58 protein-coding genes and 1 pseudogene (1 of these 59 only partly in view) are annotated in these 57,671 nt (G+C 40.3%); 31 read left to right on the plus strand and 28 right to left on the minus strand.

All coding sequences use genetic code 11. The features are described 5' to 3' along the window. Positions 1–395, plus strand: the final stretch of a protein-coding gene (locus tag AC5EUN_RS07035; RefSeq protein WP_010326807.1) for an EamA family transporter. Its footprint begins 463 nt before the window's first position; 395 of the gene's 858 nt are visible here — the last part of the coding sequence; its start codon lies beyond the left edge, outside the window; its stop codon occupies positions 393–395. Between the two features lie 293 nt (positions 396–688). On the opposite strand, the gene nfsB is transcribed toward AC5EUN_RS07035, so the two are convergent. Further along, a complete protein-coding gene (gene nfsB / locus AC5EUN_RS07040) occupies positions 689–1,342 on the minus strand; it encodes an oxygen-insensitive NAD(P)H nitroreductase (RefSeq protein WP_063454281.1) in 654 nt (217 codons plus the stop codon). Between the two features lie 301 nt (positions 1,343–1,643). Between nfsB and AC5EUN_RS07045 the strand changes: the two genes are divergently transcribed. Together AC5EUN_RS07045 and AC5EUN_RS07050 are read left to right on the plus strand one after the other, a co-directional pair. Continuing rightward, entirely contained in the window at positions 1,644–1,877 is a 234-nt protein-coding gene (locus tag AC5EUN_RS07045) for a hypothetical protein (RefSeq protein ID WP_004696964.1), read from the plus strand. Between the two features lie 252 nt (positions 1,878–2,129). After that, complete coding sequence (locus AC5EUN_RS07050) at positions 2,130–2,357, plus strand: hypothetical protein (protein ID WP_010326805.1); 228 nt, start codon at positions 2,130–2,132, stop codon at positions 2,355–2,357. Between the two features lie 61 nt (positions 2,358–2,418). Here AC5EUN_RS07050 and AC5EUN_RS07055 read toward each other — a convergent pair whose 3' ends face one another. Both AC5EUN_RS07055 and AC5EUN_RS07060 read right to left on the minus strand, forming a co-directional pair. Next, positions 2,419–3,138, minus strand: coding sequence for a UDP-2,3-diacylglucosamine diphosphatase (locus tag AC5EUN_RS07055; protein ID WP_010326804.1), 720 nt, complete (start codon positions 3,136–3,138; stop codon positions 2,419–2,421). Positions 3,139–3,256: 118 nt separating this feature from the next. After that, positions 3,257–3,766: a peptidylprolyl isomerase gene (locus tag AC5EUN_RS07060; protein ID WP_004696971.1), complete on the minus strand. Its 510-nt coding sequence runs from the start codon at positions 3,764–3,766 to the stop codon at positions 3,257–3,259. 235 nt (positions 3,767–4,001) lie between these two features. Here AC5EUN_RS07060 and AC5EUN_RS07065 point away from each other — a divergent pair, with 235 nt between their 5' ends. The 3 genes from AC5EUN_RS07065 to AC5EUN_RS07075 all read left to right on the plus strand — a co-directional run bounded on the left by AC5EUN_RS07065 (position 4,002) and on the right by AC5EUN_RS07075 (position 7,295). After that, positions 4,002–5,720 carry a glutamine--tRNA ligase/YqeY domain fusion protein gene (locus AC5EUN_RS07065; protein ID WP_010326803.1) on the plus strand — a complete coding sequence of 573 codons (1,719 nt, stop codon included), beginning with the start codon at positions 4,002–4,004 and terminating at the stop codon, positions 5,718–5,720. Between the two features lie 82 nt (positions 5,721–5,802). Further along, entirely contained in the window at positions 5,803–6,714 is a 912-nt protein-coding gene (locus tag AC5EUN_RS07070; RefSeq protein ID WP_010326802.1) for a bestrophin family protein, read from the plus strand. Positions 6,715–6,833: 119 nt separating this feature from the next. Continuing rightward, complete coding sequence (locus AC5EUN_RS07075) at positions 6,834–7,295, plus strand: SRPBCC domain-containing protein (RefSeq protein WP_010326801.1); 462 nt, start codon at positions 6,834–6,836, stop codon at positions 7,293–7,295. On the opposite strand, the gene AC5EUN_RS07080 is transcribed toward AC5EUN_RS07075, so the two are convergent. The 5 genes from AC5EUN_RS07080 to putA form a co-directional block, all read right to left on the minus strand. Continuing rightward, on the minus strand, positions 7,289–7,828 hold the full coding sequence (locus AC5EUN_RS07080; RefSeq protein WP_010326800.1) for a lecithin retinol acyltransferase family protein: 540 nt from the start codon (positions 7,826–7,828) through the stop codon (positions 7,289–7,291). The genes AC5EUN_RS07075 and AC5EUN_RS07080 overlap by 7 nt on opposite strands. 202 nt (positions 7,829–8,030) lie before the next feature. Next, the gene (locus AC5EUN_RS07085) at positions 8,031–8,279 is read right to left on the minus strand and encodes a hypothetical protein (RefSeq protein WP_010326799.1); all 249 of its coding nucleotides are present in this window, start codon (positions 8,277–8,279) and stop codon (positions 8,031–8,033) included. A gap of 208 nt (positions 8,280–8,487) precedes the next feature. Continuing rightward, positions 8,488–8,712 carry a hypothetical protein gene (locus AC5EUN_RS07090; RefSeq protein ID WP_004984703.1) on the minus strand — a complete coding sequence of 75 codons (225 nt, stop codon included), beginning with the start codon at positions 8,710–8,712 and terminating at the stop codon, positions 8,488–8,490. A gap of 242 nt (positions 8,713–8,954) precedes the next feature. Beyond that, on the minus strand, positions 8,955–10,037 hold the full coding sequence (trmA, locus tag AC5EUN_RS07095; RefSeq protein ID WP_493352228.1) for a tRNA (uridine(54)-C5)-methyltransferase TrmA: 1,083 nt from the start codon (positions 10,035–10,037) through the stop codon (positions 8,955–8,957). 267 nt (positions 10,038–10,304) lie between these two features. Beyond that, positions 10,305–14,060, minus strand: coding sequence for a trifunctional transcriptional regulator/proline dehydrogenase/L-glutamate gamma-semialdehyde dehydrogenase (gene putA, locus AC5EUN_RS07100; RefSeq protein WP_493352229.1), 3,756 nt, complete (start codon positions 14,058–14,060; stop codon positions 10,305–10,307). Positions 14,061–14,177: 117 nt separating this feature from the next. On the opposite strand from putA, the gene AC5EUN_RS07105 reads away from it, so the two are divergent. Continuing rightward, a complete protein-coding gene (locus tag AC5EUN_RS07105; RefSeq protein WP_010326795.1) occupies positions 14,178–14,672 on the plus strand; it encodes an Lrp/AsnC ligand binding domain-containing protein in 495 nt (164 codons plus the stop codon). 69 nt (positions 14,673–14,741) lie between these two features. On the opposite strand, the gene putP is transcribed toward AC5EUN_RS07105, so the two are convergent. Then, the gene (gene putP / locus AC5EUN_RS07110) at positions 14,742–16,265 is read right to left on the minus strand and encodes a sodium/proline symporter PutP (protein WP_010326794.1); all 1,524 of its coding nucleotides are present in this window, start codon (positions 16,263–16,265) and stop codon (positions 14,742–14,744) included. 1,126 nt (positions 16,266–17,391) lie between these two features. Here putP and AC5EUN_RS07115 point away from each other — a divergent pair. The 4 genes from AC5EUN_RS07115 to AC5EUN_RS07130 all read left to right on the plus strand — a co-directional run bounded on the left by AC5EUN_RS07115 (position 17,392) and on the right by AC5EUN_RS07130 (position 23,544). Continuing rightward, the gene (locus AC5EUN_RS07115; RefSeq protein ID WP_010326793.1) at positions 17,392–17,757 is read left to right on the plus strand and encodes a hypothetical protein; all 366 of its coding nucleotides are present in this window, start codon (positions 17,392–17,394) and stop codon (positions 17,755–17,757) included. A 140-nt stretch (positions 17,758–17,897) separates the two neighbouring features. Then, positions 17,898–21,356, plus strand: coding sequence for a transcription-repair coupling factor (gene mfd / locus AC5EUN_RS07120; protein ID WP_010326792.1), 3,459 nt, complete (start codon positions 17,898–17,900; stop codon positions 21,354–21,356). 231 nt (positions 21,357–21,587) lie between these two features. After that, positions 21,588–22,022 carry an HIT domain-containing protein gene (locus AC5EUN_RS07125; RefSeq protein WP_004696995.1) on the plus strand — a complete coding sequence of 145 codons (435 nt, stop codon included), beginning with the start codon at positions 21,588–21,590 and terminating at the stop codon, positions 22,020–22,022. Between the two features lie 58 nt (positions 22,023–22,080). Then, entirely contained in the window at positions 22,081–23,544 is a 1,464-nt protein-coding gene (locus AC5EUN_RS07130; RefSeq protein WP_010326791.1) for an adenylate/guanylate cyclase domain-containing protein, read from the plus strand. A gap of 75 nt (positions 23,545–23,619) precedes the next feature. Here the strand turns inward: AC5EUN_RS07130 and fdx are convergent, their stop codons facing one another. From fdx to AC5EUN_RS07170, 8 genes are all read right to left on the minus strand, one after another. Further along, a complete protein-coding gene (gene fdx, locus AC5EUN_RS07135; protein WP_004697000.1) occupies positions 23,620–23,958 on the minus strand; it encodes an ISC system 2Fe-2S type ferredoxin in 339 nt (112 codons plus the stop codon). 16 nt (positions 23,959–23,974) lie between these two features. Continuing rightward, positions 23,975–25,834 (minus strand): Fe-S protein assembly chaperone HscA, encoded by a 1,860-nt coding sequence (gene hscA, locus AC5EUN_RS07140; protein ID WP_010326790.1) that lies wholly within the window; start codon positions 25,832–25,834, stop codon positions 23,975–23,977. Positions 25,835–25,871: 37 nt separating this feature from the next. Beyond that, a complete protein-coding gene (gene hscB / locus AC5EUN_RS07145; RefSeq protein WP_004697004.1) occupies positions 25,872–26,387 on the minus strand; it encodes a Fe-S protein assembly co-chaperone HscB in 516 nt (171 codons plus the stop codon). Between the two features lie 119 nt (positions 26,388–26,506). Further along, positions 26,507–26,827, minus strand: a complete 321-nt coding sequence (gene iscA, locus AC5EUN_RS07150) for an iron-sulfur cluster assembly protein IscA (RefSeq protein ID WP_010326789.1) — start codon at positions 26,825–26,827, stop codon at positions 26,507–26,509. A gap of 36 nt (positions 26,828–26,863) precedes the next feature. Continuing rightward, complete coding sequence (iscU, locus tag AC5EUN_RS07155; protein ID WP_004697007.1) at positions 26,864–27,250, minus strand: Fe-S cluster assembly scaffold IscU; 387 nt, start codon at positions 27,248–27,250, stop codon at positions 26,864–26,866. A gap of 104 nt (positions 27,251–27,354) precedes the next feature. After that, positions 27,355–28,572, minus strand: coding sequence for an IscS subfamily cysteine desulfurase (locus AC5EUN_RS07160; RefSeq protein ID WP_004697009.1), 1,218 nt, complete (start codon positions 28,570–28,572; stop codon positions 27,355–27,357). A gap of 1 nt (position 28,573) precedes the next feature. Continuing rightward, positions 28,574–29,047, minus strand: coding sequence for an Rrf2 family transcriptional regulator (locus AC5EUN_RS07165; protein ID WP_004697011.1), 474 nt, complete (start codon positions 29,045–29,047; stop codon positions 28,574–28,576). 113 nt (positions 29,048–29,160) lie between these two features. Then, positions 29,161–29,808, minus strand: a complete 648-nt coding sequence (locus AC5EUN_RS07170) for a hypothetical protein (protein ID WP_010326788.1) — start codon at positions 29,806–29,808, stop codon at positions 29,161–29,163. Between the two features lie 193 nt (positions 29,809–30,001). Between AC5EUN_RS07170 and AC5EUN_RS07175 the strand changes: the two genes are divergently transcribed. The 3 genes from AC5EUN_RS07175 to AC5EUN_RS07185 all read left to right on the plus strand — a co-directional run bounded on the left by AC5EUN_RS07175 (position 30,002) and on the right by AC5EUN_RS07185 (position 32,907). After that, positions 30,002–30,469, plus strand: coding sequence for a phasin family protein (locus tag AC5EUN_RS07175; RefSeq protein WP_010326787.1), 468 nt, complete (start codon positions 30,002–30,004; stop codon positions 30,467–30,469). Between the two features lie 168 nt (positions 30,470–30,637). Continuing rightward, positions 30,638–30,910: an HU family DNA-binding protein gene (locus AC5EUN_RS07180; RefSeq protein WP_004697018.1), complete on the plus strand. Its 273-nt coding sequence runs from the start codon at positions 30,638–30,640 to the stop codon at positions 30,908–30,910. Positions 30,911–31,041: 131 nt separating this feature from the next. Continuing rightward, positions 31,042–32,907, plus strand: a complete 1,866-nt coding sequence (locus AC5EUN_RS07185; RefSeq protein ID WP_010326786.1) for a SurA N-terminal domain-containing protein — start codon at positions 31,042–31,044, stop codon at positions 32,905–32,907. Positions 32,908–32,989: 82 nt separating this feature from the next. Here the strand turns inward: AC5EUN_RS07185 and AC5EUN_RS07190 are convergent, their stop codons facing one another. Next, positions 32,990–33,859 carry a DUF2797 domain-containing protein gene (locus tag AC5EUN_RS07190; protein WP_010326785.1) on the minus strand — a complete coding sequence of 290 codons (870 nt, stop codon included), beginning with the start codon at positions 33,857–33,859 and terminating at the stop codon, positions 32,990–32,992. 34 nt (positions 33,860–33,893) lie between these two features. Here AC5EUN_RS07190 and AC5EUN_RS07195 point away from each other — a divergent pair, with 34 nt between their 5' ends. Further along, positions 33,894–34,361, plus strand: a complete 468-nt coding sequence (locus AC5EUN_RS07195) for a DUF6231 family protein (protein WP_004697025.1) — start codon at positions 33,894–33,896, stop codon at positions 34,359–34,361. Between the two features lie 108 nt (positions 34,362–34,469). Further along, positions 34,470–35,090 carry a YidB family protein gene (locus AC5EUN_RS07200; protein WP_010326784.1) on the plus strand — a complete coding sequence of 207 codons (621 nt, stop codon included), beginning with the start codon at positions 34,470–34,472 and terminating at the stop codon, positions 35,088–35,090. Positions 35,091–35,194: 104 nt separating this feature from the next. Here the strand turns inward: AC5EUN_RS07200 and AC5EUN_RS07205 are convergent, their stop codons facing one another. The 3 genes from AC5EUN_RS07205 to AC5EUN_RS07215 form a co-directional block, all read right to left on the minus strand. Beyond that, complete coding sequence (locus tag AC5EUN_RS07205) at positions 35,195–36,247, minus strand: porin (protein ID WP_010326783.1); 1,053 nt, start codon at positions 36,245–36,247, stop codon at positions 35,195–35,197. Positions 36,248–36,518: 271 nt separating this feature from the next. Next, the gene (locus AC5EUN_RS07210) at positions 36,519–36,932 is read right to left on the minus strand and encodes an HIT family protein (RefSeq protein WP_004697031.1); all 414 of its coding nucleotides are present in this window, start codon (positions 36,930–36,932) and stop codon (positions 36,519–36,521) included. Between the two features lie 30 nt (positions 36,933–36,962). Beyond that, the gene (locus AC5EUN_RS07215) at positions 36,963–37,232 is read right to left on the minus strand and encodes a YARHG domain-containing protein (RefSeq protein ID WP_004697032.1); all 270 of its coding nucleotides are present in this window, start codon (positions 37,230–37,232) and stop codon (positions 36,963–36,965) included. Positions 37,233–37,612: 380 nt separating this feature from the next. Between AC5EUN_RS07215 and AC5EUN_RS07220 the strand changes: the two genes are divergently transcribed. After that, positions 37,613–38,326 (plus strand): transglutaminase-like domain-containing protein, encoded by a 714-nt coding sequence (locus tag AC5EUN_RS07220; protein ID WP_029575034.1) that lies wholly within the window; start codon positions 37,613–37,615, stop codon positions 38,324–38,326. A 71-nt stretch (positions 38,327–38,397) separates the two neighbouring features. On the opposite strand, the gene AC5EUN_RS07225 is transcribed toward AC5EUN_RS07220, so the two are convergent. Continuing rightward, positions 38,398–39,270 carry an NAD(P)-dependent oxidoreductase gene (locus tag AC5EUN_RS07225; protein ID WP_010326781.1) on the minus strand — a complete coding sequence of 291 codons (873 nt, stop codon included), beginning with the start codon at positions 39,268–39,270 and terminating at the stop codon, positions 38,398–38,400. A 15-nt stretch (positions 39,271–39,285) separates the two neighbouring features. Beyond that, positions 39,286–40,377: an alpha/beta fold hydrolase gene (locus AC5EUN_RS07230; RefSeq protein ID WP_010326780.1), complete on the minus strand. Its 1,092-nt coding sequence runs from the start codon at positions 40,375–40,377 to the stop codon at positions 39,286–39,288. 142 nt (positions 40,378–40,519) lie between these two features. On the opposite strand from AC5EUN_RS07230, the gene AC5EUN_RS07235 reads away from it, so the two are divergent. The 9 genes from AC5EUN_RS07235 to trpB all read left to right on the plus strand — a co-directional run bounded on the left by AC5EUN_RS07235 (position 40,520) and on the right by trpB (position 48,197). After that, positions 40,520–41,707 (plus strand): O-succinylhomoserine sulfhydrylase, encoded by a 1,188-nt coding sequence (locus AC5EUN_RS07235; protein WP_010326779.1) that lies wholly within the window; start codon positions 40,520–40,522, stop codon positions 41,705–41,707. Between the two features lie 28 nt (positions 41,708–41,735). Next, positions 41,736–42,065, plus strand: a complete 330-nt coding sequence (locus tag AC5EUN_RS07240) for a YbaB/EbfC family nucleoid-associated protein (protein WP_004697049.1) — start codon at positions 41,736–41,738, stop codon at positions 42,063–42,065. A 16-nt stretch (positions 42,066–42,081) separates the two neighbouring features. Beyond that, complete coding sequence (gene recR, locus AC5EUN_RS07245; RefSeq protein WP_010326778.1) at positions 42,082–42,678, plus strand: recombination mediator RecR; 597 nt, start codon at positions 42,082–42,084, stop codon at positions 42,676–42,678. Between the two features lie 206 nt (positions 42,679–42,884). Then, positions 42,885–44,027, plus strand: a complete 1,143-nt coding sequence (locus AC5EUN_RS07250) for a ribonuclease D (RefSeq protein ID WP_010326777.1) — start codon at positions 42,885–42,887, stop codon at positions 44,025–44,027. A gap of 129 nt (positions 44,028–44,156) precedes the next feature. Further along, on the plus strand, positions 44,157–44,465 hold the full coding sequence (locus AC5EUN_RS07255; protein ID WP_004984643.1) for a YcgL domain-containing protein: 309 nt from the start codon (positions 44,157–44,159) through the stop codon (positions 44,463–44,465). A 22-nt stretch (positions 44,466–44,487) separates the two neighbouring features. Then, positions 44,488–44,871, plus strand: a complete 384-nt coding sequence (locus AC5EUN_RS07260) for a hypothetical protein (RefSeq protein ID WP_004697064.1) — start codon at positions 44,488–44,490, stop codon at positions 44,869–44,871. A gap of 22 nt (positions 44,872–44,893) precedes the next feature. After that, on the plus strand, positions 44,894–45,745 hold the full coding sequence (locus AC5EUN_RS07265; RefSeq protein ID WP_004697065.1) for an AAA family ATPase: 852 nt from the start codon (positions 44,894–44,896) through the stop codon (positions 45,743–45,745). Between the two features lie 13 nt (positions 45,746–45,758). Further along, positions 45,759–46,946, plus strand: a complete 1,188-nt coding sequence (locus AC5EUN_RS07270; RefSeq protein WP_063454280.1) for a vWA domain-containing protein — start codon at positions 45,759–45,761, stop codon at positions 46,944–46,946. Between the two features lie 42 nt (positions 46,947–46,988). Beyond that, complete coding sequence (gene trpB / locus AC5EUN_RS07275) at positions 46,989–48,197, plus strand: tryptophan synthase subunit beta (RefSeq protein WP_010326775.1); 1,209 nt, start codon at positions 46,989–46,991, stop codon at positions 48,195–48,197. A gap of 135 nt (positions 48,198–48,332) precedes the next feature. Here the strand turns inward: trpB and AC5EUN_RS07280 are convergent, their stop codons facing one another. The 3 genes from AC5EUN_RS07280 to AC5EUN_RS07290 all read right to left on the minus strand — a co-directional run bounded on the left by AC5EUN_RS07280 (position 48,333) and on the right by AC5EUN_RS07290 (position 49,650). After that, a complete protein-coding gene (locus AC5EUN_RS07280; protein WP_010326774.1) occupies positions 48,333–48,764 on the minus strand; it encodes a CBS domain-containing protein in 432 nt (143 codons plus the stop codon). Between the two features lie 131 nt (positions 48,765–48,895). Beyond that, a complete protein-coding gene (locus AC5EUN_RS07285) occupies positions 48,896–49,276 on the minus strand; it encodes a DUF2750 domain-containing protein (protein ID WP_004984635.1) in 381 nt (126 codons plus the stop codon). A gap of 140 nt (positions 49,277–49,416) precedes the next feature. Then, the gene (locus AC5EUN_RS07290) at positions 49,417–49,650 is read right to left on the minus strand and encodes an SEL1-like repeat protein (RefSeq protein ID WP_004697075.1); all 234 of its coding nucleotides are present in this window, start codon (positions 49,648–49,650) and stop codon (positions 49,417–49,419) included. Positions 49,651–49,867: 217 nt separating this feature from the next. On the opposite strand from AC5EUN_RS07290, the gene AC5EUN_RS07295 reads away from it, so the two are divergent. Beyond that, positions 49,868–50,227 carry a hypothetical protein gene (locus tag AC5EUN_RS07295; RefSeq protein WP_004697078.1) on the plus strand — a complete coding sequence of 120 codons (360 nt, stop codon included), beginning with the start codon at positions 49,868–49,870 and terminating at the stop codon, positions 50,225–50,227. Between the two features lie 376 nt (positions 50,228–50,603). Here the strand turns inward: AC5EUN_RS07295 and AC5EUN_RS07300 are convergent, their stop codons facing one another. Both AC5EUN_RS07300 and AC5EUN_RS07305 read right to left on the minus strand, forming a co-directional pair. Then, positions 50,604–52,196, minus strand: coding sequence for a M16 family metallopeptidase (locus AC5EUN_RS07300; protein WP_010326773.1), 1,593 nt, complete (start codon positions 52,194–52,196; stop codon positions 50,604–50,606). Beyond that, on the minus strand, positions 52,196–53,575 hold the full coding sequence (locus AC5EUN_RS07305) for a M16 family metallopeptidase (RefSeq protein WP_010326772.1): 1,380 nt from the start codon (positions 53,573–53,575) through the stop codon (positions 52,196–52,198). Before AC5EUN_RS07305 ends, AC5EUN_RS07300 begins: the two co-directional genes overlap by 1 nt. A 195-nt stretch (positions 53,576–53,770) precedes the next feature. Between AC5EUN_RS07305 and ftsY the strand changes: the two genes are divergently transcribed. The 4 genes and pseudogenes from ftsY to AC5EUN_RS07325 all read left to right on the plus strand — a co-directional run bounded on the left by ftsY (position 53,771) and on the right by AC5EUN_RS07325 (position 57,385). After that, a complete protein-coding gene (ftsY, locus tag AC5EUN_RS07310; RefSeq protein ID WP_010326771.1) occupies positions 53,771–54,877 on the plus strand; it encodes a signal recognition particle-docking protein FtsY in 1,107 nt (368 codons plus the stop codon). 193 nt (positions 54,878–55,070) lie between these two features. Continuing rightward, positions 55,071–55,756 (plus strand): annotated as a pseudogene (locus AC5EUN_RS07315) (nitroreductase family protein). Between the two features lie 173 nt (positions 55,757–55,929). Further along, positions 55,930–56,523 carry a nitroreductase family protein gene (locus tag AC5EUN_RS07320; protein WP_010326768.1) on the plus strand — a complete coding sequence of 198 codons (594 nt, stop codon included), beginning with the start codon at positions 55,930–55,932 and terminating at the stop codon, positions 56,521–56,523. Between the two features lie 199 nt (positions 56,524–56,722). Further along, positions 56,723–57,385 (plus strand): DUF2057 family protein, encoded by a 663-nt coding sequence (locus tag AC5EUN_RS07325; RefSeq protein ID WP_010326767.1) that lies wholly within the window; start codon positions 56,723–56,725, stop codon positions 57,383–57,385. Positions 57,386–57,671 lie beyond the last annotated feature (286 nt).

Below are 57,671 nucleotides of genomic sequence, written 5' to 3' on the forward strand. Positions count from 1 at the left end.
TTGGTTATGCGCTGATTGATGTCTTACTCAAATATACAACAGGGCTGGGTGTGCAGTTTTCCGTTGCGTTAAACCTGATGTTTATTTGCGCGTTTTTATTGTCAGTCGGTTATGTTGCTGTGACCACGAAAAATATCGGCTTAACCAAGAACGTCTTGGCAGGTTTATGTCTTGGCGTGTTGAACTTTGCCAATATCGCACTTTATGTCAAAGCTCATCTGTTACTCAAGGACAGCCCAGCGGTGGTCTTTGCAGGCATGAATATTATGGTGGTGCTGTTAGGCGTATTCAGCGGACTACTGTTCTTTAAAGAGAAGCTCAAACTCGCAACAGCAATCGGATTGGTGTTGGGTATCACAAGCGTGGCTTGTTTAGCTTATGCAATGTCTGTTTAAAATAGATCTGCACAAAGGAAAAAGGGTGTTTGAGTAGATCCTCAATCACTGCAATTCCCAATAACAGCCCTGGTTGCTCACAATTGGGGCAATCGGGATAGTGAGGGCGCATGATATGTTGATACTGACCTAAATAGATTTTATTGCAATGTGCACATTCAAATTTCATCGGTATATTGGGCTTAACAGACATCAGCAACCTCACTTTTTTTGTTTTGGCATTGAACATGATGAAGCAATTTTCAGGCCCAAAATATAAAAGGGACTGAAGTCCCTTTTATAAACAAATAGCATTACAGCTGCGTGAAAATATCTTCTTTGCTTAAGCGAGACTTTGGCAATTTTGCATTGAAGTCAGCATCACTACGATAGCCTAGTGTGAGCAATACAGAAGGGATTAGACCTTGTTCGGCTAAACCTAGCTCTTCACTAATAATGGATTCATTAAAACCACCAATTGGCGTCGCATCAATTTTTTCAATACCTGCAGCCAATAGAATTTGACCTAAAGCAATAAAGGTTTGGTTTTCGGCCCAACGCTGCACATCACCTTTTTCATTGCGGTAATAGTTGACATAACCTGAACGACTGTCTTTTTGGCCTTGCTTAGCGGCATCATCTTTAAAACGACCATGTAGGTCATCTTGATGCAATAAATTTTCCAAATGTTGCTCAGAAATATCGGCTTTGGTACAAAATAAAATTGTATGTGATGAATCTAGTACTTTGGGAGCATTGTATGCGTATTTACCCACCAGTGCTTTTGCAATTCGTTCTTTGGCGTTTGTGTTTTCTGCAATGAAAAAATGCCAAGGTTGGATGTTGATAGACGATGGCGTCAAGCGGAGAATTTCTAATAATCGAGCAAACTGTTCATGAGGGATCTTTCTATTTGGGTCATAAGCTTTGGTGGTATAACGACTTTTTGAAATATTTAGCAGATCCATAATCGCACTCGATTTATTGTTGATGTCTGATTCTAACCGATGAAAGGAGACTTGTGATCACGCTACAACTCGAACAGACTTAGATTTTAGTTGAAAAAGGCATACAGACTTAGTTCGTTATCATTATTGAATAACGAGTGTGTTACTCAATTTCTATGGGGGAGAGGCAGTTAGTATGTAATCAAAGCTGGGTGTAAGTTACTCGTTTTGTTTTTATGTGACATTGAGATAGTAATTGCGTTGCAATCAAATCTATAAAGTGGTTGAATTACTTCTTTAAAATAATGAACATACTGTATAAATGTTTGATCTAGAACCTAAAAATATCAAAGCTAAAATCCGACAACAGTCTTTAACGAAAGTTTTTACGGTGTTGATTTTTGGTTTGAGTATTTTAATTATTGTGTCAGAATATCAAAAATATAGTGAATGGAATTTTAAGTTTCTAGTGATTGCTGTGGCTGTCATGGTTTGGAATTATAAGTTGGCTCGTGAAATTAAAAATTTAAAAGATCAAAATACCGATGTGCCTTAAACAAATCATTTTCTGGTTTATGCTAGTATTTACCCAAAGTGAGCTACTTTTGCTTAAATCTTGACAACCTAGTATAATGAAGACTACGAGTAGGTATTGTTCCTACTTTTCTATGATATAGCTGATTGTGATCTATCTGAGTTCAGGCATTTGACTTGAATATCATCATTGTAACTACAGAATTATTATTCAAAACCCGTTTTATTAATCTCTTTGTTCCATCACAAAAAGCTCACTTAGTGAGTTAAAATTTTGACAACTTTAAATACATGGCGTGTTGCTACAGCCGTAAATGGTAGTGAAATCAATGTAAAATTGGTGCCACTTAAACGTCAACAGAATACAAATCAGGGTTTAATCTGGGTTGAAGTGGGGCATATGATTCAACTTGAATCTGGCGAAACTCTTCCAATGAACTTAGATGGTTTGAGCTTTTATACTGGTGTTAATCAATTGTATCGTCTAAATGAGTTGAACTAAGGCGATAAGTACTTGAGTTAGCATTATGTATAATATTGATTGGTATAGTAAAAAAATGGCATTAATACTGCCATTTTTTTAATGCCAAATTTTGTAGATGATTATTCGCATTAATTTCTAAAATCTGAGCGGAATCTTCTTTCCAGTCACCAAGTACAATTCTCTTTTTTCCATCGACATCATGAATATTGGCGCGGTGGGTGTGTCCGTGAATCAGTAAATCCACATTGCTTAATGCGACCTGAACTGCGCTTGGGTTAACATCCATAACTTCATAGCTTTTAAACTGTTGCGCTTGACGGCTTTTTTTACGGAATCCATTGGCCAGTTTTTGTCTAAAGCCAAGCGGTGTACTTTTTAAAAACTTCAACAGAAGTGGATTACGGATAATTTTACGAAAGCGCTGATAGGATACGTCATCCGTGCAGAGCAAATCACCATGTTCAATACGAATGGTGTAATCTGAAAGTTCGAGTGTGCATACTTCGGCTAACAGTTGACCATTAAATTGGTCGAGGAACTGTTGTCCTAGGGCAAAATCACGGTTACCTGTTAAGAAATAGATGTGATTGCCTGCATTTGAAAATTGTTTTAAGGCGCGAATGATTTCATCTAGCCAAGGGGCTGTGTAGTCGTCGCCAATCCATGCATTGAACCAGTCGCCTAAAATATACAGCTGAGTGTTCTTGTTTTTATAAGCCTCTAATAAATCTAAAAACCCCCGAACGAGTCGAGGGTGATCTGGTGACAAGTGTAAATCAGCGATAAACAAATAGGTCACGGAAGTTTCCTTTTAAAAACCCCTCCCGACCTCTCTTTAATAAGGGAGGATAATCTCATGTTCGAATGAGAGTCTAGCTCCCTCCTTTATCAAAGGAGGGCTGGGGAGGATTTAAAAATTACTCAGAAATGATCTTAGCAGATTCAATCACAACGTTCTCAAGCGGAACGTCAGCGTGGTAGCCACGGTTACCAGTACGAACACCTTTAATTTCGTTTACTACGTCTAGGCCTTCAGTTACTTTACCGAAAACTGCATAACCCCAACCTTGTGCATTTTTGCCAGAGTGGTTAAGGAAAGAGTTATTACCCACGTTAATAAAGAACTGAGCAGATGCAGAGTGAGGTGCTTGTGTACGCGCCATTGCAATTGTACCAAGGTCATTGGTTAAGCCGTTATCAGCTTCGTTTTCAATTGCATCACGTGTTGCTTTTTCTTTGAAGTTTTCATCCATACCACCACCTTGGATCATGAAACCATCGATCACGCGGTGGAAAATTACGCCGTCATAGAAACCGTCACGTACGTATTCTAAGAAGTTAGCAACAGTGATTGGTGCTTTTTCGTTGTTAAGTTCAAGAACAATACGACCTTTATTGGTGTTTAATTCGACTTGAGGAAAACTCATTGTGTAATCTCCTAATCATGGACATCAAAGCCATGGGTTTTTTGGTTGTGAGAAGCATAAGCAAACTGTAAACTACAAGGCAAGTAAAAACGTTATTTTCTTTGTAAAATAGATCAAATATCGTTTAAGGGGCTGTAAAATATTCATAAATCGACTGATAGATCAGTTAGAATTATGCTCGTATAGCAGGACCCTATTTTTCCTTAATTTTTTTCATCAAAGTGATTTTTAAACTATGAAGCCGAATGATGTTGTTTCAACACTGCCAAATAACCCGACACCAAGTAACAATGCCTCTGTCGCAGCGCAGCAAGAACAACAGCCAGGCTTAGATTTTGTTCGCCAAGTGATTACCGAAGATTTGGCTGAAGGTCGTACGCAAAAAGTAGTCACGCGTTTCCCGCCAGAGCCGAATGGTTATTTACACATTGGTCACGTGAAAGCAATTTGCTTGAACTTTGGTATTGCCAACGAGTTTGATGGTTTTTGCAACCTACGTTTTGATGACACTAACCCAGATGCAGAAGAACAAGAATATGTAGATGGGATCGTCAATGACGTTAAATGGTTAGGTTTTGAGTGGAATGGCGAACCACGCTATGCGTCAAGCTATTTCGATCAACTCCATGCATGGGCGGTTCAACTGATTAAACAGGGTGATGCTTATGTTGATTTGCAGTCACCTGAAGAAATTCGTTTGAACCGTGGTAACTTTATTGAGCCGGGTAAAAACTCGCCTTACCGTGATACTTCAGTTAAAGAAAACCTTGCGCGTTTTGAAAAAATGAACAATGGCGAGTTTGCAGAAGGCGAAGCTGTTCTGCGTGCCAAAATTGATATGGCATCTCCAAATGTGCATATGCGTGATCCTATTTTGTACCGTGTACTCCATTCAGAGCATCACCAAACAGGTGATAAATGGAAAATGTACCCAATGTACGACTATGCGCATCCATTATCCGATGCAATCGAAGGCATTACTCACTCATTATGTACTTTGGAATTCCAAGATCACCGTCCGTTTTATGACTGGGTGGTTGAGAAAGTACACTCGGAAGCAGTACCACGTCAGTATGAATCTAGCCGTTTAAATATCGACTACACCATTACCTCTAAGCGTAAATTGCGTAAATTGGTTGAAGGTGGTTATGTTAATGGGTGGGATGACCCGCGTATGCCAACTGTTGTAGGTATGCGCCGTCGTGGTTTTACCCCAGAAGGCCTACGCGACTTCTGTAAGCGTGTTGGTGTGTCGAAGTCAGACGGTATTGTTGATGTTGCAATGCTTGAATATTGCATCCGTCAGTCTCTAGAAAATGTTGCGGCGCGTGGTATGGCGGTGTTGAACCCACTTAAAGTTACGCTCACCAACTTGCCTAATGATATGGATTTAACCCATTCACGTCATCCAAATGTAGATATGGGTGAGCGTGTGATTCCGTTAACATCTGAAATTTACATTGACCGTAAAGACTTTGAAGAAGAGCCACCAAAAGGCTTCAAACGTTTAATTCCTGGTGGTGAAGTGCGTTTGCGTCATGCTTATGTCATTAAGTGTGATGAAGTAATTAAAGATGAAAACGGTGAAGTTGTTGAGTTGAAATGTTCAATCGACCCTGAAACTTTGGGCAAAAATCCAGAAGGTCGTAAAGTTAAAGGGGTGATTCACTGGGTATCTGCGACCAAAGGTATTCCTGCAGAAGTCCGTATTTATGATCGCCTGTTTACAGAGTCGGACCCTGAAGTGGGAGATGATTTCTTAGCGAACTTGAACCCTGATTCGTTGAAAATTGTACACGCGGTGATTGAGCCTGCATTGGCGCAAGCACAGCCTGAAGACCGTTTCCAATTTGAACGTGAAGGTTATTTTGTTGCAGATCAATACGACCATACAGCAGAGAAGCCTGTGTTTAACCGTATTTTAGACTTAAAAGACAGTTTTAAGCCTAAATAAGCGCTGTTTGCTTGATGTGGATATAGATATAAGGCTCAACCTCGGTTGAGCCTTTTCGTAGCGAAACCAATAGGAATACACTGTGATCGTTCGAGATAAAACCAATAGCTTTGCATTACTCTTTGCTTGGCGTGGCACCATTTTACCGAAAGTGTTTCCTGCGCTGATGGTTGGTGTTTTAATTTCAACTCTGTTGGTTTATCTAGCGACTCAACATTACGTGACAGCTCCTGCAGTGCCTGTCATTGGTTTTACTGTATTTGGCGTCATTCTTTCGATTTTCTTAAGCTTTCGAAATACAGCGTGTTATGACCGTTGGTGGGAAGGACGTAAGCTATGGGGCGCAATGATTGCCAACGCACGGCATATGATCCGTGATAGTTATGTCTTAAATGATGCAGAGCGTACAGTTTTGATGTATCGCGTGATGTTATTTAGCCATTTGCTTCGAGATCGTTTACGGCAGCAAAGTCATACCTATGACCACTATCAAGCCAAAGTTCAACTGACGGTAGAGCAGTGGAAAATATTGGATACGCATATTAATCCACCGCAATATCTATTAGAGCTTACGCAGAAAGATCTGGCGGCGTTGTATAAGCGTGGTGAGATTAGCGATATTATTTACAGTATGCTGACCAAGCATACGGTGGCAATGGGGGATATTCACGCTGGTTGTGACCGTATTTCATCTACACCTCTGCCATTTTCTTATTCGGTTTTGTTACACCGTGCCGTGTACTCTTTCTGTCTCATTTTACCTTTTAGTTTAAGTTCCAGTCTTGGTTTTTGGTCACCTGTGATCGTGGCCTTAATTGCCTATCTCTTATTGGGTTTAGATGCGCTAAGTGCAGAGTTAGAAGAACCTTTCGGGCTTCAGGAAAATGACTTGCCTTTAGATGCTATTGTGCGGGGCATAGAGCGTGAAATGCTCAGTTCTTTAAATGAATCCTTGCCAGAACCAGTAAGTGCGCATAGAGCCAATTTAAGTTAAAGCAGTAAACAAATCCATAACAGAAAATGAGTGGATTGCCTGAGCCATAACAAATTTTCGATATGATTGGTTTGTTGAGATGTGCTATCACTAAGTTTAAAAGTGATAGGGATATAACAATGACTACCGTGATCGAAACTCAGATGTTGATTCGGCGTTCTGTCAATATTGTGTTTAATGCTTTTATTGATCCACTCATAACCACCAAGTTTTGGTTTAGTCAGTCTTCGGGCTATTTAGAAAAAGGCGCAATGGTCGATTGGACATGGGATAAATACCAAATTACACACTCGACTCATGTCCTACAAGTCGTTGAAAATGAGCTGATCTGCATCGAATGGGGCACGCCTAAAACTAAAGTAGATTTTGTATTTGAAAAAATCGACAGCATGAATACCTATGTGATCATTCGAAACTATGATATTGAGTTACAGGGTAATGAGCTGATTCATTATGTGATGGATGCAACAGGTGGCTTTACTACAGTGCTAGATGGTGCCAAGGCATGGCTTGAATACGATATCCAGCTCAACTTGGTTGAAGATAAATTTCCACCTTTTGAACTGCGTTCACATCAGTGATCTTTTTTAGAGCGCTCTTCTTTAAACTCAAAATAGTTCCCAAGCTGCTGTTTGGCCTTATCACGTAATTTCTTTTTGATATACAGCACCAAGGCAAAACAGGTGGTGGTCAGCGTTAACATTAGGCTGTTCATGAAACTCATCATAGAGCTAACATAGCCAATAGTAGTAAGTCGGTGCATCATCTTGATGACTTGTGGGCTACTTTCAACGCCTGTAATGGCCCACGTGCACAAGTGTTCACAGTTATTGATAATAAGATGGTAGTTGTTTTCATGCATGCGTGAGCGCATACGGCGAACCACTTTACGGCCTTTATATTTGGGGTCTTGGTACTGATTGACTGTAATTTTACGTCCGTGGCTAAAGTTCTCGATGGAAGTGATTTCAATCGGATGCTTTTTAAAAAGATGTGCAAAACCTGAATAATGGATCACACGTCCACGCCCCGCATATATGCCGTGATGCGTATAGCCAAAATGTTTGACTATAAGATGAGCCCCCAAGGGGTAGTGGACTTTTTGTTGTTGCATGCCTAATACGTGCTAATTCATTACAGTTGTCTTTTATCTGTATTTTAAAGCTTCTGCTGGGAATTAGCGACTGTTTAGTGGGTTTTCAGTTATTTGAGTTTACGATGATAGAAATAAAAGAGACCGATTGGAAAGGAGCATCTAGCTTTTCTGATTACATTAAAAAAGGATGCAAGCATCCTCTTTTAAGATGAAGTAGTGTTTATTGATCCACTAGACCTAAAAGTGAGTTTTGGGTACTGCACATGCGTGTTGCTTCTTCAGTGTTCATCGCTTTCACGTCTTCTTCAAATTTCTTTTTTTGTTCTTTGAGTTGTTCTTCAGGTAAACCCATTTGCTCGGCAAGTTTTTCCATTTTTTCCCAAGACTCAACACAAGCTTTCGGCATCTTGCTACATGCTGTTAAAGATAAAAGGGTAATACATGTGCTGATTATGAGTGGTTTTTTCATTACTTAACCTTTTAATTTTCAAACATTATTGATTTTTATATTGAGCCTGTAAGGTAACAAAAATTTAAGACTTTGTATAATATTTAAACGTGCAAAGTGTGCTGTGCTTCATATACCGTGGTTTTTTATAAGGCGAATGATGTACAGACATTAAAAAAGGCACTTAGATCAATTTAAGTGCCTTTTTGATGAATATTCAGTGACTCTACTACTGTAGAGGTCGATGCTGAAGTTCATTTAACTCCTTACGGCCATAGCCACGAGAAGCTAATACTTTTTTAATCCCAACAATCACGTCTTCATCGGTCGCTGTTTTAAGCTTTTCGATGAGCTGTTCATTGGTTTTACAAGAGCAGTCATTTTCAACACAAGCAATTTGATTTTTATGCTCGTTTTGCTGTTCATTTGAAAACAGCTTTTGCCAAAAACTCATATAGACTTCATTTACAACCTAACATAGGGTGAAATATAACCAATCTGTAAAATAATGCAAGTCAGCGTGAGAGATAAAAGCAGCGATCGATGTCGAAAAATTCCGATTATAGCGCAAGGTATTAACGTTATTATGACAGTTGAAATACTTGCATTTTATATAAGCTTATCTTTTTTCATGAAAATTAAAAAAGAAGCTCATTTGAGCTTCTTTTTTATACGGTTTGAGTTGCAACAAATTGTTTAAATTTTTTCCAGCAAAACCCCAGACTCGACATGATGCGTATAGGGGAATTGGTCAAACAACGCAAACTGTGAAATTTTATGGGTTTGGCTGAGTGTTTGTAAGTTGTCATGCAAGGTGTCAGGATTACACGAAATATAGATGATTCGTTCTAAACGCTGAATCAATTTTAAGGTTTCATCATCAATACCCGCACGCGGTGGGTCAACAAACACCGTATCGAATTCATAGCTGCTCATATCGATATTTGCTTCTTGTAAGCGACGGAATTCGCGCTCGCCGTTATAGGCTTGTGTGAAGTCTTCTGCCGATAAACGCGCGACTTGAATATTATCGATGTGGTTTTGTTCGATGTTCCACTGTGCTGCATACACAGAGGACTTAGCTAGCTCAGTGGCTAAAACACGGTTGAAACGGGTTGAAAGCGGTAGGGTAAAGTTACCATTGCCGCAGTAAAGTTCTAACAAATCTTTGTTCGACTGCTGTGCAGCATTACAGGCCCATTCGAGCATTTTTTGGCAGACTTGCGCATTGGGCTGCGTAAAGCTGCTTTCAATTTGTTTGTACTGATATTTGCGCTCAAAAACTTGTAGTTCTTCCACCACAAATTCATCAGTGAGTACCACTTTTTGACCACGGCTACGGCCAATCAACTTAATATTTAATTTTTCTGAAAGTTGTTTGGCTAAAACCTGCCATTGTTCATCGAGTGGGCAGCGATAAATCAGTGAAACCAGCATTTCACCCTTTAAGGTTGCTAAGAAATGCACTTCAAATAGGCGTTTTGAGAGGAGATCATTGCTTTTCAATGCTGCCAATAAAACAGGCATGAGCTGATTAATACTGGCATCAGCGATTGGGAAGTCATCAATACGAATGACTTTTTTCTGATTGTCTTCATCGCGTTCAAACATGGCATAAAACATATCATCTTCGGTATGCCAAATACGGAATTCTGCACGCATGCGAAAGTGTTTTTCAGGAGATTGAAAAACTTCAAGCGAAGGTGGAGTGAGTTCAGCAAATTGAGCTGTAATTCGTTCAATTTTGGCGTCAAGTTGTTGTTGATAAGAAGAAGTCATATGCAGTAAAAATCGCAAACATATAGAAAAAAGAGATGGTAACAAAGTTTGCCGAATTAGCCTAAAGATATTCAGCAAAAGCGTGGGGTTTATTCATGTTAAAGATGGTTTGATACTTTGCTATATCGGAAATTATCGAGCAGATTAAGCCAAACCGAGTCGCATAAAAAATGCCAAGTAAACAGACCAGGAGATGTTGACTTGGCAATAGAGGAAACACAGTAATAAACCTGTAGTCCCGATAAGAGCTACAGGTTTAAATTCGGCTTAGTTCAAAGTCATGAGACTTGCATTACCACCAGCAGCTGCAGTGTTAACACTAATAGCGCGCTCAATCACAAAGCGTTCTAAAGGAATGGCAGTTTGTGATGGGCTAAGATGAGTAATGCCTACAATCGCACCTTGACGCTCAGCAATCTGCTGTTGCAGAGCTAAAAGCTGCGCCGTTGTACCATGATGTAATACTGCATCAAAAGCATCAGTTTTGATGTCTTTGATGACATGGAACGCTTGAGCCAATGCTTTAGGCATGCTTGGCATGTGTTTTAACACAAAGCTGTTATCTGAAAGCACTGCTGGACGGCTACCAACTGCAAAAATTGCATTCAACTGTTGTAGTTGATCCGCTTCTTGTTCAGCTAATGACAAGACTGCATGACGCGGAATCACCATGTATTGGTTGCTTTCACCAGTCGGACCTTGCAGCTCGTAATGATGACCTGAACAGAAGTTCTCAATTTTTGCCAATTTCACTGCTGGGAAGGCTTTAGCTGCCCACTCAAGGAACAATGCAGAGTTGCTGAACTCGACTTGAGGGTTCAAATCAGCACCTGTTGCAAATGGTTTATTCAACTTTTTCGCAGAACAGTTTTGCATTAGGCGATATAGATAAATTGGACCACCCGCTTTAGGGCCTGTACCTGATAAACCTTCGCCACCAAAAGGTTGTACACCGACAACTGCACCCACGATGTTACGGTTGATGTAGAGGTTACCTACTTCAGCATGGGTCATTACAGTTTGAATGGTCTCGTCAATACGGGTATGTAGACCCATCGTCAGGCCATAGCCTTTGCTGTTGATGTGCTCAAGTAGCTGTTTGAGTGAACCTTGGTTAAAGCGAATCACGTGCAGCACTGGACCAAACACTTCGCGCTCTAAATCATTGAGATTTGGTAACTCAATTAGTGTTGGTATAATGAACGTGCCTGCATCTAGTTCAGAGTCTTGAGTATCATTACGCATCAACTGGTGTACGCGATGACCTTTTTGGCGCATCTTGTCGATGTGCTTTTGAATGTTTTCTTGCGCTTCAGCATCAATCACAGGGCCAATATCAGTTTTAAGTAGATATGGGTTGCCCACTTGAAGTTGTTGCATTGCACCTTTAAGCATTTGAATCACAGCATCGGCATTGTCTTCTTGTACACACAGTACGCGAAGGGCAGAACAACGTTGACCTGCGCTGTCATAAGCTGAACTGACGACATCAAGTACAACTTGCTCAGTCAATGCTGATGAGTCAACGATCATGGCATTTTGACCGCCTGTTTCAGCAATCAGGGGAATGCTTTCACCAGTTTTGCTTAGACGCTTCGCCACAGTTTTTTGCAAAATCTTAGCAACTTCAGTAGAACCTGTGAACATGATGCCTTGAACTTGCTCGGCTGCACTGAGTTGTGCACCCACAGTTTCACCGCGACCCGGCATCAGCTGTACAGCAGCTTGAGGCACACCCGCTTGCCATAAGATTTGAATTGCTTGAGCTGCGATCAATGGTGTTTGTTCAGCTGGTTTAGCAATCACGGTATTACCCGCAACCAATGCAGCAGCAACCTGACCTGTGAAGATGGCCAATGGGAAGTTCCATGGGCTAATGCATAGCATAGTGCCTAAAGGCTCAACTTCTGCGTTTGCATCTAGATCAATCATTTGCGTTGCGTAGTAGCGTAAGAAATCTACAGCTTCACGAACTTCTGCAATAGCATTGGCATACGTTTTACCACTTTCACGGCAAAGTAAAACCATCAGTTCTTCTAAGCGAGCTTCCATTAGGTCAGCAGCGCGAAGTAGGTAACTTGCACGGGTGTCTTTAGCCGTACGTGCCCAAATGTCTTGAACAGCCTGCGCATTGTTTAATGCTTGCTCAACTTGTTCAGTTGTTGCTTCTTGTACATAACCCACAACATCTGAGTGACGTGCTGGGTTGATAATGCTTTGCGGAGCAACGGCGTCATTGGTCTGAAAGTGCTCACCCATTGGTGCAGCAGACCATTGGTGCTTAGCAAACTGTTGAGCTGTTTGGTTCAGATGAATTAATGCAGAGTCATTTGCAAGGTCTAAACCTTTGGAGTTTGCACGTAGCTGCCCATAAAGCTCAGCAGGAAGTGGAATCGAAAGGTGCTTTTGACCCACGATATTTTCACGTTTTGCACTGCTTAAAATGGTTTGAGTTGGGTTTTCAATCAAATCATCAATTGCGAGTGACTTGTCTGCAATACGGTTGACAAAAGAGGTGTTTGCACCATTTTCAAGTAAACGACGTACAAGATAAGCCAATAGTGTTTCATGGTTGCCCACTGGCGCATAAATACGGCACGGTACACCCAGTTTTTTATCTTGCTTTTCACCGACCACTTGTTCATACAGTGGCTCGCCCATGCCGTGTAAGCATTGGAACTCGTACTGACCCACGTAGTATTTCTCTGGGTTGGCCATTTCATAAATGGTCGCCAAGGTTTGCGCATTGTGCGTTGCAAACTGTGGGTAGATTTGTTCTGGTGCAGCCAATAATTTTTTCGCACACGCGATATACGACAAGTCTGTATGTACTTTACGGGTAAATACAGGGTAGTTGGTCATCCCTTCGATTTGTGCTTTCTTGATTTCGCTGTCCCAGTACGCGCCTTTCACCAAACGGATCATTAAGCGTTTTTCGCTACGTTTAGCCAAGTCTACGATGTAGTCAACCACGTAGAAACAACGTTTTTGATACGCTTGGATAACGAAACCAATGCCTTTCCAGTCTTTGAGTTCTGGTTCAAAGCATAGACGTTCAAGCATTTCTAAAGAAATTTCTAAACGCTCAGATTCTTCGGCATCGATATTTAAACCGATGTTATAGCCGCGTGCTAATTTAGCAAGGGTAAAGACTTTGCCGTACAACTCTTCATGCATACGTGCAACTTGTGCACGTTGGTAGCGAGGGTGTAGAGCAGATAATTTAATTGAAATACCCGGGCCGTCATAAACATCTTTGTCTTTTGATGCTTGACCAATGGCATGAATGGCATCGGTATAGTCTTTCATATAACGATTAGCATCATGATCGGTCAGTGCCGCTTCACCCAGCATGTCGTATGAATAGCGGAAGCCTTTTTCCTCAAGACGTTCAGCGTGTTGTAATGCTTCACCAATGGTTTCGCCAGTCACAAACTGTTCGCCCATCATACGCATAGCTACATCAACCGCTTTACGGATGATGCCACGACCACTACGTGCCAATAAGCCTGTTAAAGTGCCTGATAAGCTATTTTGCTTTGGTGTTTCCATGAGCTTGCCAGTCAGCATGAGACCCCATGCTGCCGCATTGACAAACATCAGGTTACTTTGACCAACGTGCTCTTTCCAGTTGCCTTGGTTGATTTTGTCTTTAATCAATAGGTCACGTGTCGCCATGTCAGGAATACGAAGCAATGCTTCAGCTAAACACATCAATGCGATGCCTTCTTGAGAAGACAATGCAAATTCTTGTAAGAGACCCTGTACAATACCTGCTTTACCGCTGCCGCTTTTACGTTCACGTAAAGTATGAGCCAAATCAAACGCAAGTTCATGAATGCGTTGATTCATCTCGTCAGAGATTTTGCTGTGGTCTAATAAGTTTTGAACACAGTCAGTTTCGGCACGTCGCCAAGCGGTATTGATTTCAACTTCAAGCTCACTTTTTTCTTTGAATTCGGTAATATATTCAAATTGAGTTTGAGCGTCGTTGAAATGCGTATTGCTTTCCATCATATTCATGCCTACATCCTGTGCATACAATAATGTGTTGAGAGATCTATAGTAATTAATTTATGATTACAGAAAGAATACCGAATAACTCACTATAATTTGTATGCTATTTAGAGATTAATTCAGATGACGAGCCCAATTTTTAGCTTGGACCGAACAGATATCAAAATATTAGATATTCTTCAAAGAGATGGAAAAATATCGAATATTAAACTTGCCGAAGAAGTGAACTTATCAGCGACAGCTGCTTTGGCTCGGGTGCAAAAATTAACCAAGGAAGGCTTTATTTTGAATTATGAAGCACGCTTAAATCCAAACATGCTGAATGCCAGTTTTGTGGTTTTTGTTGAGATACTTTTGGATAAAACCACGCCACATGTCTTGGAAGATTTTCGCCATGCCGTACTACAGCATGATGAAATTGTGGAATGTCATATGACCAGTGGGGGCTTTGATTTTGTGGTGAAGATTCGTTGTGCCAGTATGGATGAGTTCCGAAAAATCTCAGGTCAAGTCTTGTGGCAACTGCCGGGCGTTAAAGAAACACGCAGTTATCCCGTGATGGAAGTCATCAAAGAAAGCTCACGTATTCAACTCAAATACAAACCTTTGTCGAAATAATTGAGTGCATGAGATGCAAAAAAAAAAGGGGCTTAAAAGCCCCTTTTTTTTGTTGGTCTACACGTTCAATTAACGTTGTGTAGATTCTTCTTTCATTTCAGCCATGGCTTGTTTGTACATGCTGTCTGCTTGTTCAAAGCGTTGTACTACTTCAGCTTCAGGGGCTTTACCCATTAAGCTTACAACTACAATGCTGATCCAAGAGAAGATGAAGCCTGGAATAATTTCATATAGACCTAAGTGTCCTAATGCATTTTTCCATACAATCACAGTTACCGCACCAACAATAATACCTGCAATAGCACCATTCAAGGTCATGCGCTTCCAGAACAAAGACAAGATAATCAGTGGACCAAATGCCGCACCAAAACCTGCCCATGCATAAGCTACAAGGCCTAGAACTTTACTGTCAGGGTTGCTTGCTAAGCAAATTGCAAGAACAGCAACTGCAAGAACCATGAAACGACCCACCCAGACCAATTCTTTTTGAGAAGCGGTTTTACGGATGAATGCTTTGTACATGTCTTCTGTCAATGTTGTAGAACAAACCAGTAACTGACAGCTTAATGTACTCATCACCGCAGCTAAAATTGCAGCTAAAACAATGCCTGCAATCCATGGGTTGAATAATATTTTAGTTAGTTCCATGAACACAGTTTCTGGGTTTTGAGAAACCACAGCCGCCAGTTCAGGGTGTTGTTGGAAGTAAGCAATCGCAATAAAACCTGCACCGACTGCACCACCTAGACATAAAATCATCCATGTCATACCAATGCGACGCGCAGCAGGAATTGTTTTCACAGAGTCTGCAGCCATGAAGCGCACTAAAATGTGTGGCTGACCAAAATAGCCTAAGCCCCATGCCAATGATGACAGGATGGCAACAGTGCTGAGCTCAGAGACAATGTGCATTGCTTGTGGGCGAGCAGTTTCAAGTAGGACTGAAAACTGTGCAGCATTACCATCAATCGCAAGATAAGTCATGATTGGGGTAAGCAGCAGAGCAAAAATCATTAAGCCTGCTTGGAAGGTGTCTGTCCAACTAATAGCAAGGAAGCCGCCGATACATACATAACTGATGGTTGCAATTGCGCTAATCCAAAGAGCAGTGGTGTAATCCCAACCAAAAATGCTTTCAAATAAACGTGAGCCAGCGACCATGCCTGAAGCACAGTAAATCGCGAAGAATACTAAAATAACGATCGCTGAGATCATACGCAAGATACGTTTACGATCTGCGAAACGACCTGTGAAATAATCAGGCAGGGTGAGGGCATTGTTTTGGACTTCAGTATGTACACGTAAACGTCCTGCAACCAATAACCAGTTGAGCCATGCACCAATGATCAGACCTACAGCAATCCACGCTTCAGACAAACCAGACAAATAAATTGCGCCCGGTAAGCCCATCAGTAACCAGCCACTCATGTCTGATGCACCTGCAGAAAGCGCAGTAACTACACTTCCTAAGCTACGACCACCTAAGATGTAATCATCAAAGTTGTTTGTGGACTTGTATGCATACAAACCGATGCCAACCATGGCAATGATATAAACTAAAAATGTGACGAGGGTGGGGTTAATTTGACTCATAGGCATTCCTTGGCAAAATCCGACTTGGGAGATTTTTTAATCGCTTTGTTTGAGACGGCGATTCAAGCATAAAAATAAAATTACACTCTGTAACAGTTGTAAGGTGTTTTTGTATATTTTGTGTAATTATTAATTGTTTTTTAAAATTAAACAATAAGTTGTTGAAAATATGTTGTTTATTGGTCAATTATTATTCTTTTTTATAGGGTGAATGAAATTCTAAGCATTTATTTCGTAAAATCAGCGGGCTAGTTATAATTTATGATTTTTTATTGCTTACGAAAAATTACATTACCTACAAAACAGGTGTATTTACATATAAAGTGTTTCATTTATGAAATGTATTTACAGTCGTGAAATAGTTAGAAAAGACGAATATTTCACCATTGAACTAATTTTGTTAAGGCATTCATACTTTGAGTGCATTGGAAAACTTTCAAATTTCTAATTAGAAAAAAGGAATTCAATGGCATTTTCTGCTTGCTTTGGAACAAGTGAAAATAGCGTCGGTATAAATTAACTGCAAATTTGACAAAATTTCTCCTGAAATTGTGCAGGCCATTGCGGGGGCATGTGAGCAATTGAGCCAAACTCCTGAAAATTGGACATACGCTTTCCCTATAGATGTCTATAAAGTTGGGGTGGGCACCTCAATTAATATGAATAGCAACAAAGTGCTGGCCAATCTTGCATTAAAGCATGTATTCCTTTCTTAAGGTAAATACGAGGTTCTTCAACCAAAAGACCTTGTGACTAAATATCAATTGACCAATACTTTCTACAGTGGCGCTATGTTTAGCAATTAATTAGTGTTGGTATTTTAATCGAATCTTAGGTCATGTGAAATGGGTAAACAGTGTATTGCGGAAAACAAAACAGTTCAGTGAGTGGTATTGGAGAAAGGGTTGTTGACTTAATAACCCTTAGGTCACATTTTCTCATTTGAAACTTGGCTGCTGAGTTGACGCCTAAGGTTGTATCTTTAGCATACGCTAGCTAGAACATTTATAACTATATATAGGTATAAAAGTAGTCAATGCGCTGCTTTTATACTTTTTAGCCGATACAAGCTAACAAAAGGTAGCAGTTAGAACTACAATAAGCTTGAGTGAAGAACCATGATTAAATGTCTATGCTGAGTAAATTAAGCCAATTATTTAAATTAAAGAAAGATGCGCCAGAACAACTTTTTTTGCAGCAGCATCAGATTGAATATAATGATGAAAAAGGCTTTATCATTGAAGGTATTGTGCTAAATGCCATACATGCTGAACGTTTGGTCTATTTTTCAAATCGTAGAATTAGTGAGTTTGATGATCTTAATGCACTTTTTTATAGTGCTATGCTAATCAATGAGAAAATCGACTTAGAAATTGCCAATGAACGATTTGTCGCACGTTTAGGTAATAATCTAGAAAACTTAACTGAGCTAAAGCGAATGATTAAGCTACTTAATGACTATTATTACCAGTTTATACGTGACAAAAAATAAGTCTTTTAAAAGCCATAAATTTGAGTTGTAAAAAGGACTTAGCGCTAGATTGATGTTGTTGTTGTCGTGAAAAATAACATGCAGCGAGAGGACATCATGCTAGTATATGACGCATGTTTTTAAACGCTAAAGCCATGTCCATGTTCCAAGAAGAAATCTCCCAACTGAATGTGCAACAACTAAAAACAGGCGAAAAACGTTGGCTGGGAAATTTGCTCGGCTCTTCAGCTGCATTATTCATTCAAACGTTAAGTACACAAAATAAAAAGCTCTTTGTAGTTGTGGCGAAAAATAATCAACACTTAGCACAACTCGAAAGTGAATTTGAATTTTACGGTATTCGACCGACCATTTTCCCAGACTGGGAAATTCTGCCTTATGATCGTTTATCTCCTCATCAAGATATTGTATCTGAGCGTCTCGCAATTTTATCCAATATGCCGCAAACAGGTGTCTTACTGATTTCGGCTTCGACCTTGGCGCAGCGTGTAGCGCCGACTTCGTGGGTTTTGGGAGAACACTTTGATATTCACGTCGGTCAAAAGTTTGAATTAGAACAGCAAAAGAAGCGTTTGATTCAAGCAGGCTATCATTTGGTCGACACAGTATATGACCATGGTGAATTTGCGGTTCGGGGTAGCATTATGGATATCTATGCCTCAGGTCAAGCTGCACCAATTCGCATAGATTTGTTTGATGATGAAATTGAAACCCTTAAATTTTTTGATCCTGAAACACAGCGCACTACGCAAAACTTAAAACAGTTTTCCGTATTACCAGCTAAAGAGTTTCCTTTAAAAGAGGCACGCAGCATATTTCGTGATCGCTATGCAGAAATGTTTCCGACGGCAAATCCAAAGAAAAATCCAATTTATCAGGATGTGTTAGAAGGGATTGCCTCACCAGGGATTGAGTTCTATTTCCCACTATTTTTCAGTGCTGCGCAGATGGAAGCTCAAAGCACACTGCTTTCATACTTACCAAATCATTCCATTGTCATTACAGATAGGCAAGTTGATGATGGTTTAGATAGTTTTTGGAAAGAAATCGATCGACGTTATGAAGACCGTCGCCATAATGTTGATCAGCCAATTTTAGCCCCTAACCAGCTTTTTATTTCGACCAATCAAGTTTTAGAACAGCTCAATACCTTTCCACGTATTATTGCCTCAGTCGAGGCTTTTGATCTAAAAGCGGGTGTGACCAATTTAAATACTGAACTTCCACCACGTTTAGCGGTCGATCCTAAAAATGAAAAGCCCTTTCACGCGGTTAAACAGTATATTGATGCTGCTAACCATCCAGTATTACTGGTTGCTGAAAGTGCGGGGCGTCGTGAAACTTTAAAAGATGCATTGCGCGCCACATTGGGAGAGATTCCTAATGTCGAGAATTTTGCTGAATTTCAAAAATCTTTACATGCCATTGCAATTACCAGTGCGCCCTTAGAGCGTGGCTTGGTATTAAAAGACAGCATTAGCATCATTTCTGAAAATCAGTTGTATGAGCATCGCGTTGTACAGCGCCGTCGTAAACGCCAGCAAGAGGTTTCGGAAGAGTTTCTCATCCGCAGTTTGACTGAGTTGAGTATGGGTGCGCCGGTGGTGCACATCGACTATGGTGTGGGGCGTTATGCGGGCTTAGTCACTTTAAGCATTGATGATCAAGACTATGAGTTCTTGCAGCTTGATTATGCCGATGCCGCCAAAGTTTATGTTCCTGTCACCAATTTACATTTGATCAGCCGTTATAGCGGCGGCGACCCAGACTTAGCACCCTTGCATAAGTTGGGTACAGATGCTTGGAGTAAAGCAAAGCGTAAAGCATTGGAGCAAATCCATGATGTAGCAGCGGAGCTATTGCATATCCAAGCCCGTCGCCAAGCGAAGCCAGGTTTTGGTTTTGAGTTGGATCAAGGTCAATATATGCAGTTTGCCAGTGGCTTTGCCTATGAGGAAACACTCGATCAAGCCAATGCGATTGAAGCGACTTTGTATGATATGCAATTGGCTAAACCGATGGATCGCTTGGTCTGTGGTGATGTGGGCTTTGGTAAAACCGAAGTTGCGATGCGCGCAGCATTCTTAGCCGTGCAGAACAACAAACAAGTGGCCGTTTTGGTGCCGACGACGTTGCTGGCCCAACAGCATTATGAGTCGTTTAAAGACCGTTTTGCAGACTGGCCTATTCGTATCGAAGTTTTATCACGTTTTGGCAGCAGTAAATCACATACGAAAACGATCGAAGACTTAGCTGAGGGCAAAGTCGATATTGTGATTGGTACGCATAAAATTCTACAAGAAAGTGTCCAGTTTAAAGACTTAGGCTTGATGATTGTGGATGAAGAACACCGCTTTGGTGTACGCGATAAAGAGCGGATTAAAGCGATGCGTGCAGATGTGGATATGTTGACTCTGACTGCAACTCCAATTCCACGGACTTTAAATATGGCCTTTAGTGGCATGCGCGATCTATCCATTATTGCCACACCACCTGCACGACGTTTAGCGGTAAAAACTTTTGTGCAAGAACATACGGGTGATTCAGTTAAAGAAGCCATCTTGCGTGAGTTACTGCGTGGTGGACAAGTTTATTTCCTACATAATGAAGTAGAAACCATTGAGCGTGCAGCGGAGAGTCTTCGAGAACTGGTCCCTGAGGCACGTGTAGCTGTTGCACATGGTCAAATGCGTGAACGCGAGTTAGAACAAGTCATGCAGCAGTTCTACCATAAAGAATATAACGTCCTGGTTTGTTCAACCATTATTGAAACAGGGATTGACGTTCCGAATGCCAATACTATTTTAATTGAACGGGCAGATAAGCTGGGTTTAGCGCAGTTGCATCAACTACGTGGGCGTGTAGGGCGCTCGCATCACCAAGCCTATGCCTATCTGTTGGTGCCATCCATCAAAGGGTTGAAAGGCGATGCCGAAAAGCGTCTAGATGCGATTCAGCGGGCATCGACATTAGGTGCGGGTTTTATGTTGGCCACGGAAGACTTAGAAATTCGCGGAGCGGGTGAGCTACTCGGCGAGCAACAAAGTGGTTCAATGCAAGCGATTGGCTATAGCTTGTATATGGAGATGCTTGAAAAGGCGACCAAAGCCATTCAAAAAGGCAAAACCCCGAACTTCGATGCGCCACTCTCACTGACCGCAGAAATCAATTTACATATGCCAGCTTTGATTCCAGATGAATATCTGGGAGATGTCCATCAGCGTTTATTGTTCTATAAGCGTATTAGTAATACGGACAGTCAGGAAAAGCTCGATAACATTCGTATGGAGTTGATTGACCGTTTTGGGATACCGCCACAACCTGTGAAGCAGCTTTTTGCTGTGCATCAGATGCGTTTGAAAGCAGAAACACTGGGCATTACCAAAGTCGATATTGCTGCCAATGGTGGTGCGATTGAATTTTCACCAGATACTCCAGTTCAGGCGATTAGTATTATTCAGATGATGCAAAAACACCCGACCTTTTTTAGGATGGAGGGTGGTCAGCGCTTAAAGGTCATGGTGATGCTAGAGGAATATGAAAAACGGATTCAATTTATCAATGACTTATTGGAAAGTTTGTTGAAAGAGTTGCATTAAAATTTAGCTTTAATTTGCTGTGATTTCATACAGATATCAGGTCTTTCTTGCGGACTTGCGCTATAAAAAGAAAGACTTGATTTTTTGATGAAATTTATTAAAGTAATAAATGTGATGTAGTTCAAAGTAAAACGTAGTTTATTTGTGTTGAAACACATTGCTTGCAATATTCACCTCTGATTGGATGTGATAGTATTAGCCATTATTCTAATTTGCATCATTTATAAAGATATGTTTAGTTTGCATCCACAACTTGCTCAAGATACGTTTTTTGTAGGCGACTTTCCACTTTCAACATGTCGCTTAATGAATGATATGCAATTCCCGTGGCTAATTTTAATTCCACGCGTGCCAGGCATCACTGAGTTATATGAACTCAGTCAAGCCGACCAAGAACAGTTTTTGCGTGAGTCAAGCTGGTTATCAAGCCAATTGGCTCGTGTATTCCGTGCTGACAAAATGAATGTTGCTGCTTTAGGTAACATGGTTCCGCAGCTCCATTTCCACCATGTTGTACGTTATCAAAACGACGTCGCATGGCCAAAACCAGTTTGGGGTACTCCCGCTGTTCCTTATAGCAATGAAGTGCTTGCGCATATGCGTCAAACTTTAATGCTTGCACTACGTGGTCAAGGTGATATGCCATTCGATTGGCGTATGGACTAATACACGTGAGAAATCAAATCAGGGATGATTTGATCGTGCGCATAGTGGGGAACGAGCAGTGCCATTAGACGATTGGTTATCTAAAGAGCCTAAACAATTCGAGTATTTCCATCGTGTGATGGGATATGGCATGCTGTCTTTAATAACCATCGTCTATCATTATACGATGGCAGATACGCAATATCAGATTTATGTGCCGCTGTTGTTGCTCATTGTGTTATTGATCACACAACCATTTTCAAGGTGGTTAGGTTATCGCTTCAATAATACGATGCGACGCGGTGTGATGTTTGTTATTGATATTGTCATTACAGCGATCATTTTAGCCGCTGTACATCTCAGTATCGTACTCACATTTTTAACCATTTTTGCTATGCTTTACACGGCTATTAGCAATAAAATTTCTTTTTTGATGGTGTCTTTGGCCAGCCTGATTGGGGTGGTTGTCTTTTATGTCTCGATTATCTTTGTCTTTGGTTTTGGTGAGTATTTCGAGGCTACCAGTACCGAACTGATCGTATTGGGTTTTTTGTGCCTCACCACTTATTTTGGCGTGGGTAGCTATTATCACCGCAACCAAATGCAAGACATATACCGCCGAAAAAATCACTATTTCGATCAGATGAACCGTTATATGGAGTTTGCCAATCAGCTGAGTCGCTATGCACCAGTTCAGTTGTGGCAATCGATTATGAAGGGTGAGTCTGAAGCGAAAATTGAATACAAGCGTAAGAAACTGACAGTTTTCTTTTCAGATATTCAGGGCTTTACAGAGCTTTCTGAAAGCTTAATTCCGGATGATTTAGCATTTCTACTCAATGATTATTTAAAACACATGACCGAGATTGCGAAGCAATATGAAGGTACTGTTGATAAATTCATGGGGGATGCAATTTTAGTGTTTTTTGGTGATCCTAATTCCGAAGGTGTAGAGCGTGATGCTCAAAACTGTTTGGAAATGGCCATGGCGATGCGTCAGCAAATGAAAATTCTGCGCGAGCGTTGGGTGAAAATGGGTTATCCACCATTGCATATTCGTATGGGGATTTCTACAGGGTATTGTCACGTAGGGAACTATGGCGCATCGCATCGTATGGCTTATACCATTGTTGGTCGTGATGTAAACCTTGCTGCACGTTTACAAAGTGCAGCACAAGTGGATGAAATCTTAATTTCGGACGATACACATAATTTAGTAAAAAATGATTATCTTTGTGCACCGAAAGCGCCAATTTTCCTTAAGGGGATTAAAGGTGCTGTGAAGACGTGGCAAGTCGTTGAAAAATATACCTCGCAAAAATTAGACTATCAGCGCTGGTTTGATTATGAATATAAAGGGTTTCATTTACTGCTGAACTTAGATCAAGTGCAGAATTTTGAATATCCGCAGTTAATTCAAGTCTTAGAAAAAATGATTCAACGCATTCAAACCCAACAGAAGATGACCAATTCGCAAGGTATCGTCAAACTCAATCTTGAAGATGAAGTAATAGAGCCTGTTCAGAAAAATGAATATCATTAACTTGATGGTATCGGATACAAAAATGAGAGTCGTAAAGAAGCCACTACAATGAGTGGCTTTTTTATGCTTTGAAAATTAGTGATTTTCAGACGCGTGGTTAATTGTGTATTTAGGAATTTCAACTTCTAAGTCTTCATCCACTAACTTCACTTGGCAAGACAAGCGAGAGTCAGGTTCTAAGCCCCAAGCCCGATCCAGTAGATCGGCTTCAACATCATTCATTTCTTCTAAGCTGTCGAAGCCTTTACGTACCACAACGTGACAGGTTGTACATGCAGCTGACATATCGCACGCATGTTCAATCTTGATTCCATTTTTCAGTAAGCTTTCACAAAGATTCGCATTCTGTTCAACTTCAAACTCAGCACCTTCTGGGCAGATTTGCGCATGTGGGAGAACTTTAATACGTGGCATAGTCTTTACCTATAAATTAGTTTGAGTTTGACCAGTCGTCGAGTTTTGTGCCTTTCAGCGCTGCATCGATATGCTGATTCATACGTGCTGCTGCAAAAGCATCACTGTGTATTTTAAGCTGTTCAACAGCAGATTCAATTGCTTTGATTTCTGTTGTTTCAAGTGTTGCTTCTAATGAAGTTTTGGCCGCATTTAATGCAACTTGTTGTTCATTCGTGAGCAGGTGAGCATCCACTTTCAAGGCTTGCTCTAAAGCTTCGAGTTCGCGTTTTGCTTCAACTTTGGTTTCTTGTAAGTGACGAAGATTTTTATCTTCTTCAGCAAATTTATAACCATCAAGCAGTAAGCGTTCCATGTCACTATCAGCCAAACCATATGATGGTTTGATGTCAATTTGTGCATGTACGCCAGAGGTTGTTTCTTTAGCTGAAACCGTCAGTAGGCCATCGGCATCCACTTGGAAGGTCACTTCAATGCGTGCTTGACCCGCAGTCATTGGTGGAATACCGCGAAGGACAAAACGACCTAAGCTACGGCAATGCTCAACCAAATCACGCTCACCTTGAACCACATGAATCAACATCGCTGTTTGGCCATCTTGGTAGGTGGTGAACTCTTGGCGACGTGCAACTGGGATTGCGGTATTACGTGAAATAAGACGCTCGACCAAGCCACCCATGGTTTCTAGACCGAGAGAAAGCGGTGTTACATCAAGCAGTAATGCGCCATCGGCTGTGTTTCCAATCAGCTGATTGGCTGTAATCGATGCACCGATAGCAACAACTTCGTCTGGGTTGATGGTACACAATGGCTCTTGAGCAAATACATCGCGTACAGCGTTTTGTACAGCATAAGAGCGAGTTGAGCCACCGACCAAAACCACGTTTTGAATGTCGCTGAGTTCAAGCTTCGCATCACGGAGGACGCGTTTACACACACTAATTGTTTTATCTAAAGCAACTTTGATAATGCCTTCAAATGTCGCACGATCAAGCGTTAAGCTGTGCTCTAGGACTTGTAAATGAACGCTTTCTACATCGGTTAAAGCTTCTTTAGCTTTACGTGCAGCAACTAAAATGTGTGCATATTCAGTGTCATCGAACTGCTCAATGTTGAGTTCTTTTTTCGCCCATTTTACGATTAAGCGGTCAAGATCATCACCGCCTAATGCGGTATGGCCACCCGTTGCTAACACTTCAAACACGCCTTGTGAAAAGCGTAAAATTGAAACGTCAAAGGTACCGCCACCCAAGTCATAAATCACATAGTTGTGATCATGCGCAAGATTGGTTTCTTGGTCCAGACCATACGCAACTGCAGCAGCAGTAGGCTCATTTAAAAGTCGTAGTACATTTAAACCCGCAAGTTGTGCGGCATCGCGTGTTGCTTGACGTTGAGCCTCATCGAAGTATGCGGGAACGGTAATCACTGCACCATTGACTTCATTTTTTAAGCTCGCTTCAGCACGATCTTTTAGTTGCTTTAAAATTTCAGCGGACACTTCGACAGGAGTTTTGCGGCCCTGAGCGGTTTCAAAAGCAGGCATTTGATTATCTTCACCCACTAAAGTGTAGGGGTGTTGAAACTTAATGTCGGCTTTAGAGCGTCCCATAAAACGTTTGACTGAAACGATGGTGTTTTTAGGGTCGGCAGTCAAAAATGGTTTTGCTTCGTCGCCATATTGGGTTTGGTTTACACCATAATACGCGATCGATGGGAGTAAGACACGACCTTGTTCATCATGCAAAACTTTTGCCTTGCCTGAAAGTATAGTTGCAACTAGAGAGTGAGTTGTACCTAAGTCGATACCAATGGCAATACGGTGTTCATGTGGCGCACTTGATTGTCCAGGTTCTGCAATTTGCAAGAGAGCCATGTGTTACATCCTTTGAGCGTCAAAAATTAAAAATAAGTTAAAATTCATCATCTAAATCAAAGCTATCGTCATCTTCAAAACGATCTTCAGCTTTATCTATGTCATGCATGACTTTTACAAAGAAGCGAAGTTTGCGGACATCATCACGTGCCTCAGCCCAATCTTCCTCTTCAAAATCAATTTTGAATTCGCGGACTAAACCATCAATCCATTGTTGAACGTCTAATTTGAGTGATTGTAATTCATCTGCTGAACGTGCTTCATCAAGTTGTTCACGGATTTCTAAGGCAGACTGGAGAAATTCAAAATCATTGATGGATTGATCAAGATGATAATCTTGTTTTTTTAATCCTAATAAATATCCTGCACGGCTATCGACCTGAGATAAAACTTTAAATGCTTGATTGATCTCACTTGATTTTATGAGGGCTTGATCTTTATCGAGAGCTTTATCTGGGTGATATTGTTGCTGCAACTTTAAAAATTCTGATTTTAAGGTTGCTAAATCAATATCGAGTGCTACTGGGAGGTTAAACAACTCAAAATGATTCATAGGAGAGGGATTCCGCGCTAAATTGGGGGTCATTGCGAAAGCAAAAACAATCTATGTAAATGCAATTAAAACAGTGTGATACACACTGTTTTAATGTTGAAAAGCAAGTTAATGAACTGTTATACGGTGAAAGATTCACCACAGCCACATTCGCCTTTTTTGTTTGGGTTGTTAAACTCAAAGCCTTCGTTTAAACCATTTTTCACGTAGTCCATCTCCATACCATCGAGATAAACCAAGCTTTTTGGGTCTACAAATACTTTCACCCCAAACTGCTCAAAGCTAGTGTCATGTGCATCAATTGAATCGACAAATTCAAGCACATAAGCCAAACCAGAACAGCCTGAAGTTTTCACGCCAACGCGAATACCTTCACCCTTACCGCGATTTTTTAAATAATTGCTGATATGAGTTGCAGCATTTTCAGTTAAGTTGATCATGAAAACTCCCTAATCTTTCTTTAAAATGCGAAGCAATTAAGCTTTAGATTTTTTGCTGCGGTAGTCTTCAACAGCAGCTTTAATAGCATCTTCAGCCAGTACAGAACAGTGTACTTTTACTGGAGGAAGAGCAAGTTCAGTTGCGATATCAATGTTTTTGATCGCTTGAGCTTGATCTAAAGTTTTGCCTTTTAGCCATTCAGTCACTAAAGAGCTTGATGCAATAGCAGAACCACAACCATAAGTTTTGAAACGTGCTTCTTCAATCACACCGTTGTCATCTACTTGAATCTGTAAACGCATAACGTCGCCACATGCAGGTGCTCCGACCATACCTGTACCTACGTTTTCAGCATTTTTGTCTAATACACCTACATTACGAGGGTTTTCGTAATGGTCAATTACTTTTTCGCTATAAGCCATGATGCGTCTCCAAACCTCGGGGTCAGCGTTAATATTAAATATGGGGTCAAAACTTGATTTTTCAATGAAGCCATCCAGTATGTGAATGACTTCAATGGGAAAAATTAGTGTTCAGCCCACTCAACTGTAGAAAGGTCGATACCGTCTTTGTACATGTCCCAAAGTGGAGAAAGTTCACGAAGTTTCTCCACTGCAGAACGCGTCACTGTAAGTACATGGTCAATGTCTGCTTCAGTGGTGTATTTACCAAAACTGAAACGAATTGAACTGTGCGCAAGTTCGTCAGACAAACCTAGTGCACGTAATACATAAGAAGGTTCTAATGTTGCTGAAGTACAAGCTGAACCCGAAGATACAGCAGCGTCTTTCAACGACATCATTAACGATTCACCTTCAACAAAGTTGAAACTTACGTTTAAGTAGTTCGCAACGTTTTGTGTTGGGTGGCCGTTTAAGAAAATTTGTTCTAAGTCTTGTAAGCCATTCCAAAGCTTGTCACGAAGTACGCGAATGCGTGCTTGTTCAGAAGCTAAGTTTTTACCTGCAAGTTCAAATGCTTCACCCATACCAACGATTTGGTGTGTTGCAAGTGTACCAGAACGCATACCGCGTTCATGACCACCACCATGCATTTGCGCTTTTAAACGAACACGTGGAGTACGACGTACATAGAGTGCGCCAATACCTTTAGGGCCATAAATTTTATGAGCAGAGAAGCTCATAAGGTCAACTTTCATAGTTGAAAGGTCAATTTCAACTTTACCTGCAGCTTGCGCCGCATCGACATGGAAGAAGATCTTGTGTGCACGAGTAATTTCACCAATTGCCGCAACATCAGTCACAGAACCAATTTCGTTGTTTACCATCATAAGTGAAACAAGAATAGTGTCTGGACGAATAGCTGCTTCAACCATTTCAGGGGTAATTAAGCCAGTGTTTGGAAGTGGCTCAAGGTAAGTGATTTCAAAACCTTCAGACTCAAGCTCACGGCAAGTGTCTAAAATAGCTTTGTGTTCAATTTTACTTGTAATAATGTGCTTGCCTTTAGAGGCATAGAATTGTGCTACGCCTTTAAGAGCTAAGTTATCTGATTCAGTTGCACCAGAAGTCCAAACGATTTCGCGTGGATCTGCTTTGATCAAGTTTGCAACTTGTTCACGTGCATATTCTACTTTTTCTTCTGCCTGCCAGCCGTAAGCATGAGAGCGAGATGCTGGGTTGCCAAATGTGCCGTCAAATGTCAGGCATTCCATCATGCGTTCAGCGACTTGCGGGTCTACAGGAGTTGTTGCTGCATAATCAAGATAAATTGGACGTTTCATGTCAAATACCTGTTACCGATAAAAGGGCTGAATCTGAAGGTGCTGTGTTTTGGCGAATGGCAACTTTTTGAACGTTGTCACGTGCTACAAGGTCAGCAAGAGTGATTTTAGCGAGATAGTCGGCAATGTGATGGGAGAGTTCTTGCCATAAATCGTGAGTTAAGCACATTGCGCCATTTTGGCAGTTGCCTTTATGGTCACAGCGAGTGGCATCAACTGTTTCGTTTACAGCTTCAATAACTGCTAATACTGTAATTTCATCAGCGCGACGAGCTAAGTGGTAACCACCGTTGGCACCACGAATACTAGAAACTAAGCCGTGGCGCTTTAATTTCGCAAATAACTGTTCAAGATAAGCAACAGAGATAGTTTGACGAGCTGCAATTTCTGCAAGCGTGATCGTTTGTTCAGTTGGCTGCAAAGCTAAATCAAGTAGAGCAGTCACTGCGTAGCGTCCGCGAGTTGTTAAGCGCATGATTCGATACACATGATTAGACTAGATGTGCCGATTTTAAGAATCCTGACTAAAATAGTCAAGTTTTTTTAATAGGGATTGTGCGTATTTAATTTGCTTGAAATATTATGTAGTTATGCAAGCCAAATATTATATACCAATAAGCTAATCAAAAGTATAGAAAACACAAAAAATGTGACATTTATACGTTTTTGACGTTGCTCGATACGGCGAATACGATTTTTGTATTGTTTCACTTCAACCTGTAGAGTGTTGATTTTAGAACGTTGTTCTTCAATTTTCTCTAAAAGTGGTGCAATACGCTTTTTGGATGCAACCACATTTTGCGGATCAGTTGGTTCAGTTAACCAGTTTTTCCAATCGGCAAGAACTTTAGGTGCACTAAAATGTAAAATTAAATCTCGGAACTCATCTTTTAAGGTGATGTCACCATCAATACGCATGGTTTTAATACTACGACGGTTTCCAAAGACGAAAATTTTAATTAAATCCATCAATGTGGTGCGTACATCTAAGTCGACTGGTTTTTCGGGTGCTTTGGCGTCAAATAAAACACCTTGAGTGGTAAAGGTGATATAGAAGTCAAAATAAGGCAGGTAGCTATTTATTTTAATCGCAATATTTTGCTCAACAAACTTTTTAGAATGAAGTGCAACCACGCGGTCGTGTTTTAAAATAAGAGAAAAGATCGTCTCAAGAACAATCATCACCATAGTGAGTAGCATATGTGTTTGATTGTGTTCTTTTTGAGAATCACTCATAAGTAGTAACCTAAATCCTGACCTGAAATGAGCATCCTGCTCGCAAAAACTTCAGACTTAAAAATAAAAATGTAATAAAGATGCTTTGTAGAACAGTTTTACAAATCGATCAAGTCTAATATTTGCTAGTATAGTGCAATCTATAAGATTTTTTGGATGTTTTTGCACATAAATCATGCAGGAGATGGTGCTAATGGAAAAAGCAGATATAGAGTTGGATGATATTTCGCCAGAAGATGAAACACTAAAAAAAACAAAAACTAAGCATCATTTTCACCGTAAAAATAGTTTGGATTTTAGAAAGTATACCAAGCAAATCTGGTTAGCGGGTTTGGGTGCTTTTTCACGTGCAGAGGAAGAAGGGAATAAATTATTTGACTCCTTGGTCCAAGTCGGCGAAGAGTTAGAATCTAAAACCACTGAAATTGCTGACCAAACGGTTGAAAAGGTATCTGAGAAAGCGCGTGAATCGGTGACGGATACTAAAGACAAGGTTGAGAAGATTGTAGATCGCGGGGTAAATCACTCCTTAAACCGGATTGGATTGGTCACGGTGAAAGATATTCAGTACTTAGAAAACCTGATTCTTCAACTTAATGATAAAATCGATGTTTTGATTGAAGAAAATAAGAAGTTAAACGAAAAAGTGAATAAAAAGTGATCTGGTTGTGCTTTTGTACCTTTTTCAACGTTTTTTTGTGATTTATTTTCCAAAAAAGCATATACAGAGTATTGCGTTTTCACCTAAAGCATTGCTATAAAGGCGTTACGGTAATTTATACTAAATTTTTGGACCTTAAATAAACGATATTAAGAGGACGCGATCCACATGAATAAATCAGAATTAATTGATGCAATTGCAGAGAAAGGGGGATTGTCTAAGACTGATGCTGGTAAGGCCTTAGACGCTACAATTGCTTCAATCACTGAAGCGCTTAAGTCTGGTGATACAGTTACACTTGTTGGTTTTGGTACTTTCAATGTGAAAGAACGTGCTGCACGTACTGGCCGTAACCCACAAACTGGTGCTACTTTAGAAATTAAAGCAAGCAAAGTACCAAGCTTCAAAGCTGGTAAAGGTTTAAAAGATTCAGTTGCTTAATCTTTTAAATAAATACTAAACGCGCCTTTTCGGCGCGTTTTTTATTAAACATTAGAAAATGTGTCGATAACACATTCATTCATTGCTGCTTTTCAGTTAAAATCTCGGGCAAATAAAATATTGGAATACTTATGGAATCTTTTCGTAAAGTTATTAAGGGTTGGTTGGGCAAGGCTTTGCTCATTTTGTTTTTGACCCCTTTAGCACTTGTAGGTATTGAAGGATATTTTAGTAGCGGATCAAAAGACGCTGTGAAATCAGTCAATGGCCAAGATATTTCTGAAAAGGAATTAGAGACCTTAACCGCTTCCTTTAAAGAACAATTCTTAGCTTATGCCAATGGGGATGAAACTTTACTGAACCAAAGCTTTATCAAAGATAAAGCGATGGACCAACTGATCGCAAATACTTTGTTATTGCAACAGGCTGAAAAGCTGGGCATTTCACTTAGTGATACTCAAATTGAACAGATGATTGCTCAACAGCCAAGTTTTCAAGAAAATGGAAAATTTTCAGAAACGCGTTATTCAAGCTATTTGCAGTCTGTGGGTATGAGTAGTGATGCGCTCGTTGCAAACTTACGTCAAGACCATGCATTAAAAATGATGCGTTCGACTTTTGTTGATTATGCATTGGTGAGTAAACTAGATATTCAACAAATCGCTAACTTACAAACAGAACAGCGTACTGTGCAGTTTGCCAATGTAAATCTTGATGAATATAAAAAGAACGTCAAGGTTTCAGCACAAGAGATTGAAAACTATTACAAGCAACACCCAACCATGTTTAAACAAGTGGCAAGTGTAGATGTTGACTATGTGTTGTTAACACCAGCCAATGTGCCGGCTGCTGCTTCACCTGTTACAGATGCGGAGTTGCAGCAAGCCTATACACAGTTTGTTGAAGCACAAAAAGATAATGTTGCGCCTTTGGTTAAACATATTCTGATTACAACGGATGCACGTACAGATGCTGAAGCAAAAAAACGTGCAGAAGAAGTTGTTGCAAAAATTAAAGCAGGCACAAGCTTTGCTGCAGCTGCGGCTCAATACTCTGAAGATACTGCATCTAAAGCGAATGGTGGTGCTTTAGCCGTTTATAACAAAGGCACTTTTGGTGATGCTTTTGACCAAGCTGTAGCATCGCTTAAATCGGGTCAAGTGTCAGTGCCTGTAAAAACTGAATTTGGTTACCATGTCATTGAAACTGATGCACCAGCTGTGAAGTTGCCATCTTTTGAAAATGAAAAAGCACGTTTGACTGAGGAAGTTCAGAAGAATAAAACAGCCAATGCATTCTCTGATACTGTAAACAGTTTAAATGAACTGGTTGTAGACTCAGATGCTTTAGACGTGGTGTCTCAAGAAGTTAAAGGTGTACAAGTTCAAACTGTAAAAGGCATGACCTTATCTACACAGCATCCTGTATTAAGTAATGCCGCGGTAAAAGTGAAACTGTTTAATGATGACGTTAAAAACGGTGATCGTAACGCGACCAGCAGCATTCAACTTCCGAATGGGGATGTGGTTTGGGCAAAAGTACGTGATTATCATGCGGCAGGTGTCCAAACTCTTCAAGAAGCAACACCACGTGTGAAAGCAAAATTGGTTGAACAAAAAGCTTATGATGCTGCTAAAGCCAAAATTGCTCAAAGTTTAAAAGACTTTAAAACTCAACCAGCAGCATCAGTTGTTGCCAAGAGTGGCTTAGCCTTTACTGCACCGCAAGTGTTTATTCGTTCACAAGGTTTACCGCGTGCAGTTGAGCGTGCGGCGTTTAGCCAAGCGGCACCAAAAGCAGGACAGTGGTCTGTAACAACAGCATTATTGCCAACAGAAATGGTGGTGGTCGCGGTATCAAACGTAAACAAGACGACGTCTAGTGCATTGACGGATGAGCAGTTGGCTGAGCTTTCGAAGTTATATCAACAACTTCGTGGTCAGCAAGAAGCTGAAGATTATGTGCAATACTTAAAAGCACATGCGAAAATTAAATAATCGCACGCTATAAAAAAACCTGCATTCGTGCAGGTTTTTTTATGTATAGAGATAGTCAAATTCTACTTAAGGGTAAGTAGCTTTAGGCACGGATTTTGAGCTCATAACCTGAATATTTACGAATATTAATCACACCCGTATCTAAAATCAGGTACTGACCTTTAATCCCTTGTAACTTACCGCGAATAACTGGGGTTTTATCCAGATTGTGGGATTTAATTTTCTCAGGATATTGCTCAACTGGATAAACAAACTCGCGTGGCAGTTCAGTTTCCAAAAGGTCAACTGTTTCATTGAATTCAAGATTTTGACTAAATTCCTCACGAATGGTTTGGATTTTAGGTGCAAATTCTTCGATGAGTTGTTCGCGAACTTCAATCAAGTCGAGTGGTTCAGCTTCGCCTTTGAGTAATTTGCGCCAATCGGTTTTGTCTGCCACTTGTGTGCCAAACATAATTTCGAGCTGGCCTGAAAGACGGCGCGAACCGACTTTCATAATTGGAAGGGCTTGGGTTGCACCTTGATCGAGCCAACGGGTTGGCATTTGGCTAATCCTTGTAATCCCAACTTTTAGGGCACTTGAGTTGGCTAAATAAACAATATGAGGCTGAAAGCAAACTTCATGCGCGAAGCTGTCTTCTCGGCAGGTGCCTAAGTGGTAGTGACAGGTTTCAGGTTTCATGATGCACATGTCACAAGAGGCTTTGGTTTTAAAGCACTTGAAGCAATGGCCTTGTGAAAACGATTTAGATGTTTTAGCACCACATGAAACACAGAAGATTTTACCAGTCCATTCTATCTCGATTTCTTGACCCAAGTTAAAAGGAAGGTCAACTTCTGAACGATCTAGGATAAATTTATATTCAACATTTGCCTTGTGTGTATGTTGATCAGTTACACTAAGGTCCTTAAGACCTGCATGCATTTTATGGCAAATGCCTTGAAGTTCCATACAGAATTACTCACTCAATATTAAGGATGCGGTTATGGCTGAACTGAACGTCATTACTTCTATGCTAGACGATTTATCTCAAGAACAGCCTATTTCAACTGCATTGTGCATTGGGCAGGATCTCAGCCCAAATCATCATCAATCTATTCAATGGCAATATTTTAGCGTATCTGACTTTTTAAGTCTGCCTTTTACCCAGCGCTATGATTTAGGTTTTGTGCTTTTTGATACGGCAGAAATGCAAAATATAAGCTCACAACAAAAATCACAACTATTGGTGCGTTTAAGAGATTTGATGGCAAAGCGTATTGTGGTGGTGAGTCAATTGCAGGATGAACAACTACTTCGTGCTTTAGGTTTTACTCAACTAATCGATAAAACGACGCATGGTAAAGACTTTGCTTTATGGCAATTTAATATTTTGACCTATAAGCATGTGCCTGACTGGTTTAATTCAAAGTTTTGGGCGAATCCTGAAAACTGGAATAAATTCCGTTGGTGATTTGACTGCGACTGTATTTTTCCATTCATAGCAAAAATTAACAATTTATTTCTATAGGGTTTTTTTAAACATCGTATGCTGTTTAAAAAACCTAGAAAGGATAAAGTGATGACGAACCTGAATAATATTATAGAAATTTTAGCAAAGCAGGCCATGGGCGGTCAGCAACAGTCAAACCAACAAAGTGGTTTGGGTGGAATTTTGGGTTCGGTGCTTGGACAACTCGGGGCGGGTGGTACAGGCCAAACACAACAGGGTGGTCTGGGCGATATTTTAGGTTCGGTGTTGGGCGGTTTGACTGGTGGACAGTCACAACAGATGCCAAACTCGCAGAACTCAGGATTTGCAGGCGGTGGGAAAAGTTTATTGATTGCGGTATTGCCTTTGATTTTGGCATGGATTCAACAGCAAGGTGGTTTGCAAGCAGCTTTAGATAAACTCAAAGGACAGGGTTTAAGCAGTCAGGTCGAGGACTGGGTTTCAACAGGGCCAGGAGAAAATGCCAGTGTAAATCCAGAGCAAGTGCAAAACTTGTTTGATGATGCCGCGGTGGAGCAAGTTGCAGAGCAAGCGAATGCACCTAAACAAGATGTATATAGTGCTATTTCACAAGTATTACCGCAAATTATTGATTCACTCACCCCGCAAGCAGGACAAACCAATCCTCAAGAAGCCAACGCGGATATCCAACAGGTATTGAACTTGGTTTCGGGTTTTTTAAAACGCTAAATTCACAATAAAAAAGCCATCCTAGAATGGCTTTTTTATTACTTGAAATTCTAGATTAAAAAACACGCCGAAGCGTGTTTTTTAATTTTTAGGGGAGCGCTAACTTAGAAGTCGTAACGCATTCCTAGAGAAAGACCAAGACTGTTTTCACCCGCTACACCGCTTACGCTGTTTGTACGGCCTTCTTTCCAAGGGGTTAGGTTTGATTTGTCATCATTAATAACCGTTGCCAAGTTACCGTATAAACGAACTGCTTTGTCTAGGCGGTGCTCAAGGCCAACAGCGAGTAATGTTGAGTTTGCATCATCTGCATCGACATCACGGTAGAATACTTCACCACGTACTAAAGTTTTTGGAGCAAACTTGTATTCACCCGCTACACCAAAGACTTGTGCATCAGGAGTAACTGTAGAGTTGTCATGTTGTAGGAATTGGTACATGCCACCTAAGTTAAAGTCAGGGGTGATTTTGTATGCGCCAGCGATACGGAAACCATCACGCTCACCGCTAGTTGCTTCTTCTTCATAGTGTTCGTATGCAGCAGCGAAGTCGACGTTACCTTCTTTATAGGTTAAAGCTAAGTCATAAGCTTTATCTTTGTCTTTAGCACCATCTTTTGTTGCATCTGGGCTATTTGCTTCATGTAAAGAAAGTGCACCTAATACATTGAAGCCATTACCAAATTTAGGTGATTTATATTCGATAGTATTTGCATTACGCTCATCAAACTTCAAGTTACCTACACGTGTTACGTTACGTACGTCACCAACCATGTCGCCAAAGAAGTTGATTGGACCGCGTGCAGCCTTGAATGGGCTGTCAAAACGACCCACACGTGCTTGACCGAAGTCACCTTTTAAGCCTACAAAAGTATCTCGTGTTGCAAACTCAAGGTCGCTATTTGATGAACCGCTTGCGAAATTGATTTCTTGTTCAATTTGGCCGAATACAGTCATGCCATTTTCAAGCTCTTGTTCAGCCTTGAAGCCTAAGCGTGAAGAGTTTGAAGAGATTCCAACTTCGTTATAGTCAGCGCCATCATCTAGATAGTCTAAAGAAACATGCGCACGGCCATAAATTTTTACGTCAGCAGCCATCGCTAAAGCTGGTGTAAGTAAAGTTGCCCCAACTGCTAATGCGCAAAGTGTTTTTTTCATGTGTAGCTCCAAGAAAGACTTTTTGTTGATTCGTCTATAAAAGGTTATTCAGTCGTCTTTTTATTCATCAGACTTCTGTCTCTTGGCGCTCATTATTGATTACAAATAAGTCATTAATATTAAGGGAATATTACAAAAATATTAAACAAGTCAATGTCAAATGCATTTCCGCGATAAATTGTTAAGCTTGATTTTGAGAACTTAGATTATTGATCTTATTTATTTTTAGACCTAAAAAAGGAGCCGAAGCTCCTTGATTGAATGGATGGAATTACAAAGCAGCGCGAATTTTTTCTGCTTGTGCTTTGATTTTTTCTTGATCACCCATTTGCAACGCATGCTTACCTAGCTCATGTACCGAACTCGGAATGAGGTGGAAATGTACATGGGGAACGGTTTGCCCAGCAGCAGCTCCAGACAGTTGCATGAGGACAATGCCTTGGGCATCCAAACCGACTTCAATGGCTTTTGCTACTTTTTGTACCACTTGAATGGTGTAGGCAGCAGCATCGGCAGGGAGGTCGAGTAAAGTTACTGCAGGTGTTTTGGGTATGACTAAAGTATGACCGTCTGCTTGAGGCATAATATCCATGAATGCAAGAACTTGGTCATCTTCATATACTTTAATGGCTGGAAGTTCACCACGTAAAATTCGTGCAAAAATGTTTTGCTCATCGTAAGCCATGTCTATTCCTTAAGTTTCGCTTAAACTGATTTACTTACAGTTTAATTCTTTTTGACGTTCTTTAATCGCGTCAAGACGTTGTTGCTCTTTTTCAGAGAATTTCGGTTTAGTGGTGTAGCAATTATCATTGCCAAATTTTGCTTTCGCTTCAGGGTCCTTAAAACAGAAACCTTTAGATGCATAAATGACATCATGATCATCTTTTAATTTTTGACACTCTTGCTCAGGTGATGCCGCAAAACTTTGCGCCCCGATTAATGTTGCAAGACTGGCAAAAACCGCTACAGTCAACTTTTTCATGAGAATTTCCTCAGTTTGTAACATTGTATGTAGTCACACTATTACTTTATAGGGGTTTGTTCTGTTTATTCAATGGTGAGTTCTTACTCAATTGTAATTTTACTTCATAATTGCTGCATATAATACATAAAATTTATATATATCAATAGCTTTTAAGATGGTGGATAGAAATGGATATTTAAGTTTTTTATGTAATTTAGTCTATTTTTTACAACTTTTCTTAGGCTCTAATATTTTTAGATTTCATTGAGAGGGCCACAGTGCTTCGGTGCGTCAGCTTTTTTAACCTTTAATATTCGCCTCATCTCAAATTCTATTTCAGGAATTTTTTACGATTAGCAATGAGTTTTTTTAAGTTATTCATTATTGGAGAGCTGAGTATGCTAAGGCTATTAGAACAGACGCCGATTTTAGATTATTACCATCCATCGATTCAAAATTTGATTGAACAGCGCAAATGGAGAGATCTTGATGAAGTTAATAAGGTGAGGAATATTTATAACTTTGTTCGTGATGAAGTTCAATTTGGCTATAACACGGGAGATACGATACAGGCATCTCAAGTCTTAAGCGACGGTTATGGTCAGTGTAATACCAAAGCAACGTTATTGATGGCGTTACTCCGAGCGGTGGTTGAAGCCACTCGGATACATGGGTTTACCATCGATAAAGCCTTACAAAAAGGTGCAATCAAAGGCATTTGGTATAAGTTATCGCCCAAGAATATTTTGCATAGTTGGGTCGAAGTTCATGTGAATGGACAATGGTATATTTTGGAGGGTGTAATTCTTGATCGACTTTATCTAGAAAAATTACAAAGTATAAATAAGCATCAAACAAAAATTTTTTGTGGTTTTGGGGTATTTACCGAGAACTTTGAAAATCCACCTATCGATTGGAATTTGAATGATACTTTTATCCAAGACAAGGGGATTAATCAAGATTTCGGTTTATTTGCTAGCCCAGATGATTTTTATAATATGCACCAACAAGAACTTAGTCCGATACAACGTATGGCTTTTAAATATGTAGTCAGACACTTAATGAATAAAAATGTCAATAAAATTAGAAATATACAAAAAGCCTCTTTATGAGGCTTTTTGTTCGGCCATCGGAATAGCTTAACTTATGATTAAAGTTAAAGTATGACTGACTATGATAAGCATTACTCTAAAGTAATTTTGCTCCATGACTCATATAGTTTAACTGCTGAAGAAAAATCGCTGTCTGCTTCAGATAAATCACTAGCAGTTTGAATTAAACTTTGAGCCAGTCCAATCACAGGTGCGGATAGTTTTGCTTCGCGGACTAAATCAACGGCAATGCCCGTATCTTTTGCTAATAGAGGGAGTGCAAAAGTAAGCGGGAAGCTGCGGTTGAGAATGCGCTGTGGTAAAACAGTTTCAGTTACGCCACTTTTACCACTAGACGCATTAATGCAATCTAATGCTTCGTTTAAGTTTACGCCATGGGCTTTTAGGGTGGTAAACCCTTCGGCAACAGCACAGAGGTTCACAGCCAAAAGCATATTGTTTACGGCTTTAACTGCAAAACCAGCACCCGATTCGCCCACGTGTTTAATCAGTTTACCAAACGCTTGAATGGCTGGTAATGCGCGTTCAAAAGCAGCTGTATCACCACCGATCATAACCGTAAGGGTTGCATTATCAGCGCCAATAGTTTGACCACTCACAGGTGCATCTAAAAAGTCCACACCATGTTGTTTAAGTTGTTCAGCTACTTTTTTTGCAGAAGAGGGTACACCGCTGGTGCAATCGACCCAAATACTGCCTGCTTTAAGCTCAACTTGCGCAAGTAAGTCTTCAATATCTTGACTGGTTGGAAGGCAAGAGAAGACTACATCGGCCTGAACGGCTTGCGCAAGTTCCACTGCCTGCGTGCCATAGGCTTCTGCATGTTGTTTTGCTTTATCAAAATTGCGATTCCATACCCACACGTGTTCAAAGTGTTTAGGTAAGTGTGATGCCATGCGATAACCCATGGCGCCTAGACCGATAAATGCAACTGACTGAATCATGTCAAACCTTAGTATTTAAATTTTACTTGAACGTTCACTTAACCACTGAGCCAGTTGTGGCCAAAATTCATCGGCACTACGCTTACTCGACATCAGTCCTAAATGTCCCCCTGGGATAAGAGTAAACGTGACATCGGTGCTACTTGTCAATTGGGTTAATGGTTGAGCTGCCTCTGCTGTAACAAGTTGGTCTGTTGTGCCCGCAGCCACAAGCAATGAGCACTGTATATTTTTTAAAGCAATGCTTTTCTCATTTAATGTGATTAGTCCAGTTTTGAGTGGATTACGCAGCCAAACATTAAAAAGCATGTCTTGATTGATGCCTCCGGGATAATCAATCATACGATTGAGAAAACCGCCGATGGTGGCATGTTCATACAAGGCTTCATGGTCATCTAAATTAAGCAGTAGATTCTTATGACTTTGAAACCAGCCGATAGGATCAATGATTTTAAAACCAAAAGTATTTAACCCTCCAGAGGTATGAAGCAGACGCTTCGGTATTTTGCCCTGATAAATTTGTTGTTGTAATGCTTTGCTTTTTGAAATGATTCGATTGAGATATGCAAAGAACTGGCCATTTCGCCCAGATTTATAACTGTCTATTGGACTCCCTAAAACCATTAAATTTTTCACAAAATTGGGTTGATGTAAGGCGGTATACAAGGTCACGAAAATGCCAGCCATACTCCAGCCATGCAGGGAAATTTGCTCGCTATCACTATGTTTTAAAATGCTTTGTATACAGAGTGGAATATAATGATCAATAAACGTCAGAAAGTTAAAATGACGGTTATGAATATTTAATTTCCCCCAATCAATCACATATACGGCAAAGCCTTGCTGTTGGAAGTACTTCACCAGCGAGCGATAAGGATAAAGGTCGTAAATAGACATATTGATGGCTAGCGGGACCACAAAAACTAAGGGTTCTTTATATTTACGCACTTCAGGCGCGTAATAGCGAATTTGGGTCAGATCAAATGTTTCAATCACTTCATAAGCCGTGCTTTGCGACAAAATGAGTGACTTTCCATTAAAAATGCGCGTAGAAAGATTCTTTAATTTATTTTGATGTATTGAAATTTTAGTTTTTAAAGCGTGCATATAGGTCTTAGATCTCAAATAAGCAGAAAGTTTGATCGAAGTCTAATCAATATTCGCGTATTTTACCTTGACCTTAAATAGCCTAGACGCTCAAAATGTTGGCAATTCTTTACAAAGGCAGTCTGTCGACTGAACCAGAGCCATGAGCCTACAAGACGAATTTGAATACCAATTAGATACCTTAGCCATTCGTACTGGGCATACGCGTAGTTTCGAGGGAGAACATGGCGAACCTATCTTTCTAACTTCATCATTTGTCTATGAAAATGCAGCAGAGGCCGCAGCAAAATTTTCAGGTCAAGAGCCAGGGAACATCTACTCGCGTTTTACCAACCCAACTGTTGCAATGTTTGAAAAACGCCTTGCAGCTTTAGAAGGTGCAGAACGTGCAGTGGCAACCAGTTCGGGTATGGCCGCAATTATGGCCGTGGCAATGTCATTTTTAAAACTGGGCGATCATGTGATTTGTTCACGTGCGGTATTTGGTTCGACCGTATCTTTGTTTGAAAAATATGTGGCTAAGTTTGGTGTAACTGTCGACTTTGTCGATTTAACAGATTTAGATGCATGGAAAAATGCCGTTAAGCCTGAAACTAAATTGCTCTTTGTTGAGTCTCCGTCGAATCCTTTGGCTGAAGTGGCAGACGTTCAAGCACTTGCTGATATCGCACATGCCAATGGCGCACTTTTAGCGATTGATAATAGTTTCTGTACACCCGTTTTGCAGCGTCCAATTGAGTTTGGTGCGGACTTGGTGATTTATTCAGCGACGAAGTATTTGGACGGTCAAGGTCGTGCTCTTGGTGGTGCAGTAGTGGGTAGTTATAAACTACTCGAAGAAGTATTTGGTTATGTGCGTACTACAGGGCCTTCAATGAGTCCTTTCAATGCATGGGTATTCTTAAAAGGCTTAGAGACTCTACGTTTACGTATGCGTGAGCATTCAGCAAGTGCGCAAAAGCTAGCAGAATTCTTAAATACACACCCGAAAGTCGAAAAAGTGTATTACGCAGGTTTACCAGAGCATATTGGGCATGAACTTGCAGCGAAGCAACAAACAGGCTTTGGTGGGATCGTTTCTTTTGAAGTGAAAGGCGAGCGCGAAGGGGCATGGACTGTTATTGACAATACTCAGTTTATTTCAATTACAGGTAACTTGGGCGATGCCAAATCGACCATTACCCATCCTGCAACGACTACCCATGGCAAACTTTCACCAGAAGCGAAACAAGCCGCAGGAATTCGTGAAGGTTTAATTCGTGTTTCTGTTGGTTTAGAAGATATTGATGATATTATTCGCGATATCACACGTGGTTTAGACTTAATCTAATTTTTTAATTTTATGTTCGGAGATTTTAATGAACATTAATATGTTAATGCAGCAAGCTCAACGCATGCAAAAAGACATGGAAAGCAACATTAAAAAAGCCAAAGAAGAGCTTGCGCAAACTGAAGTGCATGCTGAAGCTGGTGGTGGTTTGGTTAAAGTGACGATGACTTGCCGCAATGTGGTAAAACGTATCGAAATCAATCCTGAATTATTGCAAGATGATGCAGATATGATTGAAGACTTAATTGCTGCGGCAATGAATGATGCTGCACGTCAGGCCGAAGTAATCACTGAAGAGCGGATGAAAGCTGCGAACTCAGGTGCAGGCTTACCACCGGGTCTTGCTGGTTTATTCTAATTAAGGAATACGTATAGTGTTTAGCGATCGTTTTGATCAACTGGTACAAGCTTTACGTATTTTGCCAAGTGTTGGGCCGAAATCGGCTCAGCGCATGGCGCTTCATCTGATTATGAAAAATCGTGAAGGGGCTGTGGGTCTTGCACATGCTTTAAACGAAGCCACCAGCTATATTCACGAATGCAGTTTGTGTCACTCACTGACTGAAAACGAAGTTTGTGATATTTGCATCTCGCATGAACGTGACGATCAACTCCTTTGTGTGGTTGAGTCTCCCGCAGATGTGATGGCGATTGAGCAAAGTGGCAGTTTCCGCGGTAAGTACCATGTATTGGGTGGGCATTTATCTCCACTTGATGGTATTGGGCCTGAAGAGATCGGCATTCCTTATCTAATCCAGCGTTTAGGCGATGGTAAAGTAACAGAAGTGATTTTGGCGACCAATGCAACGGTAGAAGGTCAGGCCACAGCGCATTATTTGGTTGAGGCGACGAAACATTTACCGATCCAAATGACGCGTATTGCACAAGGCGTACCACAGGGTGGCGAACTTGAATATGTCGATAGTCATACCTTAAGCCAAGCTGTACATAACAGAATGCGAATGAAATAAGTATTTCGATACTTGTTTCATTTTTTAGTTGAGCTACAAGATTGAAATCTTGAGTAAGATAAAAAAAATATTAATTTGAATCTAGTTGTATAAAAAAATCACAAAAAACGGCAAATAATTAAAAAACCCTTAGAAATCTTGATAGCTAAATGATCTTATTCAGGTAAGATAGCCCAAAGAGCATCTAGCATTAGACGCAGTAGGATATGTTTCAGTTTATTCAGCAGCAACAAGACTTAACACCAGTCTTAGAAAAAATGGATCGTAACGAAGTCTATGGACTCGATACAGAATTCATCAAAGTCGATACCTTATGGCCAAAGTTAGGCGTATTTCAAATCAATGTCGAAAACAATGTCTATTTACTCGATGGTACGACACTCGATTTATCTGAATTTTGGAATAAACTTTTTCGTGCACAGCAAAATGTCTTTCATGCATGTAGTGAAGATATCGACCTGATTTATCACTATGCACAGCATAAAACCTTAAACAATGTATTTGATACCCAAGTGGGTATGTCTTTCTTAGGACATGGTCTACAAGTGAGCTATCAAAATGCACTGAAACAAATGTTGGATGTCGATATCGATAAAGGGGAAACCCGCTCAAACTGGTTGGCGCGTCCATTGAGCCCTGCACAACTGAGCTATGCGGCAAACGATGTGCTGTACTTGATGAATCTCTCAGAAAAAGTTAAACAAGAACTAGATTCAAAGTCACTCTTAAATTTTGCACTTGAGGACTGTCAGCATCTGACGCAAGAGATCGCGACAGAAACGCCTTTGCATTTACTCTATCAAGATATTGGTAACTATCGACATTCACGTCGTCAGTTAATGCAGTTGCAGCAGTTGGCTGTATGGCGTGAGCACATGGTGAAAGCGCTAAATACACCACGTAGTTTCATTTTGAAAAACTCAAGCATGATTGATTTGGTTGAGAAAAATCCAAAAAATGCTTTTCAGTTATCGGGTGTAAAAGACATACGTCAAAACGTCGTCCGCGAGCACGGTAAAACCATTTTAGATTTGGTGAAATTCTTGCCTGAGCAAGCAGATTGGCCACTACGTATGGCACGTCCGATCCGTCATTCTTCAAAAGATGTGGGGGAGAAGATTGATCACTTAATTCAAAATGTGGTCAATGAAACCAGCATTCCTAAAGAAGTGTTGATGCGCAAAAAGTGGATGAACGCGCTGCATCAACATGTGGTTTTTCATAATGATGAGCAAGACTTGCCTGATTATTTATTAGGTTGGCGCTATGATTTGTTAACCCAACCTTTAATTCAACTCCTACGCCGTGATGAAAGCTATCTTTCAACGCAAATGAAAGTCATGGATTAATAATTAGTCAATTGGTCTGAAGTTTGAATATTTATACAAAATCACGACTAATGCGTTAATCATGACTAATGTCAGCTGCTTTTATTTGATGTATCCTGTGGCTTGAGTTATTTGAGTGCTGTTTTAGATATGCAATGTTCTATTTATAAATCAAGCAAAAAAGATGAAATGTATCTTTATATTGCTTGTCCAACTGAAGCTGATCAAGCCGCTGAAGATTTTAGCCCATTGAATGTTTTACCTGAAGCTGTTCGTGTTGCATTTGGTCGAGCGACTTTTGTGATGTCGTTAGAGCTGAGTGAAGCGCGTAAATTGGCCCGTGTAAATGTATTGCATGTCATGGATTCGATTCAAACTCAGGGCTTCTTCCTACAAATGCCGCCAGAAGGATTAATCAATCCGAACGCTGCGGCACCAGAAGGCCTTCGTGGCGCATAAAGCATAATTCAGGAGTTGCACCGTGGATAGTTTTCTTTCAATGCTCGATTCAATTCCTGAAGACAGTATTGCTGTCACAGTTTACCTTTTGGGCAGTTTGCTAATTTTGTGGTGTTGGTATTCCATTGCTACACGCCTGCCGAAGCTGTTGGGTGGCATCACATGGATGATGATCTTTGCCATTTTATTGACGCCAACGGTTTCCGAAGGTCCAAACTCATCGATTGCACCGGCTATTTTTGGCTTGCTTTTCGGTGTGTTAACGAAAGAATCAGCACTCATTTGGTCAAATTTGTCACTGATTCTCTTTGTCATGGGTGTGGGGCTTGTGATCGGTTTCTTTTGGTCAAAATATGTGGCTAATAAAACCAAAGCAGTTGTCAGTAACAATCATTCACCGCTGTAATTAATAAAAATAAGGTTTAATCATGTCTGTTGAAACACAACAATTTACGGGTACAGATCAGTACATCGCTACCGATAGTTTAAAACTTGCTGTAAAAGCTGCACGTAGCTTACAAAAGCCTTTGTTGGTCAAAGGTGAGCCGGGTACGGGCAAAACTTTACTGGCTGAACAAGTGGCTGAAAGCTTAGGCTTAAAATTATTGACTTGGCACATCAAGTCAACCACAAAAGCCCAGCAAGGTTTATATGAGTATGATGCAGTTTCACGTCTACGTGACAGCCAACTGGGTGACGACCGTGTTTATGACATTAAAAACTATATTAAACCGGGTAAGTTGTGGGAAGCATTCACCAGTGAAGAACGTTGTGTTTTATTGATTGATGAAATTGATAAGGCGGACATTGAGTTTCCAAACGACTTGTTGCATGAATTGGATAAGATGTCTTTCTATGTCTATGAGACGGGCGAAACTATTACTGCATCACAACGTCCTATTGTGATTATTACTTCAAATAATGAAAAAGAACTTCCTGATGCATTCTTGCGTCGTTGTTTCTTCCATTATATTGAATTTCCAGATGATGCAACTATGCGTGAAATTATTGATGTTCATTTTCCGCAAATTTCAACGGCATTGGTCAATGAAGCATTACAAGTTTTCTTCAAATTACGTCAAGTTCCGGGTCTAAAAAAACCACCATCAACTTCTGAATTGATTGACTGGTTAAGCTTGCTCATGGCTGATGATATGCCAGAAGATGTACTGCGTAATCATGATAAGTCTAAAGCCATTCCACCTTTATATGGCGCACTCATTAAAAACGAACAAGATGTACAGTTGCTTGAGCGTTTAGCCTTTATGTCGCGTCGCTAAAGGAGAGACACGCATGTTTGTGCGCTTGTTTTATACCTTACGCAAATACGGTGTTCCCGTCTCGACGCGTGAACTGATTGACCTGAATGAAGCTGTTGCTTCAGGCTTGGTCTTTGCCGATCAAGAAGAGTTCTATCAACTCGCCAAAACTATTATGGTGAAAGATGAACGCTTCTTTGACAAATTTGACCGAGGCATGAAGGACTATTTTGATGGGATTTCAACTTTTGATTTAGATGATTTACTGAATAAAGTTCAAAATTTACCGAAAGACTGGTTTGATTTAGAGCTCTTAGAAAAGCATCTAACTCCTGAGCAGCGTGAAGAATTAAAGAAAGCCGGTTCATTAGAAGAACTCATGAAAATGCTGGAAGAACGTTTGCGCGAGCAGCATAAGAAACATCAGGGTGGAAACAAGATGATCGGCACTGGAGGAACGTCTCCATTTGGTGCTTATGGTGATCATCCTGAAGGGGTGCGTATTGGTGGGCCAGGACGTAAACGTTCTGCTGTAAAAGTTTGGGAACAACGTAAATATCAGAATTTGGATGATGATCAAATTCTCGGAACGCGCCAAATGCAGATGGCATTGCGTCGTTTACGTAAATTTGCCAGACAAGGTGCGGCTGAAGAGTTAGACATCGACGGTACAATTCGTGAAACCGCGAAGCAAGGCATACTCGATGTGCAGCTCGTGCCTGAACGTCGTAATCGTATTAAGGTGCTGATGTTGTTTGATGTGGGTGGATCGATGGATTCACACATTGCACAATGCGAAAAACTGTTTAGTGCAGCGAAAACTGAGTTTAAAACCTTAGAGTATTTCTATTTCCATAACTGTTTGTATGACTATGTTTGGAAAGACAATGTACGTCGCTCAAGTACCCGTATGAATACGTGGGATTTATTCAATACCTATGGACGCGACTATCGTGTAATTGTGGTTGGGGATGCTTCTATGGCACCTTATGAACTCAATTCTGTGGGTGGTTCGGTTGAATATATGAATGATGAAGCAGGCAATGTCTGGCTACAGCGTTTACGCAATCATTTTGAAAAAACAGCATGGTTGAACCCAGAAGAAGATCGTTATTGGCATTACACTCATACGATTGGTTTGATTAAGCAAATTTTTGAAGACCATATGTACCCAATGACCCTCAAAGGCGTTGAGGATATGACCAAGTATTTAGCACGATAAAGCTGGAAAGAAAGCACATTTTAAGAATAAGGATCATAAAAAATGGATCATCAAATTAATGGTATTGCTTTGCCTAATGAAGCGGGCTTTTTTGGGAAATATGGTGGTCAGTTTATTCCACCTCACTTAAAAGCGGCAATGGATGACATTAAAGTCGCTTACGAGCAAATTCGTGTAACAGAAGAATTTCAAACTGAACTTGCTGAACTGTTTGCACACTATGTTGGTCGTCCAAGTCCGTTGTTTTATGCAAAACGGTTATCTGAACAGTTGGGCGGGGCACAGATTTATCTTAAACGTGAAGACTTAAACCACACAGGCGCACATAAAATTAATCACTGTTTGGGTGAAGCGCTGCTTGCAAAATATATGGGTAAAACCAAAGTGATTGCAGAAACAGGTGCAGGCCAACACGGCGTTGCATTAGCAACAGCTTGTGCTTTGGTCGGGATTCCATGTGAAATTCATATGGGGCAGGTGGATATTGAAAAAGAACATCCCAATGTTGTCAAAATGAAAATCCTTGGAGCAACACTCATTTCAGTGACACGTGGTACTGCAACGCTGAAAGATGCTGTGGACAGTGCTTTTGACGAGTATTTAAAAGATCCAACCAATTATATCTATGCTATTGGTTCGGTTGTTGGGCCACATCCATTTCCAATGATGGTGCGAGACTTCCAGTCGATTATTGGTAAAGAAATTAAAGAACAAACCCATGAGCGCTTTGGTGCGAACCCAGATTATGTGGTTGCATGTGTCGGTGGCGGTTCAAATGCTATGGGGGCTTTCACCGCATTTTTGAACGATGCTGATGTGAAATTGATTGGTGTCGAACCAGCAGGTCATGGTCTAGATACCGACATGCACTCGGCAACCTTAACTTTAGGTAAACCAAGTCAGATTCATGGTATGGCGTGTTATGTACTTGAAAATGATCAAGGTGAACCGTTACCAGTACATTCGATTGCTTCAGGTCTAGACTATCCTGGCGTCGGGCCTCAGCATAGTCTGCTGAAAGATTTAGGCCGTGTTGAATACACCACTGCGACTGATCAAGAGTGCTTGGATGCATTTATGCGGTTGTCACGTGTTGAAGGGATTGTCCCCGCACTTGAAAGTTCACATGCCGTAGCATGGGCACTTCGTGAAGCTCCAAAGTTGGCCAAAGATATTAAAATTGTGGTGAATGTATCTGGTCGTGGCGACAAAGATGCAGACTATGTCGCTGCAAAATTAGGTCTGAACTAAGTTTTAAGCCTTTCATATTTACATATAAAAATCCCTGCTTAGTGCAGGGATTTTTATATGGTTTCGGCTTTATTTTTTATCATTAGTAGCCAATGCTGAGTATAAGTTCATGATTGTACACGTAAAAATTAAAACTTAACCTGAAATATACTGTTGTAGTTGCTCAATCAGTTTCTTTTGATCATCCATTGCCGCTTTCACCAAGTCACCAATAGAAATGAGTCCCAATAATTTATCTTGCTCAACAACAGGCAAATGACGAAGGTGGCGGTCTGTCATCAGGTCTAAACATTCTTCAACCGTAACTGCTGTTGTTACGGTCAGTACCTTTGCTGTCATAATTTCATTGACTGTGGTTTGTTTTGAAGTACGTTCCATCAACATGACTTTGCGCATGTAGTCACGTTCGGACAATATACCTACAACGCGTTCTTCTTGTGTAACCACAAGCGCACCAATGCCTTTATCTGCCATAAGTGAAATTGCTTCAAGAACCGTGGCTTCAGGGCTGATGGTGTAGATTGCTTGATGTACTTTATCTTTTAATACTTGAGCAACATTGGTCATAGGGCATATCCTCGGTTGTGGTTATTGTTTTATATTTAAATTAGCGCGATTTAAAAAAAAAGCAAATACTTTACAGTCATAGCTCTCAATAAAATAACAAGTTAATTACGTCTTATTGTTCTTAATGAGCCTTAAGCTGGCGACAGAATACGGTCATTGAAGAAAAAGTGGCGCATTTGAGACGTGCTGAGCTTCATGCGCTTTGTTCCGTTACATAGCGCTGGTGTGACTTTTAAACGTGACAGAGTAGGCAGTAATGCGCTCTGGAAATCCTGCGGCGTGATTTTTTTAGGAATATAGTTTGGCCAGTGCAATTGAGCATATTGGTGTGCGTGTAAACCATTGAGCCAAAAAGGAAAAACATAGTCATCGTGATCTGAGGTCATCGCCCAGCCTTGCTGTTCAGCGTTGTAAAGCCCCCAAAGAATACCGCAGTACATCATGCCTCTTAGAATATTGATTTTTAAATATAAATGATTTGAAATCGGTTGTAGTTTCAAAATTTTGTACATAGCGTTATGTCATTAAGGAACATGACGCTATTTTAAATAATTAAGATGAAAGTTCAGTGTAAGCTTTGCATAACTATGTAAATAAATATGTCATATCAAAATGTTAGGTTCAAAAAAAACGCCACCTAGGTGACGTTTTATTATGCTTTCATGGTGGCAAGCTGTTGCCAGTATTGTGCTTTCAGCGAGTCACGTTCTACGCGGAAACCTTGATAATAAAGTTCTGCCAAAAATAGTGCTGCTTTACCGTGTCCAGCGCGTGCAACGCTTTCTAACTGTTGTACTGCTTCTACGAAGTTCATTTGTGATTGAATGGTGTTTACTGCATCCGCATACGCATGTTCTAAGTCATGATGAGAGATTTGTTGAATCATATTAAGCTCCTTGTTCTAATTATGATCACTTAAAGGTATTTTTACCTTTAGATATAAATATCACGCTAATGTTAAATATTTATTACAAATTGCTGGAATTGTCAAATATATTGTCGAGTATTCTTCATCTTATTTTGTTTACATGATTAAACAATGAACAATCAAAAGATTGAATATGATAATAAAACAGGAAACTGTATTTTATAAGGAGAATAACATGACAAATACATTAGACGGTTTTGATTTTGATATGCCTCCAACTGTTTCTCAAATTGTAGCGTTGGCGCAATATCACCGAACACTATTAGATGAAGCAGTTTTTCATCAAGAAATTCATCTTGGTGATTTTTGTTTGGCACAACGTAAACGAGTTTATGATTTCACACGTCAGCTTGATGAAAATCAACGGGCTGATTTTTATGAAACATACAATGGAGAGCTAAGACGTATTGCAGATGACGATCCTGCACACCCTGCAGATGCAGAAAATGGTGTTGGGGCTTTCGCCATTATGATTGCATTGGGGGTAATTGCCTTAGTGCTCTATTTTGCAGTTATTCGTAGCATTGTTGGTTAGACTTCTGCTTTACAAACAATCTGACTTGCTGAAATTATGTCCTCTTTAGTATTAATGGGGGCATTTTTCAGCATTTCAACTTGTGATTATGCAATTCGCTACTTACACTAGTTTCACTAGAGGTAGGTTATGCACATTGCGATCCAAAAAATTCTTAAATTAAAATCACAGATTACACTTGTACAAATTTATAATGGTTTGATGGCGTCGATCATTATGCATATTGTCATTTTATCGAGTATCGCTTTATCTCGGCCCATTTCCCCAAACCAATTTGAAAATGTAAGTCGCTTATCTCATCAAGCGACTTTCCCAGAAACACAAGAGATGGCTCAAGATCTGGTTTTGGAAAACCAGATTTCCTATATTGATTACTTTAGATTAATGCAGGCTCATCAGTTTGAGCAGAATCGGGCGAAGCAGCTTCCGGCATTGGCTCCGGAGGTTCAATAATCGCAGGAATTTGATCAGGATGCGGCATGCTTTGCTTAATATTCGGGTCAAGATTCAATTCTAAAATATGTCGAAGTTGCTCTTTATCTAAAGCATTACTGACAATCACAAGGGTAAGACTTTCAGGGTGAATGTGTTTACGTATCGCATTTTGGACATCTAAAGGCGTGATCTCAGCTAAACGTTTTGGGTAGTCTGCTAAATAATTCGCATCTTGTTGATAAAACCCTATGGACCCCAGTTGTGCATTGATGTTTGCATTGCTGCTATAGCTGTTGGGTAGGCTGCGTAACATACCGGCTTTAGTTTCTTCTAACTGCTGTGCATCAATTGGTTGATGGACAAAGTCAACTAGGGCTTTATGCGCCACTTGTATGCTGTCCATGAGCTGATCTTGCTGGGTTGAATAACTTAGACTAAAACTTCCAGCCGCTTGGCTAAATGTAAAAGCACTGTTTGCTCCATAGGTGTATCCACGCTTAACGCGTAGTTCTTTCATTAAAATGGAGCTAAATCCACCCCCACCCAACATACGGTTAGCTAGTTCGAGCGCCAAACGATCCTGATTATCCCGCGTGGTTGATAGATGTCCCATGGTGACATGGGCTTGAGTTGAATTAAACAGAATGTGTTGAATATCAAAGTTAGGTTTATCTTGCGGTACAGCAAGTGGCTTTGCTGCTTCACCTTGTGGGAGGGCTGCACTTATTCGTTCAGCCAGTTTCTGTGCTTGTTTCACACTGAGTTGGCCTGTCAGTGCAATATTCATATTTTGACTAACCAAAAACTCATCTCTGAATTTTTTTAAGTGCTGAGTCGTAATTTTTTTAATACTGCCATTGGTTCCTGTAATCGGTTCCGCATAAGGGTGCGAACCGTAGAGCGCGCGATAAAAGCGAATACTCATCAATCGACTAGGGCTTTCTTTCAACTGCTTCTGGCCCACTTGGGTATTGCTCACCATCAAATTAATACTGTTATTTTTAAAAGTAGAGTCTTTTAATACTTCAAGCATGGTACTCACTGCAGCATCTAGTTTTTTAGGGTCAGACAATGAACGCAGTCGAACCACAAACATGTCACGGTGTGCAGCTACACTAAAACGAGCCCCGACTTGTTCAAAGGCATTCGCGATTTCAACCGCATCATGTTGCGTAGTGCCTTCATCGATGAGTTGTGCTGCCATATTGGCAACGCCATATAGTCCTTTTTCTACTTCTATATCTCGTGCAGAGCCTGCATTAAAGGTAAGTTGAATATCCACCATGGGTAAGGCGGGTGACTCAACAAATAGACTTCGAACTTTGTATTTGTTTTTAAGTTCGTGTACATGTGGTGCTGTATAAAAGTCGCTGGCTTGAACTTGTTTTAAGCTTTGTAGAGAAGCAACAGACTGTAATGTACGTGGGTCATCATTGCTAATACTGCTTGTACTTACATCTGCAATTACATTGGTAGTGCAAAAGGTAGACATGGTAATAAATAATAGGTGAAAGATGGTCTTTTGATTTTTCATTATTTTGTGGCCTTCTTTTCTGGTTGAAGGTACAACGTACTTAAGTTATTACGAACAAAAGCAGTTTGAGCAACGTGCTGAATATCTTCAGGTGTAACCGCTTCAAAATGCTGTGGAAGCTGATCCATCAGTCGATAATTCAAGCCATTCACGGCTAAGTTTCCAATCATCTTTGCTTGCCCGATAATGTCATCTTGACCATAAATTAAGTTTGCAACGAAGCGTGTACTTATCCGTTCTAGCTCTTGTGGTTGAACAAGTTCTGTTTGGAGTCGCTCAATTTCATGTTCAATGGCTTTTTGTAGTTCGGGAAGTTCCACGCCAGTGACAGGAAGTGCGGAGATACTAAATAGACTGTCTCCACGGTTATAAGGGTCATAACTGACACTCAGTGCGGTCGCTAATTTTTTGTCGCGTACAAGGCGCTGTTGTAATCGAGAGCTGATCCCGCTATCTAACAAGCTTCGAATAAGTGTGAGCGCGTAAACATCTTCTGGATTGGCTGTTGTTGCAAGTGATTTGACATTCCAAGCCATATATAAATTGGGCACTTCAACATTGGTATTTTGTTCCATGTGACGGTAACCAATGTTTTCAAACTCAGTCACATCATTGCGTACAGGTGTTGGATGACTTTTGATGTCGCCAAAGTATTTTTGAACTTGTCGGAGCGCGGATTCTGCATTGACATCACCCACAATCACCAAGATCGCATTGTTTGGGCTATACCATTTTTGATACCACTGTTTGACATCATCTAGACTTATATTTTGCAAGTGTTTCATGTGGCCAATGACGGGTTGACGATAGTGACTTGTGGGATACGAAATCCATTTGAAACGTTCGAAAGCGAGTGAGCGTGGGTTGTCATCGGTACGCAGGCGCCTCTCCTCCATCGCCACTTTAATTTCAGGGTCAAAGTCTTGTTTCCGTAGTAAGAGATTGCGCATACGATCGGCTTCAAGTTCTAAAGCCATCGGAAAGTAAGTTTTGGGATAAAGCTGATAGTAATTGGTGTAATTGGTAAATGTTGCAGCATTTACTGTACCGCCATAGATTCGACTTAAGCGACTGAATTCGTCATTGGGAACTTTGGATGTGCCTTTAAACATCATGTGTTCCAGCACATGCGAAATACCCGTTATATTTCCAGACTCGTCGGTGCTGCCGACTTTGTACCAAATTTGGGTCATGACCATTGGGGAGCGGTGATCTTCACGGATAATCACCTGCAAGCCATTGCTTAAAGTAGTTTCAAAACTACTGCGGGTAAGTTCACTGCGTATTTGTGCATGGGTAGTTATAGGTAAACAAAGTAGAGTTAAACCCAGTGCAACTAATCTTTTTTTATAAGAATGCGTGACTAATAAGTGGTGCATATAAAATTTGGGCTCAGGTTGAAGTGAAGTTAAAGCATTTCAATAAATAACCATTCTTAAGAAAAATGCGAAGTAGATCAAGCGCCAGAAGTATTGATTTGTTAAGTGTTTACATAAAGTATTGTTGCTAAGCGAAAGCCTATCTTTTATGGTAGAATCCGTCTTTTTTAACGCAGTGCTTTTCAAGGATTCGGCATGCAACAGCAATCTAATGAGCAGAACAAATTTTTGATTGATGCTGATATCGGGGATGACGATGTCACACTACCAAGTTTACCTGTGGTCAATGTGCCAATCGTTGAAACAAAAGAGCAAACAGTTGTTAGTTCAGTTGTGGTTGCTGAAACAAGTGCAGAAGAAGCAGATACATCTGTAAAAGGCGGTTTCTTTAGTCGCATGAAAGAAGGGTTAACCAAAACCCGTAAAAACCTTGCCGATGGTATGGTCAATATTTTGATCGGCGGTAAGGAAATTGATGATGAACTGCTTGAAGAAGTTGAAGAACAGCTTTTAGTAGCCGACATTGGTGTAGATGCAACGAAAACCATTATTGCTAACTTGACTGAACGTACTGCACGTGGCGATTTAATTTACTCGCACTCGCTCTATAAAGCGCTTCAAGAAGAGTTGGTCGCTTTACTTGCACCACGTGTGAAATCTTTACACATCGATCCGAACAAAACGCCTTATGTGATTTTGGTGGTGGGTGTAAACGGTGTGGGTAAAACCACAACCATTGGTAAATTGGCAAAACGCTTACAAGGTGAAGGCAAGAAAGTGATGCTTGCTGCGGGGGATACTTTCCGTGCGGCAGCGACTGAGCAGCTTCAAATTTGGGGTGAACGTAATAATATTGCCGTAGTCGCACAAGGCCATGGTGCTGACAGCGCTTCCGTAATTTTCGATGCGTTTGAAAGTGCGCGTGCGAAAGGTGTTGATGTCTTGATCGCAGATACCGCAGGTCGTTTACATAATAAAGGTCATCTCATGCAAGAGTTGACCAAAGTAAAACGTGTCATGCAAAAAATTGATGCGACTGCGCCACACGAAGTTATGTTGGTGGTCGATGCAGGAACGGGTCAAAATGCGATTAATCAAGTAGAAATGTTTGATGAGGCAGTTGGCTTGACAGGCCTGACGATTACTAAACTCGATGGTACTGCGAAAGGTGGTGTACTATTTAATATTGCCAGTCGTACGCATGTTCCAATTCGCTTCATTGGTGTCGGTGAGAAAATTGACGACTTACGTCCTTTCTCTGCAAAATCCTTTGTTGCTGCTTTGTTCGAAACAGAGAAATAAGATTGAACAGCACAATTTTAAAGTGTTAGATCAGTCACATAAACTCCGCTAAATGCGGAGTTTATTTTTTGATTCAATTTGTTTGTTTTAAAAACAAACATTTAGAAATCACGTAATGAATATAAGTGATTCTCCTGCGATTACACTAGCGCCTAACACAATAGGCATCACTGTACATTTTGGGGAACACGGTATGGCTTTATTACATAAAATTGGACAAGTTCTAACAACTGACTTAACCAAAGACTTAAAATTTAAAAAAAATCACGAAGAAGACCTAAAACAAACTACATTTATCGATCAACTAAAAAAGCGACGTAGTATTTATGTTTTAGGGAAGCGTGTACATTTAAGTCAGGTGTATTTAGCTGAATTGATCCAAGAGGCTGTGCGAAGTTGCCTTCGGCACATAATTCACAAAGTACTTGTATTGTGATTTTAATGGGCGATTCACATCATCACTTTTGGAATGTCGTAAAAGAAGTGCAGCGCAAGTTAGTCCCCGCGTATATTTTTGCTGGTGTAGAACTGAAGGTTGATCAATGCTCGGCAGGATTTGGTACAGTTCTATTCTATGAAGATCAGCAGATCATTCAAAAATTACAAAAGAAAATTCCTTTTGATGCGGCAGAATTTCCAGTTTGGTCAGAGCAAGTTTCAGGTATGGCCCAATATGCTGTATGGACTTGTCTAGCAGATGCAGGTTTGGGTGCGTCATTACAACATTATAACCCGAGTATTGATGCTGATATCTCCAAGGTTTTTGAGATTCCAAAACATAGGCTGTTACGTGCGCAATTGGTCTTTGGTTCGATAGAGGAAAAAGCCGCTGAAAAAGAATATTATAAAGATGAAGAGCGCTTTATGATTTATGCATAATGACACGGAATAATCTTTAGTGGTTTCTAGATCAAGTTTTGTAATGTTATGGCATATTGTTCTATTTTTAAGACACTATGTCGCTGAATTAAGCATGTTCAAATTTGAAATTATAGCTATGATGAGTATGAATCTGCATATAACAAGATCGTGAGATCGCTGAGGAAAATAACATGTCATTTTTAGACCACATCAAACAACGTCGTACCATTTATGCTGTTGGTAAAAATGTAGCATTAACACCAGAACAAATTGAATCTGTAATTAAAGAAGCGGTAAATCTCAGTCCTTCTGCATTTAACTCACAGACTTCTCGTATTGTGACTTTGTTTGGTGAGTCGCATTTGCAGTTTTGGAATATCGTGCGTGAAACTTTACGTAAAATTGTTCCAGAAGCTGCTTTTGAAGGTACAAATACCAAAATTAATAGCTTTGCTGCAGGCTATGGTACGGTTTTATTTTACGAAGACCAAGACGTTGTAAAATCATTGCAGGAACAATTTGCGCTTTATGCGGATAATTTCCCAGTGTGGTCTGAACATTCTTCTGCAATTGCTCAATTTGCCGTATGGACTGCGTTATCTGAACAAAATATTGGTGCGTCATTACAGCATTACAATCCAATCGTAGATGCTGAGATTGCAGAGATCTTCGATATCCCTGCGAATTGGAAACTTCGTGCACAACTTGTTTTTGGTTCGATTGAAGCACCTGCGGGTGAGAAAACATTTATGGCGGAAGCGGATCGCTTTAAAACATTCAATTAATAATTGGTTTTTAAAATGAAAAAGAGCAGAGTAAGTCTGCTCTTTTTTTTGTTTTGAGACTTATCTTTAAAATATAAAAGCTTAGCACTATATATTGTAGTGTTGAGTTGGTTCTAAGCTCAGAAATTGTCATAAAATTGTCATTTATACACTGCATAGTGCAACTAAACTTTAATAAACCATCGATAGAGTGTAAAAAATGACCTTACGCATAACCCTTGCAACAATAGCATTGATGTTGAGTTCTTCAGTATTTTCAGCAGTGACTATTACTGCTCCAGAGGAAATAAAAATTGAAGGCTTAAATGGGCAAGAGGTTAAGAGTCGTTTATTTAGTTCTGACAATAAATATAATATTGATGCGGGGGAAAATATTATCAGTGTTCGCTATACCCAATTTTTTGAAGAGCATCCGGGTATTGGCTCACACGATATTGTTCGCTCAGGGATTGTGAATATTAAGACCCCAATTTTACAAGACCAACAGTCTTACCGTTTGGCACTGATCAATCCTCCACAAAACCATGATGATGCAAAAGCTTATGCCAAGCAGCCGATCTTTGGTCTCTACAATGCCAAAAATCAGTTACTGGTTGAGCAAAAGGGCAGTAAAACTCAAAATGCAGGCATTCTTCAAAATCTATTTACTGATGCACCAACCGATCTAACTCAAAAAGCAACGACAGTGGTACAACCTGCACCGGTCTATACGTCACAAGCTGTTGTTGCGAAAGCTGGAACAGATAAACAAAAAGATTTAACAAGTTCTGGCAATGCTCAACAATTAATTAATACTTGGAAAAGTGCATCTAAATCTGAACGCCAAGCGTTTATGGCTTGGCTTGCTGAACAAGCACAGTAGCTGGTACATTCTAAAAAAAACAGCGTTAGCTGTTTTTTTTATTTAGATAGCGCATTTATATGGTAGTCAACTTGACTATAATTTAATCTAAAATGTATGTTTTGCTTTAAAAATAACCAGTCGAATGGGTTTTTTGAATTATTTATTTAAATGTACTTGCGCTGCAAATAAAACTGTATAGAATACCCAGCACACCAACGCAATGTAGTGAATAACTTGAAGCGAAGGTCTTGCTGATGACGAATCAGCAAGAAGATCATTAAGAGATTATGAAGAACAACTTGTG

The sequence above is a fragment of the Acinetobacter sp. CAU_H_S170_2 genome, assembly GCF_058890445.1.

Coding starts and splice junctions, on each gene's coding strand:
- AC5EUN_RS07185 (WP_010326786.1), top strand. CDS start 31,042: ATGGAATCTTTTCGTAAAGTTATTAAGGGTTGGTTGGGCAAGGCTTTG.
- AC5EUN_RS07320 (WP_010326768.1), top strand. CDS start 55,930: ATGTCATTTTTAGACCACATCAAACAACGTCGTACCATTTATGCTGTT.
- AC5EUN_RS07230 (WP_010326780.1), bottom strand. CDS start 40,377: ATGCACGCTTTAAAAACTAAAATTTCAATACATCAAAATAAATTAAAG.
- AC5EUN_RS07075 (WP_010326801.1), top strand. CDS start 6,834: ATGACTACCGTGATCGAAACTCAGATGTTGATTCGGCGTTCTGTCAAT.
- AC5EUN_RS07065 (WP_010326803.1), top strand. CDS start 4,002: ATGAAGCCGAATGATGTTGTTTCAACACTGCCAAATAACCCGACACCA.
- AC5EUN_RS07215 (WP_004697032.1), bottom strand. CDS start 37,232: ATGAAAAAGTTGACTGTAGCGGTTTTTGCCAGTCTTGCAACATTAATC.
- AC5EUN_RS07105 (WP_010326795.1), top strand. CDS start 14,178: ATGACGAGCCCAATTTTTAGCTTGGACCGAACAGATATCAAAATATTA.
- AC5EUN_RS07280 (WP_010326774.1), bottom strand. CDS start 48,764: ATGACCAATGTTGCTCAAGTATTAAAAGATAAAGTACATCAAGCAATC.
- AC5EUN_RS07080 (WP_010326800.1), bottom strand. CDS start 7,828: ATGCAACAACAAAAAGTCCACTACCCCTTGGGGGCTCATCTTATAGTC.
- AC5EUN_RS07115 (WP_010326793.1), top strand. CDS start 17,392: ATGTCTATGCTGAGTAAATTAAGCCAATTATTTAAATTAAAGAAAGAT.
- AC5EUN_RS07240 (WP_004697049.1), top strand. CDS start 41,736: ATGAACATTAATATGTTAATGCAGCAAGCTCAACGCATGCAAAAAGAC.
- AC5EUN_RS07200 (WP_010326784.1), top strand. CDS start 34,470: ATGACGAACCTGAATAATATTATAGAAATTTTAGCAAAGCAGGCCATG.
- AC5EUN_RS07045 (WP_004696964.1), top strand. CDS start 1,644: ATGTTTGATCTAGAACCTAAAAATATCAAAGCTAAAATCCGACAACAG.
- AC5EUN_RS07235 (WP_010326779.1), top strand. CDS start 40,520: ATGAGCCTACAAGACGAATTTGAATACCAATTAGATACCTTAGCCATT.
- AC5EUN_RS07175 (WP_010326787.1), top strand. CDS start 30,002: ATGGAAAAAGCAGATATAGAGTTGGATGATATTTCGCCAGAAGATGAA.
- AC5EUN_RS07220 (WP_029575034.1), top strand. CDS start 37,613: ATGCTAAGGCTATTAGAACAGACGCCGATTTTAGATTATTACCATCCA.
- AC5EUN_RS07325 (WP_010326767.1), top strand. CDS start 56,723: ATGACCTTACGCATAACCCTTGCAACAATAGCATTGATGTTGAGTTCT.
- AC5EUN_RS07265 (WP_004697065.1), top strand. CDS start 44,894: ATGTCTGTTGAAACACAACAATTTACGGGTACAGATCAGTACATCGCT.
- AC5EUN_RS07225 (WP_010326781.1), bottom strand. CDS start 39,270: ATGATTCAGTCAGTTGCATTTATCGGTCTAGGCGCCATGGGTTATCGC.
- putA (WP_493352229.1), bottom strand. CDS start 14,060: ATGAATATGATGGAAAGCAATACGCATTTCAACGACGCTCAAACTCAA.
- AC5EUN_RS07125 (WP_004696995.1), top strand. CDS start 21,588: ATGTTTAGTTTGCATCCACAACTTGCTCAAGATACGTTTTTTGTAGGC.
- AC5EUN_RS07285 (WP_004984635.1), bottom strand. CDS start 49,276: ATGTACAAAATTTTGAAACTACAACCGATTTCAAATCATTTATATTTA.
- hscA (WP_010326790.1), bottom strand. CDS start 25,834: ATGGCTCTCTTGCAAATTGCAGAACCTGGACAATCAAGTGCGCCACAT.
- AC5EUN_RS07170 (WP_010326788.1), bottom strand. CDS start 29,808: ATGAGTGATTCTCAAAAAGAACACAATCAAACACATATGCTACTCACT.
- trmA (WP_493352228.1), bottom strand. CDS start 10,037: ATGACTTCTTCTTATCAACAACAACTTGACGCCAAAATTGAACGAATT.
- AC5EUN_RS07270 (WP_063454280.1), top strand. CDS start 45,759: ATGTTTGTGCGCTTGTTTTATACCTTACGCAAATACGGTGTTCCCGTC.
- AC5EUN_RS07210 (WP_004697031.1), bottom strand. CDS start 36,932: ATGGCTTACGATGAGCAAAACATTTTTGCACGAATTTTACGTGGTGAA.
- ftsY (WP_010326771.1), top strand. CDS start 53,771: ATGCAACAGCAATCTAATGAGCAGAACAAATTTTTGATTGATGCTGAT.
- AC5EUN_RS07205 (WP_010326783.1), bottom strand. CDS start 36,247: ATGAAAAAAACACTTTGCGCATTAGCAGTTGGGGCAACTTTACTTACA.
- iscA (WP_010326789.1), bottom strand. CDS start 26,827: ATGATCAACTTAACTGAAAATGCTGCAACTCATATCAGCAATTATTTA.
- AC5EUN_RS07165 (WP_004697011.1), bottom strand. CDS start 29,047: ATGCGCTTAACAACTCGCGGACGCTACGCAGTGACTGCTCTACTTGAT.
- putP (WP_010326794.1), bottom strand. CDS start 16,265: ATGAGTCAAATTAACCCCACCCTCGTCACATTTTTAGTTTATATCATT.
- AC5EUN_RS07085 (WP_010326799.1), bottom strand. CDS start 8,279: ATGAAAAAACCACTCATAATCAGCACATGTATTACCCTTTTATCTTTA.
- AC5EUN_RS07190 (WP_010326785.1), bottom strand. CDS start 33,859: ATGGAACTTCAAGGCATTTGCCATAAAATGCATGCAGGTCTTAAGGAC.
- iscU (WP_004697007.1), bottom strand. CDS start 27,250: ATGGCTTATAGCGAAAAAGTAATTGACCATTACGAAAACCCTCGTAAT.
- AC5EUN_RS07160 (WP_004697009.1), bottom strand. CDS start 28,572: ATGAAACGTCCAATTTATCTTGATTATGCAGCAACAACTCCTGTAGAC.
- AC5EUN_RS07305 (WP_010326772.1), bottom strand. CDS start 53,575: ATGCACCACTTATTAGTCACGCATTCTTATAAAAAAAGATTAGTTGCA.
- trpB (WP_010326775.1), top strand. CDS start 46,989: ATGGATCATCAAATTAATGGTATTGCTTTGCCTAATGAAGCGGGCTTT.
- fdx (WP_004697000.1), bottom strand. CDS start 23,958: ATGCCACGTATTAAAGTTCTCCCACATGCGCAAATCTGCCCAGAAGGT.
- AC5EUN_RS07250 (WP_010326777.1), top strand. CDS start 42,885: ATGTTTCAGTTTATTCAGCAGCAACAAGACTTAACACCAGTCTTAGAA.
- hscB (WP_004697004.1), bottom strand. CDS start 26,387: ATGAATCATTTTGAGTTGTTTAACCTCCCAGTAGCACTCGATATTGAT.
- AC5EUN_RS07255 (WP_004984643.1), top strand. CDS start 44,157: ATGCAATGTTCTATTTATAAATCAAGCAAAAAAGATGAAATGTATCTT.
- AC5EUN_RS07295 (WP_004697078.1), top strand. CDS start 49,868: ATGACAAATACATTAGACGGTTTTGATTTTGATATGCCTCCAACTGTT.
- AC5EUN_RS07090 (WP_004984703.1), bottom strand. CDS start 8,712: ATGAGTTTTTGGCAAAAGCTGTTTTCAAATGAACAGCAAAACGAGCAT.
- mfd (WP_010326792.1), top strand. CDS start 17,898: ATGTTCCAAGAAGAAATCTCCCAACTGAATGTGCAACAACTAAAAACA.
- AC5EUN_RS07195 (WP_004697025.1), top strand. CDS start 33,894: ATGGCTGAACTGAACGTCATTACTTCTATGCTAGACGATTTATCTCAA.
- AC5EUN_RS07300 (WP_010326773.1), bottom strand. CDS start 52,196: ATGAAAAATCAAAAGACCATCTTTCACCTATTATTTATTACCATGTCT.
- AC5EUN_RS07290 (WP_004697075.1), bottom strand. CDS start 49,650: ATGATTCAACAAATCTCTCATCATGACTTAGAACATGCGTATGCGGAT.
- AC5EUN_RS07180 (WP_004697018.1), top strand. CDS start 30,638: ATGAATAAATCAGAATTAATTGATGCAATTGCAGAGAAAGGGGGATTG.
- AC5EUN_RS07060 (WP_004696971.1), bottom strand. CDS start 3,766: ATGAGTTTTCCTCAAGTCGAATTAAACACCAATAAAGGTCGTATTGTT.
- nfsB (WP_063454281.1), bottom strand. CDS start 1,342: ATGGATCTGCTAAATATTTCAAAAAGTCGTTATACCACCAAAGCTTAT.